At 60.0% G+C, this 54075-nt stretch carries 58 protein-coding genes and 1 tRNA gene (2 of these 59 only partly in view); 27 read left to right on the forward strand and 32 right to left on the reverse strand.

The window, feature by feature from the left end; genetic code table 11:
- Positions 1 to 403: the 3' portion of a GLUG motif-containing protein gene (locus tag ACKXGA_RS08625; RefSeq protein ID WP_156062224.1), read on the forward strand. The gene continues 893 nt to the left of window position 1, outside the view; only the last 403 of its 1296 coding nucleotides appear in the window; its start codon lies beyond the left edge, outside the window; it ends in the stop codon at positions 401 to 403.
- 199 nt (positions 404 to 602) lie between these two features.
- Here ACKXGA_RS08625 and ACKXGA_RS08630 read toward each other — a convergent pair.
- Positions 603 to 679, reverse strand: a tRNA-Ile gene (locus tag ACKXGA_RS08630).
- A 74-nt stretch (positions 680 to 753) separates the two neighbouring features.
- Positions 754 to 1173, reverse strand: coding sequence for a hypothetical protein (locus ACKXGA_RS08635; protein ID WP_005934560.1), 420 nt, complete (start codon positions 1171 to 1173; stop codon positions 754 to 756).
- Positions 1174 to 1282: 109 nt separating this feature from the next.
- Between ACKXGA_RS08635 and ACKXGA_RS08640 the strand changes: the two genes are divergently transcribed.
- From ACKXGA_RS08640 to ACKXGA_RS08665, 6 genes are all read left to right on the forward strand, one after another.
- On the forward strand, positions 1283 to 1780 hold the full coding sequence (locus ACKXGA_RS08640; protein WP_423729291.1) for a conjugal transfer protein TraD: 498 nt from the start codon (positions 1283 to 1285) through the stop codon (positions 1778 to 1780).
- Positions 1777 to 3054, forward strand: a complete 1278-nt coding sequence (locus ACKXGA_RS08645) for a glycoside hydrolase family 10 protein (protein ID WP_423729292.1) — start codon at positions 1777 to 1779, stop codon at positions 3052 to 3054. Before ACKXGA_RS08640 ends, ACKXGA_RS08645 begins: the two co-directional genes overlap by 4 nt.
- A gap of 101 nt (positions 3055 to 3155) precedes the next feature.
- Entirely contained in the window at positions 3156 to 3689 is a 534-nt protein-coding gene (locus ACKXGA_RS08650) for a hypothetical protein (protein WP_423729293.1), read from the forward strand.
- 1 nt (position 3690) lies between these two features.
- Positions 3691 to 4620, forward strand: coding sequence for a DMT family transporter (locus ACKXGA_RS08655; protein WP_423729294.1), 930 nt, complete (start codon positions 3691 to 3693; stop codon positions 4618 to 4620).
- A complete protein-coding gene (locus ACKXGA_RS08660; RefSeq protein WP_097773212.1) occupies positions 4596 to 5150 on the forward strand; it encodes a M48 family metallopeptidase in 555 nt (184 codons plus the stop codon). The genes ACKXGA_RS08655 and ACKXGA_RS08660 overlap by 25 nt, the downstream gene beginning before the upstream one ends.
- 36 nt (positions 5151 to 5186) lie before the next feature.
- Positions 5187 to 6674: a lipopolysaccharide biosynthesis protein gene (locus tag ACKXGA_RS08665; protein ID WP_423729295.1), complete on the forward strand. Its 1488-nt coding sequence runs from the start codon at positions 5187 to 5189 to the stop codon at positions 6672 to 6674.
- Positions 6675 to 6738: 64 nt separating this feature from the next.
- Here the strand turns inward: ACKXGA_RS08665 and ACKXGA_RS08670 are convergent, their stop codons facing one another.
- Both ACKXGA_RS08670 and ACKXGA_RS08675 read right to left on the reverse strand, forming a co-directional pair.
- Positions 6739 to 9168, reverse strand: coding sequence for a homocysteine S-methyltransferase family protein (locus tag ACKXGA_RS08670; protein WP_423729296.1), 2430 nt, complete (start codon positions 9166 to 9168; stop codon positions 6739 to 6741).
- On the reverse strand, positions 9155 to 9844 hold the full coding sequence (locus tag ACKXGA_RS08675) for a vitamin B12 dependent-methionine synthase activation domain-containing protein (RefSeq protein WP_098924220.1): 690 nt from the start codon (positions 9842 to 9844) through the stop codon (positions 9155 to 9157). The genes ACKXGA_RS08670 and ACKXGA_RS08675 overlap by 14 nt, the downstream gene beginning before the upstream one ends.
- 152 nt (positions 9845 to 9996) lie before the next feature.
- Here ACKXGA_RS08675 and ACKXGA_RS08680 point away from each other — a divergent pair, with 152 nt between their 5' ends.
- The 3 genes from ACKXGA_RS08680 (at position 9997) to ACKXGA_RS08690 (ending at position 12321) form a co-directional block, all read left to right on the forward strand.
- Complete coding sequence (locus ACKXGA_RS08680; RefSeq protein WP_249259535.1) at positions 9997 to 10302, forward strand: type II toxin-antitoxin system RelB/DinJ family antitoxin; 306 nt, start codon at positions 9997 to 9999, stop codon at positions 10300 to 10302.
- Positions 10299 to 10619 (forward strand): type II toxin-antitoxin system RelE/ParE family toxin, encoded by a 321-nt coding sequence (locus ACKXGA_RS08685; RefSeq protein ID WP_215696971.1) that lies wholly within the window; start codon positions 10299 to 10301, stop codon positions 10617 to 10619. Before ACKXGA_RS08680 ends, ACKXGA_RS08685 begins: the two co-directional genes overlap by 4 nt.
- Before the next feature lie 412 nt (positions 10620 to 11031).
- Entirely contained in the window at positions 11032 to 12321 is a 1290-nt protein-coding gene (locus ACKXGA_RS08690; RefSeq protein ID WP_423729297.1) for an O-acetylhomoserine aminocarboxypropyltransferase/cysteine synthase family protein, read from the forward strand.
- Between the two features lie 119 nt (positions 12322 to 12440).
- Here the strand turns inward: ACKXGA_RS08690 and ACKXGA_RS08695 are convergent, their stop codons facing one another.
- On the reverse strand, positions 12441 to 13367 hold the full coding sequence (locus ACKXGA_RS08695; RefSeq protein ID WP_097771332.1) for an alpha/beta fold hydrolase: 927 nt from the start codon (positions 13365 to 13367) through the stop codon (positions 12441 to 12443).
- A gap of 21 nt (positions 13368 to 13388) precedes the next feature.
- Positions 13389 to 13646, reverse strand: coding sequence for an AbrB/MazE/SpoVT family DNA-binding domain-containing protein (locus ACKXGA_RS08700; protein WP_097771333.1), 258 nt, complete (start codon positions 13644 to 13646; stop codon positions 13389 to 13391).
- Positions 13647 to 13948: 302 nt separating this feature from the next.
- Here ACKXGA_RS08700 and gltX point away from each other — a divergent pair, with 302 nt between their 5' ends.
- From gltX to ACKXGA_RS08730, 6 genes are all read left to right on the forward strand, one after another.
- A complete protein-coding gene (gene gltX / locus ACKXGA_RS08705; RefSeq protein ID WP_097771334.1) occupies positions 13949 to 15418 on the forward strand; it encodes a glutamate--tRNA ligase in 1470 nt (489 codons plus the stop codon).
- A gap of 43 nt (positions 15419 to 15461) precedes the next feature.
- Positions 15462 to 15734, forward strand: a complete 273-nt coding sequence (locus ACKXGA_RS08710) for a hypothetical protein (RefSeq protein ID WP_097771335.1) — start codon at positions 15462 to 15464, stop codon at positions 15732 to 15734.
- Entirely contained in the window at positions 15718 to 15996 is a 279-nt protein-coding gene (locus tag ACKXGA_RS08715) for a DUF4160 domain-containing protein (RefSeq protein WP_097771336.1), read from the forward strand. Before ACKXGA_RS08710 ends, ACKXGA_RS08715 begins: the two co-directional genes overlap by 17 nt.
- Before the next feature lie 119 nt (positions 15997 to 16115).
- The gene (locus tag ACKXGA_RS08720) at positions 16116 to 18398 is read left to right on the forward strand and encodes a SpoIIE family protein phosphatase (RefSeq protein WP_423729298.1); all 2283 of its coding nucleotides are present in this window, start codon (positions 16116 to 16118) and stop codon (positions 18396 to 18398) included.
- 55 nt (positions 18399 to 18453) lie between these two features.
- Entirely contained in the window at positions 18454 to 19395 is a 942-nt protein-coding gene (locus ACKXGA_RS08725) for a pectinesterase family protein (RefSeq protein WP_423729299.1), read from the forward strand.
- Between the two features lie 24 nt (positions 19396 to 19419).
- Positions 19420 to 19575 carry a hypothetical protein gene (locus tag ACKXGA_RS08730; protein WP_166444380.1) on the forward strand — a complete coding sequence of 52 codons (156 nt, stop codon included), beginning with the start codon at positions 19420 to 19422 and terminating at the stop codon, positions 19573 to 19575.
- Positions 19576 to 19624: 49 nt separating this feature from the next.
- Here ACKXGA_RS08730 and ACKXGA_RS08735 read toward each other — a convergent pair whose 3' ends face one another.
- Both ACKXGA_RS08735 and ACKXGA_RS08740 read right to left on the reverse strand, forming a co-directional pair.
- Positions 19625 to 21136: a sensor histidine kinase gene (locus tag ACKXGA_RS08735; RefSeq protein WP_005934608.1), complete on the reverse strand. Its 1512-nt coding sequence runs from the start codon at positions 21134 to 21136 to the stop codon at positions 19625 to 19627.
- A gap of 18 nt (positions 21137 to 21154) precedes the next feature.
- Positions 21155 to 21841, reverse strand: coding sequence for a response regulator transcription factor (locus ACKXGA_RS08740; protein WP_035394613.1), 687 nt, complete (start codon positions 21839 to 21841; stop codon positions 21155 to 21157).
- A 239-nt stretch (positions 21842 to 22080) separates the two neighbouring features.
- On the opposite strand from ACKXGA_RS08740, the gene ACKXGA_RS08745 reads away from it, so the two are divergent.
- The 4 genes from ACKXGA_RS08745 (at position 22081) to ACKXGA_RS08760 (ending at position 26777) form a co-directional block, all read left to right on the forward strand.
- Positions 22081 to 23394 (forward strand): SMP-30/gluconolactonase/LRE family protein, encoded by a 1314-nt coding sequence (locus tag ACKXGA_RS08745; RefSeq protein WP_423729300.1) that lies wholly within the window; start codon positions 22081 to 22083, stop codon positions 23392 to 23394.
- Positions 23395 to 23535: 141 nt separating this feature from the next.
- Positions 23536 to 24096: a TIGR01440 family protein gene (locus ACKXGA_RS08750; RefSeq protein WP_423729301.1), complete on the forward strand. Its 561-nt coding sequence runs from the start codon at positions 23536 to 23538 to the stop codon at positions 24094 to 24096.
- Between the two features lie 6 nt (positions 24097 to 24102).
- Positions 24103 to 24822 (forward strand): YggS family pyridoxal phosphate-dependent enzyme, encoded by a 720-nt coding sequence (locus tag ACKXGA_RS08755; RefSeq protein ID WP_098924207.1) that lies wholly within the window; start codon positions 24103 to 24105, stop codon positions 24820 to 24822.
- Between the two features lie 164 nt (positions 24823 to 24986).
- Entirely contained in the window at positions 24987 to 26777 is a 1791-nt protein-coding gene (locus ACKXGA_RS08760; RefSeq protein WP_117533745.1) for an ABC transporter ATP-binding protein, read from the forward strand.
- 104 nt (positions 26778 to 26881) lie between these two features.
- Here the strand turns inward: ACKXGA_RS08760 and ACKXGA_RS08765 are convergent, their stop codons facing one another.
- The 15 genes from ACKXGA_RS08765 to ACKXGA_RS08835 form a co-directional block, all read right to left on the reverse strand.
- Complete coding sequence (locus tag ACKXGA_RS08765) at positions 26882 to 27325, reverse strand: DUF6773 family protein (protein ID WP_423729302.1); 444 nt, start codon at positions 27323 to 27325, stop codon at positions 26882 to 26884.
- Between the two features lie 3 nt (positions 27326 to 27328).
- Positions 27329 to 27526 (reverse strand): helix-turn-helix transcriptional regulator, encoded by a 198-nt coding sequence (locus ACKXGA_RS08770; RefSeq protein WP_005934630.1) that lies wholly within the window; start codon positions 27524 to 27526, stop codon positions 27329 to 27331.
- A 291-nt stretch (positions 27527 to 27817) separates the two neighbouring features.
- Positions 27818 to 28255 carry a GNAT family N-acetyltransferase gene (locus ACKXGA_RS08775; protein ID WP_117505800.1) on the reverse strand — a complete coding sequence of 146 codons (438 nt, stop codon included), beginning with the start codon at positions 28253 to 28255 and terminating at the stop codon, positions 27818 to 27820.
- 81 nt (positions 28256 to 28336) lie between these two features.
- A complete protein-coding gene (locus ACKXGA_RS08780; RefSeq protein ID WP_097773200.1) occupies positions 28337 to 28522 on the reverse strand; it encodes a hypothetical protein in 186 nt (61 codons plus the stop codon).
- Positions 28515 to 29042 carry a hypothetical protein gene (locus tag ACKXGA_RS08785; RefSeq protein WP_117477050.1) on the reverse strand — a complete coding sequence of 176 codons (528 nt, stop codon included), beginning with the start codon at positions 29040 to 29042 and terminating at the stop codon, positions 28515 to 28517. The genes ACKXGA_RS08780 and ACKXGA_RS08785 overlap by 8 nt, the downstream gene beginning before the upstream one ends.
- A 1-nt stretch (position 29043) precedes the next feature.
- Positions 29044 to 29994 carry an ROK family glucokinase gene (locus ACKXGA_RS08790; RefSeq protein ID WP_156058694.1) on the reverse strand — a complete coding sequence of 317 codons (951 nt, stop codon included), beginning with the start codon at positions 29992 to 29994 and terminating at the stop codon, positions 29044 to 29046.
- Positions 29995 to 30179: 185 nt separating this feature from the next.
- Positions 30180 to 30983, reverse strand: coding sequence for a twin-arginine translocase subunit TatC (tatC, locus tag ACKXGA_RS08795; protein ID WP_156058696.1), 804 nt, complete (start codon positions 30981 to 30983; stop codon positions 30180 to 30182).
- A gap of 3 nt (positions 30984 to 30986) precedes the next feature.
- The gene (gene tatA, locus ACKXGA_RS08800) at positions 30987 to 31193 is read right to left on the reverse strand and encodes a twin-arginine translocase TatA/TatE family subunit (protein ID WP_005934643.1); all 207 of its coding nucleotides are present in this window, start codon (positions 31191 to 31193) and stop codon (positions 30987 to 30989) included.
- A 94-nt stretch (positions 31194 to 31287) separates the two neighbouring features.
- On the reverse strand, positions 31288 to 31818 hold the full coding sequence (locus tag ACKXGA_RS08805; protein ID WP_097771348.1) for a twin-arginine translocase TatA/TatE family subunit: 531 nt from the start codon (positions 31816 to 31818) through the stop codon (positions 31288 to 31290).
- Positions 31819 to 32041: 223 nt separating this feature from the next.
- Entirely contained in the window at positions 32042 to 32926 is an 885-nt protein-coding gene (locus tag ACKXGA_RS08810; RefSeq protein ID WP_423729303.1) for a fumarylacetoacetate hydrolase family protein, read from the reverse strand.
- 15 nt (positions 32927 to 32941) lie between these two features.
- Entirely contained in the window at positions 32942 to 33493 is a 552-nt protein-coding gene (locus tag ACKXGA_RS08815; RefSeq protein ID WP_005934650.1) for a DJ-1 family glyoxalase III, read from the reverse strand.
- Positions 33494 to 33565: 72 nt separating this feature from the next.
- Positions 33566 to 33865, reverse strand: coding sequence for a YerC/YecD family TrpR-related protein (locus ACKXGA_RS08820; RefSeq protein WP_423729304.1), 300 nt, complete (start codon positions 33863 to 33865; stop codon positions 33566 to 33568).
- A gap of 103 nt (positions 33866 to 33968) precedes the next feature.
- Positions 33969 to 34460: a GNAT family N-acetyltransferase gene (locus ACKXGA_RS08825; protein WP_215696949.1), complete on the reverse strand. Its 492-nt coding sequence runs from the start codon at positions 34458 to 34460 to the stop codon at positions 33969 to 33971.
- A gap of 8 nt (positions 34461 to 34468) precedes the next feature.
- Entirely contained in the window at positions 34469 to 34990 is a 522-nt protein-coding gene (locus ACKXGA_RS08830; protein ID WP_005934653.1) for a nitroreductase family protein, read from the reverse strand.
- Positions 34991 to 35127: 137 nt separating this feature from the next.
- Positions 35128 to 35310: a hypothetical protein gene (locus tag ACKXGA_RS08835; RefSeq protein ID WP_005934654.1), complete on the reverse strand. Its 183-nt coding sequence runs from the start codon at positions 35308 to 35310 to the stop codon at positions 35128 to 35130.
- 434 nt (positions 35311 to 35744) lie between these two features.
- Here ACKXGA_RS08835 and ACKXGA_RS08840 point away from each other — a divergent pair, with 434 nt between their 5' ends.
- The 3 genes from ACKXGA_RS08840 (at position 35745) to ACKXGA_RS08850 (ending at position 37945) form a co-directional block, all read left to right on the forward strand.
- The gene (locus ACKXGA_RS08840) at positions 35745 to 36692 is read left to right on the forward strand and encodes a hypothetical protein (protein ID WP_423729305.1); all 948 of its coding nucleotides are present in this window, start codon (positions 35745 to 35747) and stop codon (positions 36690 to 36692) included.
- A 100-nt stretch (positions 36693 to 36792) separates the two neighbouring features.
- Entirely contained in the window at positions 36793 to 37380 is a 588-nt protein-coding gene (locus ACKXGA_RS08845; RefSeq protein ID WP_035394617.1) for an RICIN domain-containing protein, read from the forward strand.
- 76 nt (positions 37381 to 37456) lie between these two features.
- The gene (locus ACKXGA_RS08850; protein WP_154277125.1) at positions 37457 to 37945 is read left to right on the forward strand and encodes an NUDIX hydrolase; all 489 of its coding nucleotides are present in this window, start codon (positions 37457 to 37459) and stop codon (positions 37943 to 37945) included.
- Between the two features lie 103 nt (positions 37946 to 38048).
- Here the strand turns inward: ACKXGA_RS08850 and ACKXGA_RS08855 are convergent, their stop codons facing one another.
- Positions 38049 to 39107, reverse strand: a complete 1059-nt coding sequence (locus ACKXGA_RS08855; RefSeq protein WP_423729306.1) for a PTS transporter subunit IIC — start codon at positions 39105 to 39107, stop codon at positions 38049 to 38051.
- 363 nt (positions 39108 to 39470) lie between these two features.
- Here ACKXGA_RS08855 and ACKXGA_RS08860 point away from each other — a divergent pair, with 363 nt between their 5' ends.
- On the forward strand, positions 39471 to 40967 hold the full coding sequence (locus ACKXGA_RS08860) for a GH25 family lysozyme (protein WP_423729307.1): 1497 nt from the start codon (positions 39471 to 39473) through the stop codon (positions 40965 to 40967).
- Positions 40968 to 40970: 3 nt separating this feature from the next.
- The gene (locus ACKXGA_RS08865) at positions 40971 to 41801 is read left to right on the forward strand and encodes an HAD family hydrolase (protein ID WP_423729308.1); all 831 of its coding nucleotides are present in this window, start codon (positions 40971 to 40973) and stop codon (positions 41799 to 41801) included.
- A 187-nt stretch (positions 41802 to 41988) separates the two neighbouring features.
- On the opposite strand, the gene dnaJ is transcribed toward ACKXGA_RS08865, so the two are convergent.
- From dnaJ to ACKXGA_RS08900, 7 genes are all read right to left on the reverse strand, one after another.
- Complete coding sequence (gene dnaJ / locus ACKXGA_RS08870) at positions 41989 to 43158, reverse strand: molecular chaperone DnaJ (RefSeq protein ID WP_035394621.1); 1170 nt, start codon at positions 43156 to 43158, stop codon at positions 41989 to 41991.
- A gap of 116 nt (positions 43159 to 43274) precedes the next feature.
- Positions 43275 to 45104, reverse strand: a complete 1830-nt coding sequence (gene dnaK, locus ACKXGA_RS08875; protein WP_005934665.1) for a molecular chaperone DnaK — start codon at positions 45102 to 45104, stop codon at positions 43275 to 43277.
- A gap of 102 nt (positions 45105 to 45206) precedes the next feature.
- Positions 45207 to 45836, reverse strand: coding sequence for a nucleotide exchange factor GrpE (gene grpE / locus ACKXGA_RS08880; protein ID WP_423729309.1), 630 nt, complete (start codon positions 45834 to 45836; stop codon positions 45207 to 45209).
- The gene (hrcA, locus tag ACKXGA_RS08885; RefSeq protein WP_097771359.1) at positions 45833 to 46906 is read right to left on the reverse strand and encodes a heat-inducible transcriptional repressor HrcA; all 1074 of its coding nucleotides are present in this window, start codon (positions 46904 to 46906) and stop codon (positions 45833 to 45835) included. Before hrcA ends, grpE begins: the two co-directional genes overlap by 4 nt.
- A 184-nt stretch (positions 46907 to 47090) precedes the next feature.
- Positions 47091 to 47633, reverse strand: a complete 543-nt coding sequence (locus tag ACKXGA_RS08890) for a stage V sporulation T C-terminal domain-containing protein (protein ID WP_005934668.1) — start codon at positions 47631 to 47633, stop codon at positions 47091 to 47093.
- A gap of 107 nt (positions 47634 to 47740) precedes the next feature.
- Positions 47741 to 48793, reverse strand: coding sequence for a Fic family protein (locus ACKXGA_RS08895; RefSeq protein WP_423729310.1), 1053 nt, complete (start codon positions 48791 to 48793; stop codon positions 47741 to 47743).
- 102 nt (positions 48794 to 48895) lie between these two features.
- Positions 48896 to 50377 carry a diguanylate cyclase domain-containing protein gene (locus ACKXGA_RS08900; RefSeq protein ID WP_423729311.1) on the reverse strand — a complete coding sequence of 494 codons (1482 nt, stop codon included), beginning with the start codon at positions 50375 to 50377 and terminating at the stop codon, positions 48896 to 48898.
- Positions 50378 to 50601: 224 nt separating this feature from the next.
- Here ACKXGA_RS08900 and ACKXGA_RS08905 point away from each other — a divergent pair, with 224 nt between their 5' ends.
- Entirely contained in the window at positions 50602 to 51885 is a 1284-nt protein-coding gene (locus ACKXGA_RS08905) for an NAD(P)/FAD-dependent oxidoreductase (RefSeq protein ID WP_117477062.1), read from the forward strand.
- A 54-nt stretch (positions 51886 to 51939) separates the two neighbouring features.
- Here the strand turns inward: ACKXGA_RS08905 and ACKXGA_RS08910 are convergent, their stop codons facing one another.
- The gene (locus tag ACKXGA_RS08910) at positions 51940 to 53325 is read right to left on the reverse strand and encodes an alanine/glycine:cation symporter family protein (protein WP_423729312.1); all 1386 of its coding nucleotides are present in this window, start codon (positions 53323 to 53325) and stop codon (positions 51940 to 51942) included.
- Positions 53326 to 53449: 124 nt separating this feature from the next.
- On the opposite strand from ACKXGA_RS08910, the gene ACKXGA_RS08915 reads away from it, so the two are divergent.
- A protein-coding gene (locus ACKXGA_RS08915) for a hypothetical protein (protein WP_423729313.1) crosses the window boundary here: on the forward strand, positions 53450 to 54075 show its 5' portion. Its footprint extends 286 nt past the window's final position; the window shows 626 of its 912 coding nt (coding positions 1–626); it begins with the start codon at positions 53450 to 53452; its stop codon lies off the right edge, out of view.

Here is a 54075-nt window from a genome sequence, read left to right on the forward strand (position 1 = left end):
CGAGAGCGAAAACGGTGGTCACGCCATTGGCGGTTTGTGCGGCTATGCAGGCACCCATTCCAACCCGGATGTCTGCCTTGAAACGGAAGGCTTCTCCACTAAAAACTATCCCTCTGTCATTGACAACTGCAATGTGACCGTGAACATCAAGGCAAACGGTGCCACCCATGTGGGCGGCCTTGTGGGTACCGGTCTGTACTACTACGGTGAGGAGACGGTTTTCAAAATCACCAACTGCTCGGTAAAGGGCAGCATTGACGGTGCCGTTACACCCGGTACCGTTGCAGGCCGCGCCGAGGGCAGCACCATTGAAAGCTGCACTGCCGATGTGACCATTGACGAGAACGCTGGTACGGAGCAGGTCGGCACAACGACCCAGATGTACGAAAGCGCAGACCAGTAAAATGATTTTCTCCATAAGGGCAATCAAGTTCGCACAATGATAACTTGATTTCAAAGAAAAAGGCAGGATACCACCGCCACGGTGATACCCTGCCTTTGCTCGTTTAATGCTCTGTGTAGTCCTTCCGCAGAACTTCCGATAAACAAAAAACGTACCCAAACCCTTTCTCATAGAGAATCGGGTTCGAGTACGAACTGTATGGTGGGCCAGCCAGGACTTGAACCCGGGACCAAGCGGTTATGAGCCGCCAGCTCTGACCAACTGAGCTACTAGCCCCCATTGCCCGGTTTGCCGGGCGCACAAGTAAGTATAACAAAAAACGCGCGAAATGAAAAGCGTTTCGGGCAAAATTATTTTGTGCGGTGGGCTTCCAGCTTCTGCTGCATGAACTTGTCCAGCATTTCCTGCGGAAAAAGCGGCTCCTTGTAGCCAAAGGCCTCCCGGATGAAGATCAGGGTGGCGATGGTCTGCCGCCCGGGGTCAAGCCGGAGGGTATACAGGGTGTCCAGCGGCTGCTGGGTAGGCTGGTGCAGGGTCAGATGGAGCAGGAAACCGCCATCGTTCTCACGGCGGCACTCGTAGGCGAACTCGTCGTCCGGGCTGTGCTGGTCCAGCCGGTCGAAGCAATCGTCCAGCGGCAGGTCGGTGCGGAATTCGGAAAGGCCGCTGGGGCCATACTGGCTGCGGCGGGCGTTTTCCCGCCGGGTGAGCAGAAAAACGATGCAGCCCAGGGCGGCCGCCAGCAGGATGAGTGAGAATACAACGTTCATGGGTCCCTCCGCAGATTTTGAATCATGTTTTCCTTATTGTAACACAACCTGCGGAAAATTGTGTTATAATATTTGAAACAATCCAAATTTTTGCTGGAGGACTCCCCCTATGAAGCTCAAATTCACCCATAAGACCTGGTATTTCTTCCTGCTGTGCGCGGCAGCGGCATCCATGCTCAACGGCTTTGCCGTGCTGGGCGGCATGGATTTTTCTTTTCTGGAGATGGTCGCGTTCTGCATCACCGGCATCACCATCCTGTTTCTGGCCGCTGAAAAGGGCTCTGACCCCAAGGACAAGCGCAGCTATTTCCTGATCTTTGTCCTGCTCATGCTCAGCTATGTGCTGAACGGCTGGGCAGCCTACTTATTCTCCGCACTGGTCTGGCCCGCCCTACTGGCATTGGAATACCAGAAAGGCAGGCCCATCCAGTGCCAGCTGCAGCTGGTGGGTGCCGCGGAGGCATTCCACCTGCTTTTTGTCCTGCTCACGGTCTACGGCGGCATGGCAGGCCTGAGCTTCTGGGCCAATCTGCTCTGGGTGCTGCTGGCCTGCGCCCGGGGCTGGGCAGCACTGAGCCTGTACAAGATGCAGGAGGAAGACGCATGACCCAGCGGCGGCGGAACCGGCACCGCAAGCGCCGGGTTGGCCGCCGCGCCTTCCTGATCGGACTGGGTGGCTCTGTATCTGCCGCCCTGACGTATTATCTGCTGCGTTCTATCCCGGCAGGAAACAACGCGGAGCCTGCGCCATCGCCACAGGCTGCCCCCAACCCCGCCCTGCCCAGCGGCGAGTGGCGGGCGGTGTGGGTGAGCTATCTCGAATTTGCAGAGATGGACTTTTCCTCAGAAAGCGCGTTCCGGGCCGATGCTGCCGCGCTGATGGACAACTGCCTGTCCCTTGGGCTGAACACCGTCATTGCGCAGGTGCGCCCCTTTGGGGATGCGCTTTACCGGAGCAGCCTCTTCCCGTGGAGCCACCTGTGCACCGGCGTGCAGGGGCAGGACCCGGGCTTTGACCCGCTGGACGTGCTGCTGACCGAGGCCCACGCCCGGGGGCTATCGCTGGAGGCCTGGGTCAACCCCTACCGGCTCAGGAGCTCGGCTTCCATGCCTCCCGTCCTTGCAGAGAACAGCCTGCTGAACACCCACCCGGAGTGGGTCTGCACCGTGAACGAGGGGGCCTACCTGAACCCCGCCATTCCGGAGGCTGCCGACTATGTGGTACAGGGCGTGGCAGAGCTGGTGCAGAACTACGCCGTGGACGGCATCCACTTTGACGACTACTTCTACCCCACCACCGATCCTTCCATTGACGCGGCGCAGTTTGCAGCCAGCGGGGAAGCTGACCTGACCGCATGGCGGCGGGCCAACGTGACCCGGCTGGTCAAAGCTGCCCACGATGCCGTCAAGGCCGCCGACCCGACCCTGCGGTTCGGGGTCAGTCCACAAGGCAACCCGGACAACGACCGGAACGAGCAGTATACCGATCTCTCCGTCTGGCTGACGGCCTCCGGTGCGGATGCCGTTGTGGATTACCTCTGCCCCCAGATCTACTGGGGCTACGGCTATACCCTCTCCTCCGGCAGCACCCGCTTTGCCTTTGAGAATATCACCGCCGAGTGGCTGGCCCTGCCCCGGGCCGAAAGCACGGCCCTCTATTTCGGGCTGGGAGCCTACCGGGTCGGCGTGGGAGACGGTGGAGCCAACGCCGACAGCGTCAGCCAGTGGTGCAGCGGCAGTGCGCTGGCCCGGCAGGTGACCGACCTGCGCAGCGCCGGGGCCGGGGGCTGGGCGCTCTACCGCTATGGCTCCCTGTTCCGCTCCGACGAAAGCGGCCTTGCCGCCGCCGAACGTGCCGCTCTGACGGCATTGAACGGCTAAGACACAGAAAATCCCTTGTAAGCAGGAAAAAAATGCGGTATACTATGGTATCATGCAAAAATATCGCATTTTTCACCTGCTGTTTTTGAGGATAGAAAAACATGAGTAAAACAAAACGAATCCTTGCCTTTGCGCTGGCAGCTGTGCTGGCCGTTGTCGTCCTGACCAGCTGCAAGAGCATTGCCCAAAAGGTGTTCGGATCTTCCAACGAGGTGCAGGAGGACGACACCACCCAGTGGGCCGTGCTCAGCTCTGACCCGCTGATGCTCGATGGCATTGCCGATACCACGGCCAAATACGCCACAGCCCGGGCCAACGGGGCGCTGAACATCGTGTTCAACGGCATCTGGAGCCGCAAGACCGAATACTTCACCGTGCCCAGCGGCCTGCTGAGCATTTACGGCTGCGGCACCACCGACGGCGGTGCCCAGAAGTTCAAGGTCTCCCTCTGGAAAAAGGTGGACGGCGGCGCGCAGTATGTGGACAACACCACCTTCTATTTCACCGCCGACGGCCAGAACTACCACTGCGACATCGGCAACCTTGACCCCAACGCAAGCTACCGCGTTACCATTTCCTACGATTCCAGCCGTTACTACCTCTACGGTTTGATGAAAGTGGAGGGCATCGGCTAAAATGAACACACAAACAAAACACTCTCTCATGCTGATGCTCTGCGCCTTTATCTGGGGCACGGCGTTCGTGGCCCAGAGCGCAGGCTCCGGCATGGGGGCTTATTCCTTTCTGGCCGGGCGCAGCTGGCTGGCGGTGCTGGTGCTGCTGCCCACCGTCCGCGCTTTCGATGCCCTCCACCGCAGGCACGGCGCAGCCTATGGCTGGCCCAAAGCCCCTGCCGACCGCAGACATCTGCTGACGGCGGGGCTTTGCTGCGGCACTTTGCTGTTTGCGGCCTCCGCTGCCCAGCAGATCGGCATCACGCTCAACCCTTCCACGGCCAAGGCTGGTTTCCTGACCGCCATGTATGTGGTGCTGGTGCCGGTGTTCGGGCTGTTTCTGGGGCGGCGGGGCAGTGCCCGGCTCTGGCTGAGCATGGTCATCGCCGTGGGCGGGCTCTATCTGCTCTGCATGAAAAACGGCTTTGGCGGCATTGAGGCCAGCGATTGGATCCTGCTTTCCTGCGCCGTGCTGTTCAGCTTTCAGATCATGACGGTGGACCACTTTGCCCCGCAGGTGGACGGTGTCCGCCTGAGCCTGCTGCAGTTCTTTGTGGTGGCCGTAGAGAGCACCGCTGCCGCCCTCCTGTTCGAGAATCCCACCCTGGCCGAGTTCGGGGTCAACTGGCTCCCGCTGGCCTACTGCGGCGTGATGTCCAGCGGCGTGGCCTACACCCTGCAGATTCTGGGCCAGCGGGACGTAAACCCCGCCATTGCAAGCCTCATCATGTGTCTGGAGAGCGTGTTCAGCGCGCTGGGCGGCTGGCTGCTGCTCCACCAGAGCCTTTCCATGCGGGAGGTCTTTGGCTGCACCCTCATCTTTGCAGCGGTGGTCCTGGCCCAGCTGCCCGTGGAGGACTGGCTGAAATGCCGCAGCGCAAGCCGGAAGTGACCCGGCGCACCGCCGCAGGCATTCCCTATGAGCTGACCCGCAAAAAGGTCAAACGGCTCAACCTGCACATCCGGCGGGACGGCACCGTGGCCGTGAGCATCCCGTGGTCCTACACGGTGGGCTTTGCCGATGCCTTTGTGACAGAGCAGGCCCAGTGGATCCGGGAGGCGGTCTCCCGCCAGCTGCGGCGGAACGCCCGGAATGACCAGCCCCTGCCCTCCCAGGCGGAGGCGCTGGCCTGTTTTACCGCCATGAGCGACAAGGTCTACCCGGCCTTTGCCGGGGTGCTGGGCGGGCAGAAGCCCACCATCAGGGTGCGGGACATGACCAGCAGGTGGGGCGTGTGCTACATGAAACGGCGGCAGATCACCTTTGCGCTGCAGCTCTACAATATGCCGCCCGCCGCACAGATCTATGTGGTGGTGCACGAGTACTGCCACTTCCTGCAGCCCAACCACAGCCCGGCTTTCTGGGCCGAGGTGGAAAAGCTGCTGCCGGACTGGAAAGAACGGCGGGCTTTATTGAAATAAACCTTGTGATAAAAATCAACAGGAGGGGTTCGACCCTTGGAAAGTGAAAAAAAGACCTCCGGCGGCGACAAATATTCAAAGCTGGCCGGAAACACCATTATCTTTGCCATTTCGAGCTTTTCGTCTAAGCTGCTGACCCTTTTGGTGCAGCCGTTCCTGACCTACGCCATGGCCGAGATCGCCGATCTGGGCCTGGCGAAGATCCTGAGCCAGTATGCAAACCTGCTCATCCCCTTTGTCTCGATGGGCATGTCCAACGCCATCATTCGCTTTGGCCTGGACAAGGGCAACAGCGAAAAGCAGGTGTTCACCAACGGCCTGCTGACCATTCTGGGGGGCTTCGGCATCCTGATCCTCTGCTGGCCTGTGGCGCAGTTCCTGCCCGATATGGCGCAGTACGGCTTTCTCATCTACATCTACGTCCTGATGAGCTGCCTGCGCACCCTCTGCACCCAGTTCGTGCGCAGCCGCCAGTGGAACAAGCTGGTGGCCGTGGACGGCATCCTGTGCACCTTTGCCACCCTGATGTTCTATGTGCTCTACCTTGTGGGCTTCCACTGGGGTGCCAACGGCTACCTGCTGGCCATCATCAGCGGTGACCTGGTCAGCGTGCTCTTCCTCTGCATCACCGGCAGGCTGTGGAACTATGTGGAGCTCAAGGGCCTGAACCGGGATCTCTGGCAGCAGATGCTCCGCTTTTCCCTGCCCATGATCCCGGCCCAGATCAGCTTCTGGGTCATCAACGCATCGGACCTGTTCTTCGTGCGCGAGATGTGCGGCGGGCTGGACGGCCACAGCGGCGACGCTTGGAGCGGCCTGCTTTCCACCGGCTACTTCCTGCCCACCATCCTGACTACGCTGGGCCTGATCTTTTACGATGCCTGGCAGCTCTCTGCCGTGACCGAGGAGGAGGGCCGCGCCCGGTTCTTTACCAAGATCTTCCGCACCTATTCCTCGGTGCTGTTCTGCTGTGCAGCGGGCATTATCTGGCTCTGCCGCCCGGTCATGCATGTGATGAAGGCCAACTACTACTACGCCTGGCACTTTGTGCCCTTCCTGACGCTGGCTTCCACCTGCAGCTGCTTCAACCAGTTCCTCAACAGCGCATACGTTGTCAACAAAAAGTCCACCCACAGCCTGTGGACCATGCTGGCCGGTGCCGTGAGCAACTGCATTATGAACTACTTCTTCATCAAGTGGTGGGGGCCCATCGGCGCAACGGTGGCTTCCTTCTTCGGTCTGGGCATCGTGTTCGTGCTGCGTGCGCTGGATGCCCACAACATGATCGGTATGTCCATCCACCCGGGCCGGGTGGCGGTGAACTTCGGTGTGCTGGCGGGCGAAGCCCTGCTCCTGCTGGCCGAGCCCCCGCTCTACGGCCTGTGGACAGGCCTCCTGACCGCCGCCATCATCCTGTTCAACTTTGCAGGTGTCTGGGCCATGGCCCGGATGCTCCTGCCCAAGCTCCTGGGCCGCCGGGGCAGGGCTCTGGTGAGTACAGTAGACAACTGGATCAAAAAGTAAGCAAAAAACGACCCTCTCCGGGAATTGCAATGCGGAGAGGGTCGTTTTCTCTTAATGTCCCAACTTATACGCCAAAGAACTCCTTGGCAATATCGGCACTCTGCTTGGCATCCTTGGCGTACCAGTCGGCACCGATCTTTTTTGCATATTCGGGGGTCAGCACAGCGCCGCCCACCATGATCTTACAGTCCAGTTTGGCATCGTGCAGGGCCCGGATGGTCTCCTCCATGCTCTTGAGGGTGGTGGTCATCAGGGCGGAAAGCCCCACCAGATGCACATCCTTCTCCCGGACGGTATTCACGACCGTTTCCACCGGCACGTCACGGCCCAGGTCGATGACCTCAAAGCCATAGTTTTCCAGGATGACCCGGACGATGTTCTTGCCGATGTCGTGGACATCGCCCTTGACGGTGGCAATGACGATGCGGCCCTTGCTGGCGCTGCCCTCGCCCTTTTGGGCAATGGCGGTCTTGATCTCCTCAAAGGCCCCCTGTGCGGCGGTGGCCGCCTGCAGCAGCTGCGGCAGGAAGAGGGTTCCCTTTTCATACTTTGCGCCCACGATATCCAGCGCCGGAATGAGGGCTTCGTCCACCAGCTCCAGCGGCTCCTTTTCCTCCAGCAGCGCCCGGGTGCGGACAGCTGCCTCGCCCTTCAAGCCCTTTTCCACCGCCTTCATCAAGGGGGCATAGGGGCCGGCGGCCTCCGGTGTTTCGCCTGCTGCCGGGGCGGTCTGGGCATTCTGCACAGCCTGCACCAGTGCGGCGGAGGCCGGCACCCGGTTGGCATACCGCTCAATGTACTTCGTGCTCTGCGGGTCCCGGTTGGTCAGAACGTTGTAAGCGTAGACCGCTGCCATCATCTCCTCGCTGGAGGGGTTCATAATGGCAAGGTCAAGCCCGGCATACATGGCCATGGTGAGGAAGGTGGTGTTCAGGTAGGAGCGGCAGGGCAGGCCAAAGCTGATGTTGGACACGCCCAGAATGGTGCGCACCCCCAGCTCCTCCTTGCAGGCGTGAAGGGCCTGCACCGTGGCAAGCACATCCTCCTGCTGGGCGCTGGCCGTCAGGGTCAGGCAGTCGATATAGATGTCCTCCTGCGGGATGCCTGCCGCCAGTGCTGCGTCCCGGATGCGGCGGGCAATGGCCACGCGGTCCTCGGCTTTGGGCAGGATGCCCCGCTCGTCAATGGCAAGGCCGACCACCGCCGCGCCGTACTTTTTGCACAGGGGCAGGATGGTGTTCAGCTTTTCCACCTCGCCGTTCACCGAGTTGACGATGGGCTTGCCGTTGTAGACCCGCAGGCCCCGTTCCAGCGCCTCTGCATGGGAGGAATCCAGCTGCAATGGCAGGCTGACCACGCTCTGCAGGGCCTTGACCACCTGTTCCATCAGGGCAGGCTCATCCACGCCGGGCGCACCCACGTTCACATCCAGGATCTGGGCCCCGGCCTCGGTCTGGCTCACGGCCTGTTCCAGCACATAGTTCATATCCCCTTCCCGCAGGGCCTGCTGGAACCGCTTTTTGCCGGTGGGATTGATGCGCTCACCCACCACCGTGATGCCGTCCACATCCACGCAGTCCATGGGGCTGCACACCACCGACTTCATGGGGTGGTCGGGGCGGCCCGGCCTGCAATCGGCAAACACGCCGTTCAGCAGCTGGATAAACTCCGGGGTGGTGCCGCAGCAGCCGCCTGCAGCAAACAGGCCCAGCTCCCGGTAGGGCTTCATCTGCATGGCGTAGAGCTGCGGGGTGATATCGTAGCCCGAGCCATCGGCGCGGGGCAGGCCTGCGTTGGGCTTGACGAACACCGGGAAGCTGCCGGGCAGGGCCTCGGTCAGCCGCTTTGCCATGGGGAAGATCTCCTTGGGGCCAAGAGAGCAGTTGATGCCCACGGCATCGGCCCCCAAACCCCGGGCGGTGGCGGCAAAGCTCTCGACCGTGCAGCCGGTAAAGGTGCGGCCGCCTGCTTCAAAGCTCATGCTGGCCAGCACGGGCAGGCTGCTGTTCTCCTTGACGGCCAGCAGGGCGGCCTTCAGCTCATACAGATCGGTAAAGGTCTCAAGGAACACGAGGTCAGCCCCGGCGGCCACGCCCGCCCGGACGATGCGGCCATACTCTGCCACGGCATCCTCAAACGCAAGGGTGCCGTTGGGTTCCAGCAGCTCCCCCAGGGGGCCAACATCCAGTGCAGCCAGTGCACCGTAAGGGGCACAGGCCCGCTTGCAGTTGGCAATGCCCGCCGCAATGATCTCCTCCAGCGTGTACTCGCTGCCCGCCAGCTTGTGGGCGGAAGCGCCAAAGGTATTGGCATTGATGATGCGGCTGCCTGCGGCAGCGTACCGGGCATGGATGCTCTCGATGAGCGCCGGGTCGGTGATGTTCAGCTCCTCGGGGCGGGCACCCAGTTTCAGGCCCGCAGCCTGCAGCATGGTGCCCATGCCGCCATCCAGCAGGATGGTATTGGGCCGGTCAAACAGTTCATTCGCTTGCACAGGTGATTCCCCTCTTTCTATATTCGCACCGGGTGCGGAGCACGCAGTGCCCGCACCCCGCCAGATGACCCCGGACCGGGTGATCGCTGACCCCCAGAATGGCCGTGATGCTCTTGCGGGGGGTCATCAGGTTGTTTTCCGTGACACAGAGCCCGGCGCGGCGGGCGGTGTCCAGCGCGGCCGCCAACAGCGGCTGCACGGCAAGGGGCCAGTCCCCGTAGCCCGGGGAATAGCGCCCCGTCAGATACTTGCCCTGCCGGGCAGCCCACTGGCGCAGCTCAGCCTCAGCGGCCTCCGCAGCCTGTTCGGCCAGCGCGGAGCCCAGCGCATCCGATGCCACACCGGCGGCGATATCGCCCACACCGGCCCGGCGGATCTGGGCATCCACACCGGGGCCAAGCGTTACGGCCAGCAGCAGGGCGGCGGTGCAGCCTTCCAGATGCTTTGCCACATCTTCCCCCGCCAGGATCCCCGCCGCTGTCAGGCTGTCGGGGTCGGCCTCCAGCCAGACCGCCCGGGGCGTGGCCGCCGCCAGCAGCGGCACGGCGCATTTTTCCAGCAGCGCCTGGGTGGCCGCGTCCGCGCCGCCCCGGGCCCCGAAGTACCGCGCCGCCTGTGCAAGGTCGATGCCCTCCGGCTTTTCCAGCCGCAGCGGCATACTTGGCCCAATGCTCATCTGCCCGCCCTCCTTTACAAGAATAAAGAATAGACTTAGTATACAGCATCCCCGTTTTCCCGTCAACGCAAAACACCGCATTTATTTTGGCTTGCAACCGATTGCATTTGCAAGCAATCTGCGTTATACTGTAAAAAAGGAGTGTGATCGTTATGGCTAACACCGCCGCCGTCTATGCCCGCATTGATACCAACCTGAAAGAAAGCGCCGAGGATATCCTTGCTCAACTGGGCATTACCCCATCCAGCGCCATCCAGATGCTTTACCGCCAGATCGTCCTGACCCGGGGGCTCCCGCTCGACCTGCATCTTCCCCCTGCCACCCCCACTGCTGTGGGTGGCATGAGCCGTACTGAGTTGGATACCGAGCTGCAAAAGGGAGTCGCCTCTCTGCAAAATAGCAAAAGTTTTTCTGCCGATGAAGTCGATGCCGCATTGTATCAGGAGTTTGGAATATGAGCAGCGCTTATACGGTCCGCTACGCACCGCAGGCGTTGGACGACCTGCGGGATCTCTACTCCTATGTCGCATTTTCGCTCAAAGAGCCAGCTACCGCCCAAAAACTGGTCAACCGCATCCGCAAGGCTGCTCGCTCACTGGATGCCCTGCCCGGGCGGTACCCTGTTGTGGACTGGGAACCGTGGCAGAGCATGGGGATGCACAGGTTTACCGTGGAGAATTTTCTGCTGTTCTACCTGATCGATCAAAGCACCCGTACCGTAACTCTCGTTCGTATTGTTTATGGTGGGCGGGATCTTCAAAACCTCGCAAAATAGACCCCTGCGGAAAATTTCCAACCTTTTTGCAATAAACCTATTGACAATCTGGGTAAATGGGGATATAATCCAGACAACAAATCCACAAACCTAGTGGGAAATTGAAATCAAGTTCCCCGGGGTCGTAGAGGATTGGGAAAATCGTTGAAAGGAGGGCACCAAAATGACGCTGATCTGGAAAAATCTGCTCCACGCGAACTTCCGTTGTGGGCGAATGTACACCACCCGGGCAGAATATGGGACCGAGCGCTGTGCATTGCCCTCTGCAGACCGAATGTGTGTGCGAATGTGATGGCAAAGCTGCCAAAGCGCTAAACCCGAATTTTGCCCGGTGCACTGAAATGGTGTCAGTGACCGGGATTTTTTATGCGTCAGAATTATACTTTAAGTACAGATAGAGAGGTTAATTACTATGTCTAACTATAAATTTGAGACCCTGCAGCTTCACGTTGGCCAGGAGCAGGCCGATCCCGCAACCGATTCCCGCGCCGTGCCCATCTACCAGACCACTTCCTATGTGTTCCGCAACAGCCAGCACGCCGCTGACCGTTTCGGTCTGGCCGATGCAGGCAACATCTACGGCCGCCTGACCAACTCCACGCAGGACGTGTTCGAGAAGCGCATCGCTGCTCTGGAGGGCGGCGTGGCTGCTCTGGCCACTGCTTCCGGCGCTGCCGCCATCACCTACACCATCGAGGCGCTGGCACAGGCCGGTGACCACATCGTGGCACAAAAGACCATCTACGGTGGCAGCTACAACCTGCTGGAGCACACCCTGACCCAGTTCGGCGTGACCACCACCTTTGTCAACGCTCACGATCTGGCCGAAGTGGAGAACGCCATCCAGCCCAACACCAAGGCCGTCTATCTGGAGACGCTGGGCAACCCCAACAGCGATATCCCCGACATTGATGCCATCGCCGCCATTGCCCACAAGCACGGCCTGCCGCTGGTCATCGACAACACCTTCGGCACCCCGTACCTGATCCGCCCCATCGAGCACGGCGCAGACATCGTGGTCCACTCCGCCACCAAGTTCATCGGCGGCCACGGCACCACCCTGGGCGGCATCATCGTGGACAGCGGCAAATTTGACTGGAAAGCCAGCGGCAAGTTCGGCAATATCGCCGATCCCAACCCCAGCTATCACGGTGTTTCCTTCGCCGATGCCGCAGGCCCTGCTGCCTTCGTTACCTACATCCGCGCCATCCTGCTGCGCGATACCGGTGCCACCATCTCCCCGTTCAATGCATTCCTGCTGCTGCAGGGCACCGAGACCCTGAGCCTGCGCATCGAGCGCCATGTGGAGAACACCAGGAAGGTGGTCGAATTCCTGGCAAACCATCCTCAGGTGGAAAAGGTCAACCACCCCTCTCTGCCCGATCACCCGGATCACGCCCTGTACGAGAAGTATTTTCCCAACGGCGGCGCATCCATCTTTACCTTCAACATCAAGGGCGGCCGCGAAGAAGCCTTCAAGTTCATTGACAACCTGAAGATCTTCTCCCTGCTGGCAAACGTTGCAGACGTAAAGAGCCTGGTCATCCACCCGGCCTCCACCACCCACAGCCAGCTGAACGAGCAGGAGCTGGCCGAGCAGCAGATCTATCAGAACACCATCCGCCTGTCCATCGGCACCGAGCACATTGATGACATCATCGCCGATCTGGAAGCAGGCTTCGCAGCCGTCCGCAGTGAGTAATCCCCCTGTCCCCCATGCTCTGACAAAAACTCTCCTCCCTTCTCCTTTTTGATCGTGTGTGCAAAGAACCGCCGCCCGAAATTTCCGGGCGGCGGTTCTGTTTTTGTGTGTTCGTGTTTTTACAGCCGGCGTTCCAGCCAGTCACCAATGTCAGCAAAGACCTCTTCGCGGTTCAGCTCCACCAGCAGCTCATGCCGGGCGCTGGGGTACAGCTTGACCTCGATGTTCTTCACACCGGCATCCAGCAGGCTCTTGACCGCCCGCTTCACGCCTGCGCCCTGTTCGCCCACCGGGTCGGCATCGCCTGCCAGGAACAGCAGGGGCAGATCCTTGGGCACCCGGGCCAGAAGAGCCGGGTCGTACAGCCGCAGGATGCCGCTGAACATGCTGTAATAGGCGTTCAGGGTAAAGATAAAGGTACAGCGCTCGTCGGCGCGGTAGCGGTCCACCTCCACCGGGTCACGGTTGAGCCAGTCGTGGGCCGTGCGGCCCTCCAGCCCCTTGTTGTACCCCAGAAACGAAAGTCTGGCCACCAGTTTGCTGCGGTAGTGCCAGCCATGGAACACGGCCAGCACCCGGCAGATGGTCCTGGCCAGCTGCACCAGCGCTTTGGGCTGGTAGCCGGTGCCCATGATGATGGCACCGTCCAGCTCATCGCCCCACTCACAGAGGTACTGCCGCGCGTAGAACGAGCCCATGCTGTGGCCCAGCAGGAAATAGGGCACGCCGGGATACAGCTGCTTTGTCAGGGTCGTCACGGCGTGCAAGTCCTCCAGCAGGGCGCGGTTGCCGTCGGGTTCGCCGAAGTAGCCGTAATCCTCTTTGGTGCGGATGGACCCGCCGTGGCCCAGGTGGTCGTTGCCGGTGACAAGGATGCCCCGGGCGGCCAGGTTCTCGGCCAGCGGCTTATAGCGGTCGATGAACTCCACCATCCCGTGGGAGAGCTGCAGCACCGCCCGCACCTCTCCCTCCGGCACACAGCGGAACGCGTGGAGCGTCCGCCCCGGCTGGCAGGACGGCAGGGTAAAGTCGATCATCTGGCTCATGGGCTGCCCTCCTTCTCCGCTTTATTTTTTCATGCTGCCGATCTTCTTGCGGCAGGAGGTGCAGATGCAGTAGCCTGCATACTGGATGGCGTTGTCGTCCACCTCGCCGCAGAAATCGCAGCTGCCGGTGGGGCGGTATTTTTTGAGGATGATCTCATCGCCCTCCACAAAGATCTCCAGCTTGGCATCGTTGTCCAGCTTCATGCTGGTGCGCAGCTCCTTGGGCAGGACGATACGGCCCAGGCCGTCAACGCCGCGGACGATTCCGGTACTCTTCATAGTTTTTTCTTCTCCTTTGTCATTTACACCTCAGACAGCCATTTCCCAATTTTCTCCCGGCCCTGATCTCTCCTTCAGAGCCTTCAAAGGAAAATTGTGCCATCTCTCCCACTCAGTATACAAAATTTCCAATCATTCGTCAATGATTGCGCGCGGTTTCGACAAAAAGATTTTTCTTTTGCTTCCAAACGCCCATTCTGCCAAATCTGCGGCCGATTCGTTGACAAAACAGCGCACAGCGATTAAACTAAAAGGTAGCGATCCGCAATTTTTTGCCTGTAAATATAAAGGAGCGTTTTTTTATGCCGAGCAATAAAGTCCGCACCCGTTTTGCCCCCTCGCCCACCGGCTACATGCACGTTGGCAACCTGCGCACCGCGCTGTACACCTACCTGATGGCCAAGCACGAGGACGGCACCTTCATCCTGCGCATTGAGGACACCGACCAGGGCCGTTACGTTGAGGGCGCTGTGGATGTCATCTACAACACCCTGCGGGAGACCGGCCTGCTGTGGGACGAGGGCCCGGACATCGGCGGCCCTGTGGGCCCCTACGTTCAGAGTGAGCGGATGGGCATGTTCAAGCAGTATGCCGAGCAGCTGGTGGCAGAGGGCAAGGCTTACTACTGCTTCTGCACCGAGGAGCGGCTGGAGGCACTGCACGCCGAGCAGCGCGCCAACGGTGAGATGACCCACTACGACGGCTGCTGCCGCGACCTGCCCGAGGAGGAGGTCAAGCAGCGTCTGGCCGCAGGTGTGCCCTATGTCATCCGCCAGAAGATCCCCAAGGAGGGCGTGACCGGCTTTGACGATGTGGTCTACGGCCACATCGAGGTCGAGAACAGCGAGATGGACGACCAGATCCTCATCAAGACCGACGGAATGCCCACCTACAACTTTGCCAACGTTGTGGACGACCACCTGATGGGCATCACCCATGTCATCCGCGGCAGCGAGTATCTGTCCTCCACCCCCAAGTACAACCTGCTGTATCAGGCCTTTGGCTGGGAGATCCCCACCTATATCCACTGCCCGCCCGTGATGAAGGACGCACAGAACAAGCTGTCCAAGCGCAACGGTGATGCCAGCTATCAGGATCTGGTGGCCAAGGGCTACCTGAGCGAGGCCGTGATGAACTACATCTGCCTGCTGGGCTGGAGCCCCAAGGGCGAATACGCCGAGCAGGAGATCTTCAGCCTGGAAGAGCTCATCAAGATCTGGAGCCCGGACGGCATCTCCAAGTCCCCCGCCATCTTCGACCCCCTCAAGCTACGGGCCATCAACGCGGAGTATATCCGCCGCCTGAGCCCTGAGGAGTTCCAGAAGAAGGCCGAGCCCTGGATCGATCAGGCCGTGCACACCCCCATCGACAAGAAGCTGCTCTGCGCCAACCTGCAGCCCCGCTGTGAGGTGCTGGGCGAGATCCCCGAGCAGCTGGACTTCTTTGACGCAATGCCCGACTACGATGTGAGCCTGTACACCAACAAGAAGCAGAAGACCACCCCGGAGACCGCCCGGGAGGCACTGGAAGCCCTGCTGCCTCTGCTGAGCGACGAGAGCCTGGACTTCTCTGACCGCGACACTGTATTCAACGCCTGCAAGGCCAAGGCCGAAGAGCTGGGCAAGAAGAACGGCTGGTTGCTCTACCCGCTGGGCATTGCCCTTTCCGGCAAGCAGCGCACCCCCGGCGGCGGCACCGACCTTGCCTGCATGATGGGCCGCGAGACGACCCTTGCCCGTGTCAAGGCTGCCATTGAAAAGCTGAACGGGTGATCTCCCTTCCCCTTTTCGCAATCATATCCACAGAGGTGTTTTTATGATGTACCCGTTTATGACACTGGACGACAACACCGAGATCGTGCATTCCGAGATGCAGCCAGACCACCGTGTAAAGGTCTACATCGAAAAGCCCGACGAGAAGGATTGTTTCCACTCTGCGGTCTGCTATCTGCCGGATTATACCTGGGAGGATGTCAGCGGCTTCACCCCTGCTGAGATCGACCGCTACCAGAAGTTCCTGGAATCCACTGCACATCTGATCCTGCAGTTTTCCCAGGAAGGAGGGGTGGAAAATGCCGCAGGTTTTTAAGATCGGCTCCTACTGGGTCTACTTCTGGGCCAACGAAAATGATCCGCTGGAACCCATTCATGTTCATGTTTCACAGGGTGCTCCCAGCAGCAACGCGACCAAGATCTGGATCACGCGGGCCGGGAAATGCTATCTGTGCCACAACAATTCCAACATTCCGCCCCGTGTTCTGCGAAACATCATGGCCATCATCGAAGCACGAAGCGATGAAGTGATTGCCAAATGGATGAATTTCTTTGGTGAAGTGCGCTATTTCTGCTGATTTGAGCCGCTTCCCCGCATGACCCCATAAAACGCCGCGCGCCCGCGCTACAGTATATGCAAAGGGCGCGGGAAACAGAACATTGCAAAAGATCCCCGCCGGAAAGCGGGGATTTTTTCATGCCGGAAACCACAAAACTGCACCCGAAGCAGCCTGTTGCCGCCGCGTTGGCCTCCCGGGCGGCGGTACGCCCGGCCCTGCGGCAGGGCGGGGCCTTTGCGCTGGGGCTTGCCGGGGGCTGGGCCGTTCTCTACGGGGCCCTGCTCCCCTTTGGGCTGGGGCTGACATTGGGCCTGCCTGCGGACTGCTTTGCCGCCTGCGCAGCCGGAGCTGCGCTGAGCATCCTGTTCCACGGGTTCGGGGCGTTTTCGCTGGACAGCCTCTGCCTGCTCTGCGCTGTGGGGGCGGCCGTGGCCGCCCGATGGCTCTGGCCCGGCAGGCTCCGCCCGGCATTTCTGGCCGGGTGCGGGACGCTGGTGCTGGGGGGTGCCTGCTTTGCGCTGGGGCCCGGCGGGGCAGGCTTCACGCTGGTGTTCTTCTGCGGGGCAGATGCCCTGCTGGCGAGCAGCTTCGGCTATGCGCTGCAGCGCTTCCCACCTGAAAAACCCGGTTTTGGCACCCTGCTGGCCGCTTCTGCCGTGGCGGCGGCGCTAGGCGGGCTGCGCTTCGGCCCCCTCTGCCTTGGGGTAGCGGCCTGCGCCATGGTGGATGCCGCCCTCTGCTGCCGCGGGCAGGAAAAGCCCGCGCTGGCCTTTGCTGCCTTCACCGGGGCCGCGCTCTGCGCCGCAGACCCTTCCCTTGCCCCGGCAGCGGTGGGGCTCTGCTGCGGCACAGCGGCAGCGGTCCTGCTGGCCCCCGGGCGGCGGGCTGAGACCCTTGCCGCCTGTGCGGGCGGGTGTGTGCTGGGGGTACTCTGTGTTCCCGCCCCCGGCACGGCCCTGCCCCTGCTCCTCAGCGCCGGGCTGGGCCTTGCGGCCCCCGCCTTTTTCCCAAAACACTGGCTGACACCGGTGCCGGAAGCCCCCGCGCCGCCCGAGGAGCCGCCCCGGCTTTCTGCCGCCGCCACCCGGCTGGAAGCAGTGGCCGAGAGCCTTTCCTCGCTGGCCGAGACGGTGAACGCTGTGTACGATGCGTTTCCCCGCCGGTGCGACACCTTCCGCTGGGTCATCGACAACACCCACGACAACCTGTGCTTCAACTGCGGGCGGCGGGAAACCTGCTGGAAGCAGGAATACACTGCCACGCTGGACGGGATGAACGCCCTGCGGCCCATTCTGGAACAGCAGGGACACCTGCAGGCCAGCGACCTGCCCGGCCAGCTGTCCAGATGCATCCACCCGGCGGCGCTCTGCGCGGCGGCAAACCGCTCCTTTGCGCTCTACCGGAGCCGGAAGGAGGCCCATGTCCACGCCGAAGCCATGCGCACCGCCCTGACCGAACAATACAGCGCCATGGCCGATGCCCTGAGCGTGCTCAGTGAGCAGCTGGGCCGCCCCGGAAACCCGGAGCCCTACAAATCCGGGCGGGTGGCCGCGTTTTTTGCCAGCCTGGGCACGCCGCCGCTGGAATGTGCTGTCACGCTGGACGACCTGGGCCGGGCACGGGCGGCGGTCACCCTGCCCCGCACCCGCTTCTCCTCCCCCGAACTGGCCGCACTGGCGCAGGAGACCGGGCGCATCTGCCGCCGGGACTTCGACCCGCCGCAGGTGCTCTCCTGCAAAGGGATGACCACCCTGCTCTTCTGCGAAAAGCCCGCCCTCCGGGCCGTGTTCGGAACTGCGGGCACAGCGGCAAAGGGCACTGTCTCCGGGGATGCGGTCCAGCAGTTCTGCAGCCCGGCCGCTGCCCAGATGATCCTGTGTGACGGTATGGGCACGGGCCGCCCGGCCGCCGTGGATGGCAGCCTTGCCGCCGAGCTCACAGCCCGCCTGCTGAAAGCCGGTTTCACCGCTGAGTTGGCGGCGCGGCTGGTCAATGTGGCGCTGGCCCTGAAAAGCGATGAGGAGAGCGGGGCCACCCTCGACCTGATCAGCGTGGACCTTTACACCGGCACGGCACGGATCTTCAAGGCCGGGGCCGCCCCGGGCTTTCTGGTGCACGGGGGCCGCGCCCGTCCGGTGGGCGATATCAGCCTGCCCATCGGCATTCTGGGCGGCGTGAACGGCCAGAGCCGGGTGGTGCATCTCGCCGCCGGAGACTATGCCGTACTGGTCTCGGACGGTCTGCTGGTGGACGGCCCCGGCTGGGTGGCCAAGCAGCTGGAACTCTCCGCCGCCGCAGGCGACCCGCCCGAGAAGGTGGCCCGGATTCTTGTGGAGACCGCCCGCGCCCGCGCTGAACAGACCGGCCGACCCGATGATATCACCGCCGCCGTGCTCCGGTTAGAGCCCTGCGGACATTGAAAATTTCACAAAAGGGGCATATAATAGCCTTATCTTTTACTAGGGAGGACTGCCCATGTTAAAACTCACCGTTTCCCAGGATGGCAGCAGCGATTTTGCCAGCATCTCGGAGGCCGTGCTGGCGGTGCCCTACGAGCTGGAAGCAGAGATCAGCATCGGCCCCGGCATCTACCGGGAAAAGCTGGTCTGTGAAAAACGGGCGCTCACCCTGCGGGGCGCGGGAGCTGATGCCACCACCCTGATCTTTGGGGACGGCGGCAAGCTGCCCCACCCGGATGGGCGGCCCACCCACACCTTCCGCAGCTACACCGCTTTTTTCAGCGGCGGCAGCGTAACGGTAGAGGATCTGACCATTGCCAACGATGCCGGTCCGGGCAGTGCCGTGGGGCAGGGCATTGCCGCCTATGTGGATGCCGAAAAGGCCGTGTTCCGCCGGGTAAGGCTGCTGGGCAACCAGGACACGCTCTTCTGTGCGCCCCTGCCCGAGGCTGAACGGGAGAAGGACGGTTTTCTGGGCCCCCGCAAGTTTGCGCCCCGCCGCCCCTCGGCGCAGTATTACCAGAGCTGCGAGATCTCGGGGGACATCGATTTCATCTTTGGCGGGGCCGATGCCCTGTTTGAGCAGTGCATCCTGCGCACAGTAGACAACCACCTTCCCCACAGCTACATCACCGCCCCTTCGGGCAGTGCCAACGGGCTGGGCTTCGTGTTCTGGGACTGCGATTTCGTCTCCGACTGCCCCGCCGGAACGGTCTATCTGGGCAGGCCCTGGCGGCCCACCGGAAAGACTGCCGTGCTGGACTGCCGCCTTGGAGCCCACATTGCACCGGAGGGCTTTTCCGGCTGGAATGACCGCACGGACACCTGCCTTGCCCGCTTTGCTGAGGCCGGAAGCAGCGGCCCGGGGGCACGCCAGCGCCCGGACTGGGTCGCAGCGCCCTCTGCCGCCGATGCCGCTGCCCTGCTGACCCAGGCGCGGAAGCTCTGCCGCCCCTGAGATCAAAAACAAAGGAATGTGAATATGAAGAAACTCCCCAACGCCGTAAAATGGCTCATTATCGTGGTGGTGCTGGCCCTGATGGGCTGGATGCTGGTCAAGGTGAACGACCGCGCCTCCCGCGTGAAGATGCCGGAACCGGACAACAGTCTGGGCATTTACCGGAAAGCAGATGCTTAAAAAGAGCGACCCTCTCCGTCATTGTTTCGGAATGACGAAGAGGGTCGTTTTACTTTGTATCCGTTGCAATGAACCAGAAAGTCGTGCCTTTGCCCAGCGTGCTCTGCACGCCGAAGCGGAAGCCGTGCTGCTGGAAGATGGCCTTGGTGATGGAAAGCCCCAGGCCGGTGCCCTGCTTGCCCGCATCGGAACGGGAGCGGTAATACCGGTCAAAGATATAGGGCAGATCCTCGGCACAGATGCCGGGGCCGTGGTCCTCGATCTCCACCCGGACTCCCTCGGGTACCTTAGAGGCCCGCAGGAGGAAGATGCCGTCCCCGCCGATGTGGTGCATGGCGTTGCCCAGCAGGTTGTGGAGGGCGCGCTGCATCATGTTGGGGTCGGCATAGACAGGCAGCTCTTCCTCCGGCAGTTCCAGCTTGAGCTGCCAGCCATTTTGGGCACAGACCGCGTCATAGCGCTCACTGACCTCATCGCAGAGCTGGCCCATATCAAAGTGGACCTTCTCGCACTTTTCCGCGCCGCTGGTCACCTTGCTCAGCTCCATGACGCTGGAGACCAGCGCCGTCAGCCGGTCGGCCTCATCCACGATGATGTTCATCTGCTCGTCCCGGTGGGCCTTGTCGTCGCCGGTGATGTCCCGCACCGTCTCCGCATAGCCCTTGATGAGGGTCAGCGGGGTGCGCAGGTCGTGGGAGACATTTGCCAGCAGGTCGCGCTGCATCTGAGCCGCGTGCTGGACTTCCTTGGCCATGTGGTTGAACTCCTGCGCCAGGTCGCCCAGCTCGTCCCGGCGGTTGGTCTCCACCTGAACGGCGTAGTCGCCCTGTGCCACCTGCCGGGCCGCCCCCGAAAGCTGGCGCAGGGGCTTGGTGAACCACTCGCTGAACAGCCACGCCGCGCTCATGGAAAAGGCAAAGATCAGCGCCGCCGCCAGCGGCAGCACCGTGCTCATCACCTCGCCGGCCTCCGAGACATGCATCAGGCTGGTGGTCACCAGCACGGTGTAGCTGCCGTCGGAGGTCGTTCTGCCCACCATCAGCTCCACCGTGCCCGAGGGCGTGGGCGGGTTGATCTTCCGCACGCAGCTGCCGGTCTCGCGGCAGAGCTGGCGCATGGCGCGGGCGGTGCTGTAAGAGGGCAGCTCGCTGTTTTCATCGGTGGGCCGGGTGCGGTGCAGGTTGCAATAAGAGAGGTTCTCCACCTTGAAGATCTGCCGCAGCGTGACATCGGAGATATCCACGCAGAAGCTGCTCATGCCGCCGTTTTCGTAGATCTCGCTGCTGAGCTGGTTGAAAAACTGGCTGTTGACATAGAGCTGACTGCCGAACCCCCAATAAGAGAGGGTCTGGCCGTCGGCAATGGCATCGTCCAGTTTCTGCACGATGGCATCCGCCTGTTCGGTCAGCTGCTTCTGGATATGGGTGGTGTACAGGGGCTCCAGCAGCTGGGTGCACAAAAACCAGAACAGCACCAGCAGCAGCAGACAGATGAAGCAGAGGAACCACATCAGTTGCCCGCGGATGCCCACGGTACGCCGCTTTTTTTCGGGTTGCCGCATCAACCGCAAACCTCCTGTTTAACGCGCTGCATCCGGGTCGAACTTATAGCCGATGCCCCACACGGTGGCAATATAGCCCCGGCATTTGCCCAGATGGCCCCGCAGCATCTTGACATGGGTATCCACGGTGCGGTCCTCGCCGAAATAGTCGTAGTTCCACACCTTCTGCAGGATCTTCTCCCGGCTCAGGGCAATGCCCTTGTTGGAGGCCAGGAACACCAGCAGGTCAAACTCCTTGGGGGTCAGGCTCACATCCTCGCCCGCCACCCGCACGGTGTGGCTGGCCGTGTCGATGGTCAGTTCGCCGAAGGTCATGGTGCCGTCCGATGCCTCGGAGCGGGGCATGGTGCGGTTGAGCACCGCCTTGACACGGGCCACCAGCTCCCGCGGGGAGAAGGGCTTGACCACATAGTCATCCGCGCCGCCTTCCAGACCGGCCAGCTTATCATACTCCTCGCCGCGCGCGGTCAGGATGATCACCGGCGTGTTGATGTGGCGGGCGCGCATCTCGCGCAGGCAGGTCATGCCGTCCATAAAGGGCATCATCACATCCAGAATCACCAGATCAAAACCGCCGCCGCTCAGCAGCGAAAGGGCGGCAGAGCCGTCGCCCGCTTCCTCGCAGACATAGCCTGCATATTGTAAATGCTCCCGGATCAGTTCCCGGATGCGTGGTTCATCATCAACGATCAGTATCTTTGCCATCTGAGGTTTCCTCCTCGTTATCAAAATAGCTCCAGTTTCTAGGGGTATCATAATATAATTATTGGAAAATTTTGTGAAGTTTAAGTGAATGGTTTGGAAAACCGCCGCCCCATTTCTTTTAGTATACCACAAAAGCCCCGCAAGAAACAGCAGGAGCCTGCCGCCCGCTTGCTTCTCTGCTATAAAGTGTGCTATACTGATTTGATAAAAACAACCATCAGAACAAAGGAAATCTGCCTATGCGCATCGGATTCGTTGAACTGCTTCTCATCCTGCTCATTGCGTCACTGACCATCGGGCCCAGTGCAGCCCTGTGGGTAGACCGCTGGCTTCGCCGCGCCAACCGGGCCAGCGCCGCCGCTGCCCGCCGCCGGGCCGTGCAGGAGGCCCAGCGTGCCGCCGAGCGGGAGGAAGTGCTCCAGAGGTTCCAGAAATTGAGCATCGTGTTTACGCTGGCCGCGGTTGCTGCGCTGGTCTGGGCGCTGGTGCTCCGGCCCATTGAGGCCCCGCCCAAAACCTACACCGCCCCGGATCACCGGCAGGCCTCCGGCGCGGCACAGGCAGCGCTTTCCACCGACCGCAGGGAGATCTGGGATCTGGGCGGGTATCAGGGCGTGGACTGCATCCGCACCCGGGATGGCCTTGTCTATGCAGCGGCATGGAACGGCTCCTCCCTGAAGAAACGCACCAGCGATCTGGTGCGCACCGACGGCGGCAACGCTGCGGTCATCCTGAACGTAGAGGGCGAGCTGACCGGCTTTGCGTTTGATGCTGCGGGAGACCTGTGGCTCACAGTTCTCACCCCTGCCGGGGGCACCCTTTGCCGCGCCCGGCACGACAGCTGGGGCGCTTCGGTGGAGCAGGTGGTCACGCAGATCGACGGGGCCCCGCTGGGGGCCCTTTCTGCCGTGGAGGTCGGTGCGGACGGCAAGGTCTACTTTGCCGTGGTCGGGCAGGAGAGCGCGGAACAGGGGCTGGAAAGCGCCCTGCGCACCGAGCTGCTGGCCCACACCGGAACAGGTGCGGTATACGTTTATGATCCCGCTGCCCGCACCGTAGAGCAGGTGGTGGGCGGCATTGCCGGAGCGTCCGGCCTTGCGCTGGACGAGCGCACCCAGACCCTCTACATCGCCGACCTCGGCAGCCGCTGCATCTGGAGCGCTGCGGCCTCTGCCCGCAGCCTGACTGCAGGGGGCAAGGGTTGTCAGAGCAGCTTCAGCGGGCTGCCGGGCTATCCCGGCGCGTTGGCGCTGGATGAGGACAGCACCCTCTACATCAGCTACCGCTGGGCCAGCTCCAGCTGGCTGGAACGCCATGCAGGCAGCACCTTCCTGCGCGGTGTGGCTCTGCGGCTGAGCGAATCGATGCAGGAGAACCTGTTCTCCCTGCCCGCCGACGGCATCCGCGCCGAGGCCGTTTCCACCGCCAGCGGAAGCTGGCTGTGGAGCTTTTCCGGCAAGCCTCAGGGCAGCAGCTCTGCCCTCTGCCCGGTGGAGAACCGGGTGTATTTTGGCATCGCGGGAGAAAAAGCGCTTTATTCTGCACGGGTCTGAACCGCTCCGTCACGCTTCGCATGCCAGCTTCCCTGCCATGGGAGCCCTGGGCATCCCGGAAAAATTGTTGCAAACGCTTGGGCCCAATCGAATACAGAACATCGGGTCATCGCGGCAACCGATCGATACGAGGTAATTGATATGACAGACGCATTCAAACAGCAGATCCAGGCGGAAGCCCGGCAGGCAGTGGAAGAGCTGCTGGAACAGGCAAAGCTGAAAAAAGGCGACGTGTTCGTGGTGGGCTGCTCGTCCAGCGAGATCGTGGGCGGGCACATCGGCAAGGACAGCAGTCTGGAGGCAGCGCAGGCCGTGTATGCAGGCATTGCGCCGGTGCTGGCTCAGCGCGGCATCTGGCTGGCGGCACAGTGCTGCGAGCACCTGAACCGGGCCATTATCATTGAGCGGGAAGCCGCCGAACAATACGGTTGGGAGGAAGTGTGTGTCGTGCCCCGGCCCCATGCGGGCGGCAGCTGGGCCACCACCTGCTGGAAGCAGTTCAAAGACCCCATTGCTGTGGAGGAGATCCGCGCCCACGCCGGTATCGACATCGGCGGCACCCTGATCGGGATGCACCTGCGCCGGGTGGCCGTGCCGGTGCGGCTGAGCCTGAACCAGATCGGTGAAGCAAACATTCTCTGCGCCCGCACCCGTCCGAAGCTCATCGGCGGAGAGCGCGCAAAATATACCGAGGAGGACTGATGCCTTATGGCAGAAAAAACACCGGAAGAGATGCGGGAGGCCGTGCTGGCCATCCGTGAAAAGATGGCCGCCGCTGCCCGGGAGGCGGGCCGTGACCCTGCCGAGGTCCAGCTGTGCGCCGCCTGCAAGACCCGCACCGCTGAAACTGTGGCCGCAAGTGCCGCCCTGCCCATTGACGTGTTTGGCGAAAACCATGTGCAGGAGCTCTGCGCAAACTTTGACGCAGGCGCTTACTGCGGCAAGCCCAGCCATTTCATCGGGCACCTGCAGACCAACAAGATCAAAAAAGTCCTGGGCCGGGCCAGCCTGATCCAGAGCGTGGGCAGTGAACACCTTCTGACCGCCATCGAGAAGGAAGCCGCCAAGGCGGGCATCGTGCAGAACGTCCTGCTGGAGGTAAACATCGGCGGGGAGGAGAGCAAGAGCGGCGTTTCGCCGGAAGCGCTCTGGCCCCTGCTGGATGCCGCTGCCGCACAGGAGCACATCCGGGTCAAGGGCCTGATGGCCATTCCCCCGGTCAATGATGACGATGCACAGAACCGCCGGTATCTCGCCGCCGTCCATGACCTGTTCGTAAAGGCCGGGGAGCGCGGCTATTCCAACGTGGAGATGCAGACCCTCTCCATGGGCATGAGCGGCGATTATGAGAACGCCATCCGCGAAGGCGCAACGCTGGTGCGTATCGGCACTGCGATCTACGGCGAACGGGATTACAGGAAAAGATAAAATTGCTCGCCCTCTCAGTCTCGCTTCGCTCGCCAGCTCTCCCAAAGGGAGAGCCCTTGGCATAAAGATGAAGCTTGCAAATCCTGCCAAAGCCTCCCACTTTGGGGGAGGTGGCATTGCGTCAGCAATGACGGAGAGGGTGAGCCCGTTAAAAAGGAGGAACCATGGCAAAGCAAAACATCAAAGACCCCGGTGCACACCACAACAGCAGCGGCGCGCTCATCCGCCGCTTTTTACCCTATCTGGCAAAGCACAAGGCAGTGCTCTTTCTCGACCTGTTCTGCGCTGCGCTGACCACCCTGTGTGACATCTTCCTGCCCAAGATCATGAGCACCATCACCAACTCGGCCATGGGCGTGGGCATCACCCTGACCACCGGCATCGTGCTCAAGCTGGCGGGCATCTACTTTGTGCTCCGCATCATCGACGGTGCGGCCCAGTATTTCATGTCCGGCATCGGCCACATCATGGGCGTGCACATTGAGACCGACATGCGCCGGGATGCCTTCGACCACCTGCTGCTGCTCGACCACACCTATTACAATAACACCAAGGTCGGCACCATCATGGGCCGCATCACCAACGATCTGTTCGATGTGACCGAGTTTGCCCACCACTGCCCCGAGGAATTTTTCATCGCCTTTATCAAGATCCTGGCCTCCTTCATCATCCTGTGCCAGGCCAGCATCCCGCTGACGTTGGCGGTGTTCGCCTGCGTGCCCCTGATGGGCGTAGTGTCCGTTTACCTGAACGGTCGTCTGCGTGCCCGGTTCCGGCAGCAGCGCATCCAGATCGGTGAGCTGAACGCCACCATCGAGGACAGCCTGCTGGGTCAGGGCGTGGTAAAAGCCTTTGCCGCCGAGGAGCAGGAGCGTGCCAAGTTCGAGCAGGGCAACAAAGACTTTGAGCACATCAAGACGCTGGGCTACTACGCCATGGCTGCCTTCAACACCTCCACCCGCCTGTTCGACGGCCTGATGTATCTGGTGGTCATTCTGGCGGGCGGCCTGTCGCTGGTCAACGGCAAGATCACCGCCGGTGACCTGGTGGCCTACATGCTCTATGTCACCACCCTCATCGCCACCATCCGCCGCATCGTCGAGTTTGCCGAGCAGTTCCAGCGCGGCATGACCGGCATCGAGCGCTTTGCCGAGATCATGGACACCCCCGTGCCCATCCACGATGCTCCAGATGCAAAACCCCTGCAGCCCGGCCCCGGTGCCATCCGCTTTGACGATGTCAGCTTTGAGTACCCGGACGACCACAACAAGGTGCTCCACCATGTCAGTCTGGACATCAAGGCAGGCGAGCGGCTGGCTCTGGTCGGCCCCTCCGGCGGCGGTAAGACCACCCTGTGCAACCTCATCCCCCGCTTCTACGATGTGACCAGCGGCCACATCTACATCGACGGACAGGACATCCAGCAGGTCACCCTCAAGAGCCTGCGCGAGGACATCGGCATCGTCCAGCAGGACGTGTACCTGTTCAGCGGCTCTGTGGCGGATAACATCGCCTACGGTAAGCCCGATGCCACCCGGGAGGAGATCATCGAAGCCGCCCGTCTGGCCGGTGCAGAGCGCTTTATCATGGCCCTGAAGGACGGCTTCGACACCTATGTCGGCGAGCGCGGTGTCAAGCTCTCGGGCGGCCAGAAGCAGCGCATCGCCATTGCCCGTGTCTTCCTGAAGAACCCGCCCATCCTGATCCTGGACGAGGCCACCAGCGCACTGGACAACGAGAGCGAGATCCTTGTGGGGCAGAGCCTGGAAAAGCTGGCCCATGGCCGCACCACCCTGACCATTGCCCACCGGCTGACCACCATCAAGAACTACGACCGTATTCTGGTGCTTGGCTCCGAGGGCATTGTGGAATCCGGCACCCACGACCAGCTGCTGGAGCAGAAGGGTGTTTACTACCGCCTGTGGAACCAGCTGCCCGGCGAGGACACGCTGTAACCCAAAAATTCAGAGATGATAAAAGCGGAACCGCTGTACTTTTCAACGGTTCCGCTTTTTGTTGTGGAAAAATAAAGGGCTGTCCCCTCTTCGTATGTATAATATTATTCCTCATCCTTCGGGTTGTCCAGATGCTTGCGCTGTCTGCGTGTCAGTGCGGCGCACAGCTGCAGCAATGCAAAACACAGGATACCGGTAAAAACACCGGCAATGACAGCACCGACCCAGTATCCATAGGAAAAACCGCTGATCAGCGTAACCGCCACCACAGCAACCAGAGAACACACGGCATTGGCCGGGGCCGTATCCAAAAGGTGACGATCCCACAAACCATTGCGCAGACACGCAACACACATATAGATGCAGCCGATCATAAATACAACCCACTCTCCGGCAGCCTTGTCCGCAGCCCCGAACATCGTCTGCACGATCCACGCCGCCAGAAGGCTGCCCCACATCAACCAGAAGCCACGCCCCTCAATTTTGCGCAGAGTTTGCTCCTGCATCTCGTCCAACTGGTTTTTCTTGCTGTACAGTGAAAATCTCATAACTCATTCCTCCCAGAACAGTTCATCCAGTGTTTTTCCCAAAATTTTGCAGATGCTGCGGCAGAGATTGATAGTGGGGTTGTACTCGCCCTTTTCGATCGCGTTGATGGTCTGGCGCGAGACCCCAGCCGCTTCTGCCAATGCCCCCTGCGTCATATCTTTTTCCGCGCGGGCAGCTTTCAGTTTCAGATTCTTCGGCATCCTGTCACCTCGTCTATTTCCTGTGAGGGTGAACTCGTTCCCTCGGATACAGAATAGCACTCACCAAACATTATGTCAAGTATAATTTACTTTTTGTCTTGTATTTTATATTTCAAAAATAGAAAAAGCCCCGTGTCCGGCATATCGCACCGGCACGGGGCTTTGCAATGATTTCAGAAAAACGTTCCCGGCCCGCCGGGATGTAAGGATGCAACCGGACGCGCTCCAAAATCCCGGAGATAGTGCTGTTCCAGTTCGTCCGTTTTTGCCTCAAAAATAACCACGGCAGATTTACAATCGTTTTTTCATCAGCTTCAGGTTCGTTGCTTCTGCCATCCCGAAGCCGCCGTAAAAGTGCATGTGATGCGCATCATCCGGACAGACCAGTTCAATCATCTGTGCGCCGCGTTCCCGCACACGCTGTTCCACTTCTTGGAGAAGTAATCTGCCATACCCCTTGTTCTGATACTCCCCGAAAATCAGGATCTCGTCGAGATAATAGAATGTAAAATCATCGTAGCTTTCCAAAAAACCGATGACAAGCCCTGTTGGAATATCGTTGTCATCTTCTTGCATCAGGCAGAGGGAATCCTCCATCGTTACCATTTGATGGATTCGCTTATATGCCTTTTCATAAGTCCAGCACCCGCCAGAATGTTGGTTGTAGTGGTTCATGTAGAGCATTGCTACTTTTTCAATATTTTCCTCTGTAATAGGGGTATAGTTCATTGATTCAGCTCCTTCTTCTTATAAAATAAAAATCCCCATGCCCACACGATTGAGATGCAGGCATGGGGCTCAACCATTTTATCAGGTCGCAGCTTTCTGCAAGTAAAACTCACTTTCTGCCACACGGGTCACAAAGTCGTATTCCAGACGGGTCGCTCTGGATGGATTGATATTGTACCTCTTACAAACTGTGCGGAAATAGGAAAAATATTCCCGATCTTCCTCATTCAGCGGTGTGACCCAGCTTCTTTCCATCGGTTCATTCATCTGCATTCACCTCGTATTCTGCAATCAATCTTTGTGCAGCATCTTCCCAGAGTACTAACCGGAATGGGTCATATCTCCCTACCGGACGTGCTCCAAATTCGTGAAGATAGTATTCCAGAAGAGTATCCGTTTTTGCTTTGAACAGTACCACGCCATCATAGCCATGATTGATAGATTCCTGTACTGCATATGCAAATAATGCCTTTGCAATTCCCTGATACTTCTTTTCCTTTCCATTCTGATGCAGAAGATTTGCATTGCTTTCCGGCTGACTTTCCAGATAGACAAGTTCTACTGCCAGAAACCGATCATCGCAGAAGTAAGACATCAAACCCAGCAATTCCTGTTCTTCTGTTTTCAGTGCAACACGATTCGGGAAATATGCAGTGTCCATCGTTTTCCAATTCGTCTGCCATCCCATGCTGGCAGTCTGCTGAAAATCCAGCTTTCCCGCCGCCACAACATGTACTGGCACTTTTGCACCATCCTGCAACCGGGTAACTTGCAGATTCAGCTTCATCTTATTCTCCCACGATGAGCCGCACAGCACCATAGATGCCGGCATCATTGCCGAGGGTAGCAGCAACGATGGGGGTCTCGCGGCAGGAGCTGAAGGCATAGGTCTTGAAATGCTCCCGCAGGGGGTTGAAGAGGACATCTCCGGCACGGGCGACACCGCCGCCCACCATAAACATCTCGGGGTCGGTGGTGGAGGCAATGGAGGCCAGCGCCATGCCCAGGGTGTCGGTCATCTCGTCTACCTCACGGGCGGCCAGTGCATCGCCTGCACGGGCGGCATCAAAGACATCCTTGGCGGCAAAGTCGGTGCCGCGCAGGGTGCAGGGGGTGTCCGGGTTCTCGTCCAGCAGCTTCTTCATACAGCGGACCACGCCGGTGGCGCTGGAATACTGCTCCAGGCAGCCGTGCTTGCCGCAGCCGCAGACCGCCGTCTCGTGGGGGTTGACGGTGATGTGGCCGATCTCACCGCCTGCACCGTGGGCACCCTCGATGATCCTGCCGTTGACGATGACACCGCCGCCGACACCGGTGCCCAGCGTGACCATCACCGCGCTGCGGCAGCCCTTGGCACAGCCCATCCAGATCTCGCCCAGCGCGGCCACATCGGCATCGTTGCCCACCAGCACCTTGATGCCGTCCAGCAGGCCGGACAGCTGGATGGAGACGTTCCGCTCACCCCAGCCGCCGAGGTTGGCGCAGACAATGGGCACAATGCGGCTGTCCAGCACAGGGCCGGGCACACCGACACCCACGCCCTCCACCTGCTCGGCAGTGATGCCGTTTTCCTGCATCTTGTCCTTCACGGCCTTGGCCAGGTTCCCGAGGATGTGTTCCCCTGCATTGGAGGTGTCGGTGGGCACCTCCCACTTTTCCAGCAGAGCGCCCGCCGTGGTGAACAGGCCCACCTTGGCCGTGGTGCCGCCCAGGTCGATGCCGAATGCGTACTCTTTCATATTCATTTACCCCTTCTTTGCGGCGGTCAGGCCGCCGGTTTTCTCATCGTTATCATTATAACATATCCATTTGCAAAAGACAGCGGCTGAAACAGGATTTATGCAAAAAGCCGAAAATTCGTTTCGATTTTTGGCAAAGCAAAAGGCCCTCCCGCAGTGGGAGGGCCGGAAAGCCTTGAGAGAACTTACTCCTCGTCAGAGGATTCCTCTTCGTCATCCTCGTCATCATCATCCGTCTTGGGCTTATAGAAAATGCCGCTGAGGAAGATGCTGATAAAGTACAGCAGGCACATGGGCACAGCCACAAAGCACTGCGACACGATATCGGGCGGGGTGATGATGGCTGCGACCAGGAAGATCAGGACAATGGCAACGCCGCGGCCCTTCTTCATGATCTCGGGGTTTGCAATGCCCATCTTGGCCAGAATGATGGTGACCAGAGGCATTTCAAACACACAGCCAAAGATGATGAACATGGTCAGGCAGAGGTTGATGTAGCTCTCGATGCTGATGGATGCCGTGATGTAATCGGTACCCTCCAGCGTGACGAGGAAGTTCAGCATGAACGGCAGGGTGACCTTGTAGGCGAACAGCACACCTACGCAGAACAGAGCCAGACCGAACAGCAGCACCAGCCGGAAGAAGAATCTCTCGCTCCGTTTCAGGCCGGGTTTTGCAAAGGCGTAGACCTGATACAGCGCCACCGGAATGGTCACGATCACCGCAGCGATCAGGGACACCCGGAAATACTGCATCAGCTTTTCCTGCGGGGCCAGGAACACGAAGGTGTAGTTCGCATTCATTGCCATGGCCGTCAGCAGGTCGATCAGCTTATCCGAAATTGCCAGGAAGCCGATCACGCCCACTACAAACACCGCCGCGCAGATGATCAGCCGGTTCCGCAGCTCTTTCAGATGTCCGGTCAGCGTCATGCTGCCGTCGTCCGACATGACTTCGGCTTTCTTTTTGCGCTTCACGTTGGTAGCCACAAATTACTCCTCGTCCTTCTTCTCAGCCTTTTCCTCGGTCTTGGTCTCGGCAGGCTTGGCGTCGCCGTTCTCATCCACGTCTTCCATACCTTCCTTAAAGTTCTTCATGGTCTTGCCGAACATCTTGCCCAGCTTCGGCAGGTTCTTGGGTCCAAAGATGACCAGAACGATGATCAGAACAATGATAAGCTCCTGAGGTCCGATTCTCATAATAATAATCTCCTTTTTACTCTTGCCGCGCCGCTCTGGCGGGCTGGATTCCAGTTTTTATCCTACAACCGCGGGCGCGGGTGTATCCATGTACTTAGACCTTTGCCTCTTCGGCAGGGGCAGCCTCCTCAGCGGGAGCAGCCTCGGCAGGGGCTTCGTTTGCAGCGGGGGCCTCCTCGGGCTTTTCCTCTGCAGCAGGCTCTTCTGCCTTTTCCTCTGCCTTCACAGGCTCAGCGGCAGGCTCCTCCGCCTTAGCGGGCTCCTCGGGCAGCTCCTCCACGGTATCCTCCAGCTCGGCCACTTCCTCGACCTCTTCGGCCTTCTTGGCTTCTTCCTTGCTGGTCTTACCGATGTTGGTAAAGCTCTTGGTGACATCCTTCATGCTGTCGTCGATGTCCTTCTTGATGTCGGTCAGGGGAGCAACGGCTTCCTTGATGGGGGCCTGGATCTCGTTCAGGGGCTCCACCACATTCTTCTGGATCTCCTCGGAAGCGGCACCGGTGTACTTCTTCAGCTCCCGCAGCATCTTGCCGAGCTTGCGGGCATACTCGGGCAGCTTATCGGGGCCGATGACCACGAAGGCCACGATGGCCACCAGGATCAGCTCTGTAAAACCAATTTTCATAGCGTTCCAATTCCTTTCCTCTCACACAACAGGCATCCTTTGCGGCCTGCCGTGCTGTTACTGCACAGGGGATGCGGCGCGGTGTGCGCCTTTGTTGCCCTATGTATACCGGAAGTGTGTGAACTTCAAATGAACTTATTTTGAACAGTATATGAACAAGAGCAATTTTGTCATCAATTATATAACCATTCGGATATTTACACTTAGATATTGCATTTCGGAATCACTTGACCAGATTGGTCAGCGTACCAATGCCATCGATTTCGCACCGCACCACATCCCCGGGCTTGAGGAACTGCGGCGGGTCCATGCCCATGCCCACGCCCGCCGGGGTACCGGTGGCAATGATGGTGCCCGCTTTCAGGGTCATGCCCTGCGAAAGCTCGGCAATGACATGGTCGATGTCAAAGATCTGCAGGGCGGTATTGGAATCCTGCCGCTTCTCGCCGTTGACAAAGCTGCGGATGCCCAGCCTGGGCGGGTAGTCGGCAAAGGCATCTGCCGTGACGATGCAGGGCCCGATGGGGGTAAAGCCGTCCAGACTCTTGCCAAAGTACCACTGTTTGTGCGCCGTCTGCACATCCCGGGCCGAGACATCGTTCAGGATGGTGTAGCCGAAGATATAGTCCCGGGTCTGACCGGCGGGCACATCCCTGGCATCCCTGCCCAGCACCACAGCCAGCTCACACTCGTAATCCAGCTTTTTCACCAGATCGGTGTGGGCCTCGATGGGGCCGCCGTCCGGCACGGCGCGGGTCACGCGCTTGGAAAAGTAGATGGCATCCTCGTGCTTTGTGGCAAAGGCAGCGGCAGAATATTTCTCCGCCTCATCGGAGTGGGCCATATAATTGATGCCCAGGCAGATGACATCCTGTGCCGGGGCCGGGATGGGGCTTTCCAGCGTGACGGCCTCCACAGGCAGAGCGGGAATGCCCGCAATGGCCAGCGACAGCCCATACCGCACCTGCGGGGTCAGAAACGGGATGGCCTCGCTCAGGGTCTCATAACTCAGGCCCAGCCAGCTCAGCGGCCAGACCTGCCGTCCATCCTCCGATAAAATCGCCGGGTCTTCCACACCGTCCGGCAAACGGCAGGTAATAAAGCGCATACCGTATCCCCTTTCTCAGTGCCGATACGCAATGGCGTTCCGGATACGCTCCGCCTCTGCCTGACCGGCCAGCTGGCGCACCAGTTCCAGTGCAAAGGGGATGGCACCGCCCAGCCCATAGCTGGTGGTGATGTTGCCATCCACCACGACCTCTTCATCGTGGACGATGGCACCGGCCAGCTGATCCTGGAAGCCAGCGTGGGCGGTGGCGTTCCTGCCCTCCAGCAGGCCAAGAGAGGCCAGGATGCTGGGGGCGGCACAGATGGCGGCCACCTTCCGGCCGGCCTTGGCAAAGGCGGCACAGGTCTCGGTGACCGTCTTGTTGGCGGCAAGGTTGGGTGTGCCCGGGATCCCGCCGGGCAGAACGACCATGTCCACATCGGAATAATCCACTTCCTCGGCCAGCGCATCGGCGGTCAGGTGGATCTTATGGCTGCTCACCAGCTCCCTGCGGCCCATGGCAGAGGCCACGATGACCTCCACCTTGGCGCGGCGCAGCAGGTCTACCACCAGCAGGGCTTCACACTCCTCGGTGCCATCGGCAAAAAATACAACTGCCTTACTCATCTTTACAGACTCCCTTCTAAAAAAGCGCACCGCAGGGCGGGTGCTCCCCTGCCCCGCGGCGCGCGGTCCGTGTTATTCTTCGGCGGGCTGTTCCGCCTTTTCTTCCAGCAGGCGGCGCAGCACACTGTCATCCTTGCTGATGACCCGGCTCACCCGGCTGATGATGGCGCTGGACGCACCAATGTTGCCCATGATGCTGGTATAGCTCTGCTTGTTGACCAGCTTTTCCGCGATGTTATACCGCTGCTCCATTGCACTGAGCTCGGCGTAGCTGCACACATCCTGCAAAAAGCGGTAGCACTCCTCAGGCGTTCTCAATTCCAGCAATGCAGAATACAGGCCGGACTCTCCGGTGGGATGATCTTTTGCCATGGCTTGTTCCTCCCCTATCGTTCAGGTTGGGTCTGGCCCGCGCGGGGCACTTCAATACACTACTTTATTGTAGTGCAAACGCGGCAAAAAATCAACGGGAAATTTACAGCATTTTTTCCAGTGTGGTCAGCTGCATGGGAATGCCCGCAGCTTCTGCCTCGGCGGGGCCCAGCACGCGGTAGCCCTTGGTCTTGAAGAACTGCAGCACTGGCAGGCACTTGGTGTGCACCTCGCAGTACAGGCGGCCCCGGCCCTCACCCCGGGCCAGACGCTCGCAGGTGGCCAGGATATCCCGGCCCAGTGCCTTGCCCCGGTACTCGGGCCTGAGGTAGAGGTGGAGCAGGTGCAGGGCCGTGTTCTCCATCTTCCAGGCAAAGTAGCCGATGGTCTTGCCGCCCAGCACCACGAGGAAATAGTTCACATCGTTGTCGATATCTGCCTCAATGGCATCGGCGCTCTGCAGCGTTTCCACCAGTGTGTCCAGCTGCTTTGCGGGGTAATAGCGCTTGTAGACCTCGTGCCAGATCTCACTGGCAAGGTCAGCGTTGGCGTGAATGTATTTGGCCTTTGCGACCAGCTTGTAATCGGGTTTCATAGTGCTCCTTATGCGTATACGATATAATCCGGCTTGCGGGGGGCGGCGGGCCGGGGTTCCTCTGCCGGGTAGCCCAGAATGCAGTGGCCCACACCGATATAGTCCCCTTCAATGCCCCACTTTTTCAGCAGGGCCTTGCCCTCTTCGGTCTCGAACTCTTCCTTTGCGCGGTTGATCCAGCAGCTGCCCAGCCCGATGGCGGCAGCAGCATTCATCAGGTTGCCCATCACAAGACTGCCATCCTGCACGCCACAGCGGGCATTGGCATCCGCCAGCACCACCAGAATGGTGGGGGCACCGTACATGGGGTCGCCCGTGTTACCCATCACGGCAGCATTCATCCGGGTGAGCTGGGCGCGGGTCTCCGCATCCTGCACCACCACGATCTTTGCGCTCTGGCGGTTCATGGCGCTGGGGGCAAAGGTGCCTGCGCGCAGAACGGCTTCCAGCTCCTCTTTCGTGATCTGCTCCGGCTTGTAGGCGCGGCAGCTGCGGCGGGTCTCAAGGGTATGTAAGGTCTCATTGGTCATAGCAATTTCCCTCCCGAAAAGTTCTGGTGTTATTGTACCATACAACGCCGTAAAGTGCAAAACAAAAAGGCGGCTGCGCCTTCCTTTTTGAAAGCGCAGCCGCCTGATTGCTCTTCGTTGGTTTGGAACGAGATGTTTTACAGCGCGGTCTTGATGTTGTGATGCGTGGAGCTGTAACGAACAACTGCTTCCATCAGGGCAACGGGCCACAGAATGACCTTACCCAGGATCTCGGCCGGCTTGACATCCACCGTATCCATGCTGTTGATGCCGAACAGAACCAGACAAGCAATGCCGCAACCCAGAATGTAATAGTACATAAGTCAAACCTCCTATATTTTTCTCACAGGCTTACGCCTGAAGCTCAAGTGTCGGCGGGGCGCTTTCCGCTTTCCGCATCCTTACTATACCGCAGTTTTGATATAAAGTCAATATCAAAAAACGTGAAACAAATTAAAGTTTCTTTTGAAAGCCGTTTTGTTCATGTAAATAAAGTAGCGAAGTCCGCTTTGCTTTATAAATGTGAAGTCAGTGTTCTGAATTGGCCGTGAGCCGGAAACAAATTGTTCCTGTTCTGCCCTGAAAGAGGCCGAAAACGGTCGTTTTGTACTTGTAAGAAAAACAGGAAATGGTGCACAAAGCTCCATCTGCAATTTTGTGCAGAGCGCCCTGCAATAACAGCTGTTTTTCATACGTTTACAGGTTAAGGAAAGACGTGTCGGAATTTTTTGTTTTTTGAAGTGAGGACACCGCCATGAAGAAAATTTTTCGCAAAAAATTTTTTGCTTTTTTCCTCTCGGCCCTGCTGGTGCTGGCCCTTTCCCTGCCCGTTTTTGCGGACATGGGCCCCAAGCCCTCGGTCACGCTCAAGCTCTATTACACACCGGGCCAACGCTATGCGGTCACCCTGCTGGGCAATACGGCCCTCAACGGCCCCTGGACCGCCCCGGCAGACTACCGGGAGCGGATGGGATCCCGCGAGGCCTGGGAGGCCTTCCGGAACTACCCCGCCCCCGAGGGCTACTACTTTCTGGGCTATTTTCAGGAATACCCCGGCGATGCCGATGCAGAGTTCGTCTGGGGCTACTACCCGCCCAACAAGTTCTATGTTTTGCTCTATAATATAGAGACTGGTACATTCTACCGCAGTCAGGAGCCGGTGGAGCGCTATGCCTTTTCCAGCGAGTGGCAGGTGCTTCTCGATTCCCAAGACGGCCTGCGGGTCTACCATAACCGCAACGATTCTGACATCCTTTCCTCCTTTGCCGCCCGGGTGCTCATTACCCTGATTTTAGAGCTGACGTGGGGCATCCTGCTTTTCGGGCTGCGCGGCCCCGCCCAGCGCGCTCTCATCGGCAAGGTCAACCTTGCCACGCAGATCATCCTGAACCTTGGGCTGTGCTACGGCACACTCTACCTCGGGCCGATGTGGGGCAATTTCCTTTATTTTGCACTGGAGGTGCTGGTGTTCTCCGTGGAAGCCTTTGTCTACAACCGGTATCTACCCTGGCCGGAGGGCAAAAAGCCTCACCCCATCCTCTATGCGCTGACCGCCAATCTCCTTTCCTTCGGCATCGGGCTGGAATTGAACACCCACTGCACCAACACGCAGATCCGGCTGATCGGGCTTGTCTGTCTGGTGTTGTGGTACGCCGGGCCGTGGCTCTGTCGAAAGCTGCAGAAAGTGCAAAATGCACAATAAAAAGAAAAATATTCGTCAAGAATCAATCTTGTTGCGCACCGGGAAATCCGCTATAATAGAAGCGTCAAACCAGATTTTACCGGAAAGGAGACACGGACGTATGGCAAAAGCATCTCAGGTCGTTTTACTGGAAAATGAGTTTTACCTCATCAAGGCACCCAATGGGAAGGTGTTGGAGATCAAGAACTTCAACACGGAGAACGGCGCGGCCATCCGTCTGTGGGACTACGCCGGGCATCCGTGGCAGCAGTGGCAGTTCGTGGACGCTGGCGAGGGACGCTGGCGGATCAGGAACCGCTTTACAGGCAAGTTCATCGATCTGGCCCTGGGCGGCGTGGTCGAGGGCACCTGGCTGCATCAGTGGGGCCGCACCAGCGGGCTGAGCCAGTGCTGGGAGCTGGAGTCCACCCGGAATGGCCGCACCCGCATCCGCAATGTGCTGGCCGACAAGTACATCGACCTTGTGGGCATGAACACCTCCAACGGTGCACAGGCCCAGATCTGGAATTACGTCTCGGGCGGCAATCAGGAATGGAACCTTGTGCGCGTTGACCCCGACACCGCGCAGACCAACGCCCGTGCCGAGGAAAAGCGGGACCCGGAGCCCACGCCCTCCCAGCGCAAGCACCAGAATGATCTGGTGCGGAAGCTGAACAACGCCGGAAAAGGCCGGGCCGCACGGAAATAAGAAACGATAAAAGCGTCCCACAGGGGGCTCCCTGTGGGACGCTTTTTGTAATGCTGACAGAAACGGAGAATTGCTGATGGATCCCAAATTTCCCATGCGCAACACCACCCTGTGCTATCTGGAACAGGATAATGCCTACCTGATGCTCCACCGCGTGACCAAGAAGAACGACCTGAACCACGACAAATGGATCGGTGTGGGCGGCAAGTTTGAGCCGTTTGAAAGCCCGGAGGACTGCCTGCTGCGGGAAGTGCAGGAGGAGACCGGCCTCACCCTGACCTCCTACCGCTGCCGGGGTGTGGTGACCTTTCTTCTGGGCGAGCTGACCGAATACATGTTCCTTTACACCGCCGATGCCTGGACGGGCACACTGGTAAAGGATGCCGCCCGGAACGAGGGCATTCTGGAATGGGTGCCCAAGGAGCAGGTGGAGCAGCTGCCCATCTGGGAGGGCGACAAGATCTTCTTCCGCCTGCTCGAGGAGGACAGACCCTTTTTCTCGCTCAAACTCCGATATGAAGATGATACGCTGGCTGAAGCCGTGTTGGACGGGAAACCTTTATAACTCCCTCAGTCACGGCTTTGCCGTGCCAGCTCCCTCGGAGAGGGAGCCTTTTAGCCTCCCTCATTGAGGGAGGTGGCATCGCGTAAGCGATGACGGAGGGAGTTTAGTTCAGCTTCAGCTCGCCCTCTTTGATCCAGCCCAGCTTGCGCTCGATCTCGCAGAAGAGAACGCTCAGGACTGCGGGCAGAACAAAGCAGATGAGGGCCATGGCAGCCCAGTCCATGGGGGTGATGGCGGCCTTGGTGCCGGCGGCGATATCGTTCACCCAGCCGGTGTACACGCCGATCTGGCCCACCAGACCGCAGGTGCCCATGCCGGAGGAGACCGCCGCGCCGTTCATCTCAAAGTGGAACAGGCAGGTCGCCAGCGGGCCGGTGATGGCCGAGGCCAGCGTGGGGGCGATCCAGATGCGGGGATTCTTGATGATATTGCCCATCTGGAGCATACTGGTGCCCAGGCCCTGGCTGACCAGGCCGCCCACACCGTTCTCCTTATAGCTCATCACGGCAAAGCCGACCATCTGGGCGCAGCAGCCTGCCACAGCAGCGCCGCCCGCCAGACCGGTCAGGCCCAGAGCCGCGCAGATGGCGGCAGAGGAGATGGGCAGGGTCAGCGCCACACCCACGATGACAGACACCAGAATGCCCATGACCAGCGGGGCCTGCTCAGTGGCCCACATGATCAGGGTGCCCACCTTGCTGGCGGCAGCACCGATGGGAGCCGCAATGAGCATGGAAAGGCCCACGCCCACAAAAATGGTCACCAGCGGGGTGACAAGGATATCGATCTTGGTCTCCTTGCTCACGGCCTTGCCCATCTCAGCAGCCACAATGGCAATGATCAGAACAGCCAGCGGGCCGCCTGCGCCGCCCAGCGCATTGGCCGAGTAGCCCACGGTGATCAGGCTGAACAGCACCAGCGGGGGGCAGTGCAGTGCCCAGCCGATGGCACAGGCCATGGCCGGGCCGCTCATGGCCGAGGCATAGCCGCCCAGATCGACCAGCACCTCCAGCCCGGTCTGCTGGCCCAGCGTTTTGATGATGGTGCCGATCAGCAGGCTGGCGAACAGGCCCTGTGCCATGGCACCCAGAGCCTCGATGAGATAACGCTGCGGCGTGATGACGATATCCTTCCGCTTCAAAAAGTCCTTTACACTTGACATAGACTCTTCCTAACCTTTCTCTCCCGGCCCATTGCGCGGGAGCTTTCCGTGTCAAGTATCATACCATACACCTGTCAAGACAGCAAGAGGAGGCCGCGTTTTTCGTCCAAAGCGACAAATTTCACAGCTTTGGATGCAATGATTCTGCTTTCCTGCTCGTTTTTACTGTGGAGCGTGTTTTTCTTTCCGCTTTTTCTGCCTGACGCGATGCCGGAGCACAGCGAACTGATTGACGGCGACCCGGGTTTGGGTGTATACTGGGAGAGTAAAAATAGCTTTATCCGCAATGATGCGAGACTATATTGGCGGGCCGGTGCAGTTCGTGTATCCTGCCCGGTCCAGCTTGGAGGCAGAGCAAGCGGCATGAAACCAACATCTTTCAAAAAATCAAGCAAGAACGGCACCGGCCGCAGCATCGGCCAGGCTGTTGCGTGCCTTGTGATGGCGGCAGCCATCACCATTGGCGGTGCGGGCACCACCTTCCTGCTGGCATCCCAGCCTGCGGGCCTGACGGTCGAACCCGCCGCCCTGCAGACTGAGGGCAGGGTCACCCTGCCCAAGTTCGATCATAAGAGTGACCGGAGCGAGGCAAAGGCCGAGAGCACCCAGCCAGAGGAGAGCGCTTCTTCTCAGGAGCAGACCGCAGCCAGCACTCCAGCTGCACCCGTGGCCAAGGCGGAGAACACCGCCGCCCCGGCAGAGAGCACCGCCCCCGCTGCGGAGCCCGCTGTGCAGCCGGAGGCTGTCCCCGCCGACCCCATGGCCGGGGATGCTTCGGAGATCGAAAACGAGAACTCCTTCCCCCACTTCCTGACAGAGACCGAGGCGCTGGCCGCTGAGGACCCGATGGCCGCTCCCGAAGAGACCGCCATCCTGCCCGAAACGGAGGAGACCGCCCCCGTAGCCGAGGAAGCGCCTGCCGCTTCCGAGAACGGCGAGGATGTGCTGGCCGAAGCCCAGATCAAGGATATCAACGGCACCGTTCTGCTGACCCCCGAGGAGATCCGGGATGCACTGGACAGCGGTACGCTGGACGAAGAGAGCATCGACCCCACCTGCCTGACCGGTGAAAACGGCCTGTTGCAGTGGCTGTGGGAATTCTTCTTCGGCAAGGATGAGGAAGAAACGCCCCAGTATTCCGGCTGGCGCACCGAAAACGGCAAGACCTATTACTACGACCAGAACACCCACCAGCCCGTCACCGGCATCCAGAGCATCGACAACAAGCTCTATTATTTTGATGCCTCCGGCGTGCAGCAGCCCGCCACCTTCGGCATTGATGTTTCCAAGTACCAAAGCAGCATCGATTGGGACAAGGTGAAAACGGCAGGTGTGGAGTTTGCCATCATCCGTATCGGCTACCGCGGCTACGGCTCCGGCGCGCTGGTGCAGGACCCCAAGTTTGAGGAGCACTTCACCAACGCCCGCAACGCCGGGCTGCGGGTTGGCATCTACTGCTTCAGCCAGGCCGTCAACGAGAACGAGGCCCGCGAGGAAGCACAGGCCTGCGTCTATGTGCTGAATGGCCGCCAGCTCGATTACCCCATCTACTTTGATACCGAGGCTTCCGGTGCAGGCAACGGCCGTGCCGATGGTCTGGGCGTGGAAGACCGCACCAAGTGTGCCGTGGCTTTCTGTGAAGAGGTCAAGGCACTGGGCTACAAGCCCGGCGTGTACGCCTCCACCACCTGGTTCCGCAAGCGGCTGGATATGAGCCAGCTGTCCAACTACTACATCTGGAACGCCCACTACAACGTGGCCTCCAGCCCCATTGCCTGCAACATGTGGCAGGGCACCTGCACCGCCCGCATCCCCGGTTACGGCGGCCAGATCGATGTGAACATCAGCTATATGGGTTAAGTTATGGACCGTATCCGCTTGATCGCATCCGACATGGATGCCACCCTTCTGGACGAACAAAGTCAGCTCCCGGCAGACTTTGAAGAGACGATCCATGCACTGGCAGAGCTGGGCATCCGGTTTGCTCCTGCCAGCGGCAGACCGCTCTATACGTTGGAAGCCATGTTCCCCACCTTACAGGATGAGCTTGTTTTCATCGGCGACAACGGCGGTGCCATCCGCTGGAAGGGGCAGAACCTCTTCACTTCGGAGATGTCTCCGGAAGGCTGGCGGGCGCTGAACCGCCTGACCCGGGAGCAGGGCGATATTGCGGTTCTCTGCGGTCTGGAAAGTGCCTATGTGGAGCGGCCGTTTGCCGTCCACGATGCCGTGCTGCGGCATTTTTACACCAAGATCGAATATGTGGACCGGCTGGAAGATGTCACCGCCCCTGCCGACAAATTCACCATCTACCTGCCACAGCACAATGCGCAGCAGGCTTACGATACGGTCTATGCCAGTCAGCGGAGCATCTACTCCGTAGCCGTTGCCGGTGAATGCTGGGTGGACATCATGAATCCCGGTGTCCACAAGGGTGCCGCCCTGCAAACGCTGGGGCAGCTGTGGGGCTTGCCGCCGGAATGCATGATGGCCTTTGGCGATACCTACAACGATGCCGAGATGCTGCGTACCGCAAAATACGGTTTTCTGATGGAAAACGGCAGCGAACCGCTGCGCCAGAAGGTTCCTTTTCTGGCCCCTTCCCACCGGGAAGCCGGTGTCATGCAGGTCTTACACCGTGTTCTGGCACAGAACGGTTGTGTCTGTCCGGAGGATTTTGTCCCGGCACATTAAATTCAAGCATAAAAAATGGAGCTGTTACACATCTCGTGTAACAACTCCATTTTTGTTTAGCGTGCTCACCCTCTCCGTCTTTGCTTCGCAAATCCACCTCTCCCGAAGGGAGAGGCAAGTGCTCTTGGCTCCCCCTTTGGGGGAGCTGGCGAGCGTCAGCGAGACTGAGAGGGCGAGGCCGCCAATCTTATGCAAACATATCCTTCAGCTTCTTGAAAAAGCCCTTGCGCTTTTCGTAGTTTTCCTCTTTCAGGGTGCCCTCAAACTTCTTCAGGGCATCCCGCTGGGCCTTGTTCAGCTTCTTGGGGATCTCCACCTCGCACTTGACGTACATATCGCCCCGGCCGCGGCCGTTCAGATACTGGATGCCCTTGCCGCGCAGGCGGAAGGTGGTGCCGCTCTGGGTGCCTTCGGGCACGGTGTACTCCACCTTGCCGTCAATGGAGGGCACGGTGATGCTGTCGCCCAGAACCGCCTGGCTGTAGGTAATGGGCACCGTGACCCAGACATCATAGCCGTCACGCTGGAACACCTCGCTGGGCCGGACCGTGACCATCACGATCACATCACCGGCAGGGCCGCCGTTGGCACCGGCATCGCCCATGCCGCGCAGTGCAAAGCTCTGATCGTCGTCGATGCCCATGGGGATAGACACCTCCAGCGTCTTCCTGGCGGCAGTTTTGCCGCTGCCGTGGCAGACCTTGCAGGGGTTCTTGACCAGCTTGCCCTTACCGCCGCAGCGGGAGCAGGGCTGCTGGGTCTGCATCACGCCAAAGGGCGTGCGCTGCTGCCGGATGACATAGCCGCGGCCGCCGCAGTCCGGGCAGGTCTCGGGGCTGCTGCCGGCGGCGCAGCCGCTGCCATGGCACTCCGTGCACTCCTGCTGGCGGGTGATGGTGATGTTCTTCTTGCAGCCATGCACGGCCTCATCAAAGCTCAGGGTGATCCGCACACGGATATCCTGGCCTTTGCGGGGGGCGTTGGGGTTTGCCTGACGGGCAGAGCCGCCAAAGCCGCCGAAACCGCCGCCAAAGATATCACCGAAGATGTCGCCCAGATCGACTCCATCGCCGCCAAAGCCGCTGAAGCCGCCCGCGCCGCCGCCGTTCTGGGCTGCATAGCTGGGATCAACACCGGCAAAGCCGTACTGATCGTACAGTTGGCGCTTCTTCGGGTCCGAAAGCACCTCGTTGGCTTCATTGACTTCCTTGAACTTTTCCTCGGCATCCTTATCGCCGGGGTTGTAGTCCGGGTGGTACTTCATGGCCAGCTTGCGGTAAGCCTTTTTGATCTCCGCATCGGTGGCCGTTTTGGATACTCCCAGCACTTCATAGTAATCGCGCTTTTCCTGTGCCATAACCATACCTCTATAAAACCAGCAAAGGCCGCCCCGGCAAAACCGGAGCGGCTTTTGCTTTTATCCGGCACGCCTGCCCGCCGGTTTGGCCGGGCATCTGCCGTTTGTGTCAGAACTTAGACTTCCTTGAAGTCAGCGTCCACAACGCCGTCATCGTTGGGCTTCTGCTGGTTGTTTGCGCCAGCATCGGGGCCGGGCTGTGCGCCTGCAGCCTGCTGGGCAGCAGCGGCAGCCTGATACATCTTCTCAAAAACATGGCTCAGCTCATCCTGCTTTGCCTTGATCTCATCGATGGAGCCGGACTGAACAGCGGTCTTGAGGTCGGCCAGCTTTGCCTCAGCTTCGCTCTTCACGTCAGCGGGCATCTTGTCGCCGTTCTCCTTCAGCATCTTCTCAGTCTGGAACACCATCTGATCAGCGCCGTTGCGGATATCGACCTCTTCACGCTTCTTCTTATCATCGGCAGCAAACTGCTCAGCTTCCTTCACAGCCTTGTCGATATCTTCCTTGGACATATTGGTGGAAGCGGTGATGGTGATGTTCTGCTCCTTGCCGGTGCCCAGATCCTTCGCGCTGACCTTCACGATGCCGTTTGCATCGATATCGAAGGTAACTTCGATCTGAGGCACACCACGGGGAGCCGGAGCAATGCCATCCAGGTGGAACACACCCAGGCTCTTGTTGTCGCGGGCAAACTCACGCTCACCCTGCAGAACGTTGATCTCAACAGAGGGCTGATTATCAGCGGCAGTGGAGAACACCTGGCTCTTGTGGGTGGGGATGGTGGTGTTGCGGTCGATGATCTTGGTGCACACGCCGCCCAGGGTCTCAATGCCCAGGCTCAGCGGGGTGACATCCAGCAGCAGCAGGCCCTTGACATCGCCCTGCAGAACGCCGCCCTGAATGGCAGCGCCCACAGCCACGCACTCATCGGGGTTGATGCCCTTGAAGGGCTCGCAGTTCAGTTCCTTCTTGACTGCATCGTAGACAGCGGGGATACGGGTGGAACCACCGACCATCAGGACCTTCTTCAGGTCAGAGGGACGCAGGCCTGCATCCTGCAGAGCCTTGCGGACAGGGGTCATGGTGCGGTCGACCAGATCAGCGGTCAGCTCATTGAACTTTGCGCGGGTCAGGGTCATATCCAGATGCTTGGGGCCGGTAGCGTCAGCAGTGATGAAGGGCAGGTTGATCTGGCTGCTCATTGCGCTGGACAGCTCGATCTTTGCCTTCTCAGCAGCTTCCTTCAAGCGCTGTGCGGCCATCTTATCCTTGCGCAGGTCGATGCCGTTCTCGTTCTGGAACGCATCTGCCATCCAGTCGATGATGCGCTGGTCGAAGTCATCGCCGCCCAGGTGGGTATCACCGTTGGTGGCCAGAACCTCGGTCACGCCGTCACCCATCTCGATGATGGAGACATCGAAGGTGCCGCCGCCCAAGTCGTAGACCATGATCTTCTGGTCCTCTTCCTTATCGATGCCGTATGCCAGAGATGCGGCAGTGGGCTCGTTGATGATACGCTTGACGTTCAGGCCGGCAATGGTGCCTGCGTCCTTGGTTGCCTGACGCTGGCTGTCGTTGAAGTATGCAGGAACGGTGATGACTGCATCGGTGACAGTCTCGCCCAGATAAGCCTCGGCATCAGCCTTCAGCTTCTGCAGGATCATAGCGCTGACCTGCTGGGGAGTGTACTCCTTGCCGTTCAGGGTCACCTTGTGGTCGGTGCCCATATAACGCTTGATGGAAGCCACCGTGTTCTCAGGGTTGGTGATGGCCTGGCGCTTTGCGACCTGACCCACCAGACGGTCGCCGGTCTTGGTGAAGCCGACAACGGACGGGGTGGTGCGTGCACCCTCAGAGTTAGCGATAACAACGGGCTCGCCGCCCTCCATAACAGCCACGCAGCTGTTGGTAGTACCAAGGTCGATACCAATGATCTTACTCATAATGAAAGCTCCTCTCAAATTCAGAACGTTTTTTGTTTATGTGATGCTCAAATGTTACCAAGCGGATGTTATATTTGAAAACCCTTGCGGGGTCTTGCAAAATCACTCTGCCACAACAACGGTGGCATGACGGACGATCTTATCGCCCAGCTTGTAGCCCTTCTGGTAAACCGTAATCACGGTGCCGCTCTCCTGCCCATCGGGGGCGGGGATCTGCTGCACGGCATTCATAAAGTTGGGGTCAAAGGGCTTGCCCAGCGCCTCGATCTCCTCCACATGGAGGGTGCTCAGCGCCTTGGCGGCTTTGTCCAGCGTCATGGTCACGCCCTTCTTGTAGTTCTCGTCGGTGGTGGGGGCGTTGGCCGCCATCTCCAGCGTATCCAGAATGGGGACGATCTGGTTCACGGCAAAGGACACGCCGTCGTTGAACTTCTGGTCAGCCTCACGGGTGGAGCGCTTGCGGTAGTTCTCATACTCGGCGGCCATCCGCAGCAGCTGATCCTTGGCCTGATTGGCATTCTTCTCAGCCGCGTCCAGCTTTGCCTTCACGGCCTCCAGCTCCCGGGCCTTCTTGTTGAAGAAGCCATCCTTTTTCTTGGGGTCTGCCGCTTCAGCATTCGTCTCGGGAGCCGCTGCCTGCTCAGGTGCAGTTTCCGGGGCGGCCTGCTCGGCGGTGTTGGGCTCCACGGCAGGTTCTTCTGCCTGCGGGGTCTTTTTTGTTTCTTCGCTCATTCCAGGTCCTCCTTATAGATCACAGTCCGCCGGGGTGCGGCTGCCTGCGGGGTATCTTTTCGTTTGCCGCTCATTCCTTCGCCAAGCTGATCGGCAAAGGTGTGGAGCAGCGGCATCAGCTTCTGGAAGGGCATCCGGGTGGGGCCGATGAGAGCCACGGAGCCCCAGAGGCCTCCGCCCACCAGATACCGGTCACTCACGATGCACAGGCCGGGGATCTGAGGTTCCAGATCCTCGCCCAGCAGGATGCTTTCGCTCTGCTCTGCCGGGGGTGCAATGAGGGCGGCGGCCTGCTCTTCGTCGTTCAGCAGGCTCAGAATGCTGCCCACCTTGCCGTCCAGCTGGGGCCAGTCCAGCAGGTACTGCTCACCACCCAGATACACATGGGGCTGGGTGGAATCCTGCAGGATGGCGGCAGCGGCGCTGATCACCGGCACCAGCTCCGGGCTGATCTGGCTGCACAGCTCTGCAAGGAGCCGGGGCGACAGATCAACAGGAGCCACAAAGGTCAGGTTCCGGTTGAGCAGGGCGGCAAGCGCCGCTGCATTTTCCCGGGAAAGACCGGTGCGGACCCGCGCCACACGGGTGCGGACATAACCGGCAGTGGTCACAGCCAGCACCGCTGCGGCGCTGCGGCCCACCTGCACCACCTCGTAGTGGGCGATGCAGAGATCCTCAGCACAGGGGGTGCTGACGGCGGCGGTGCAGCCGCTGATGGCGGCCAGCGCCTTGGCGGCACCCTGTGCCAGCTTTTCCGGCTCGTGGTCAAGGCTTGCGAACACCGCGTCCACACGGGCGCGGGTCACACGGTCCAGCGGCTGGTCATCGGTGAGAAGATGATCCAGATAATAACGGTAGCCCTTGGCACTGGGGACACGGCCTGCGCTGGTGTGGGGCTGCTCCAGCAGACCCAGCTTGGTCAGCGCGGCCATCTCGTTGCGCAGCGTGGCACTGGAAACTGCCATATCAAAGTAGTTTGCCAGCACACTGCTGCCCACGGGCTCGCCCTCGAGGCCATACAGCGCAACGATCGCCTGCAAGACACGCTGTTTGCGTGCATCCATCGTCATAGCGCCTGCCTCCTTCGTTCGCTTTTTGTTCTTTAGCACTCCTTCTTCCTGAGTGCTAAGACCATTATATCCAATTTTGCGGCGCTGTCAATAGCTTCTCAGAAAAGTTTTGAAAGATTCATAATTCTGTCATAAAGGCCGCACAAAAAAGAGCCGCCCTGCGGCGGCTCTCCTATATAATAGATCATTCCTCCATCTGCTTTGCCAGAAATGCCGCCGCCACGTTCACCGCCTTGAGCTGGGCGGCATCGGGCTGGGCAGTGCGGTCCTCCGTAAGCAGGCCCACACTGCCGGTGACATCCCCCGCCGCAATGATGGGCACAGCGCACAGCAGCGCCCGGGGCGAGCCCTCACAGGGCAGCAATGCCTTTTCGGGGCTGCCATCGCTCTGGTAGGGCTTGCGGCTGTCCATCAGCTTTTCCAGCGGCTGGCTCACGCTGCGGTCTGCCAGATCCCGCCTGCCTGCACCGGATGCCGCCAGAATGCGGTCCCGGTCTGAGACAAAGGCCGTCAGGGCAAAGCACTTGCTCAGCACATCCACATACTGGGCCGTCACCCCGCTCAGTTCCCCCATGGGCGAATACTTTTTGAAGATGACCTCGCCGTCCCCCGTTGTGAAGATCTCCAGCGGGTCTCCCCTGCGGATGCGCTGGGTGCGGCGGATCTCCTTGGGGATGACCACCCGCCCCAGCTCATCGATGCGGCGCACGATGCCGGTTGCTTTCATAAGGTTCCCTTCCTTTCCATGTTCCGGTTTTGCTTCCAGATTTCTGTGAAGTATGGTTATTCTGTGGAAACAGGAAGGGAATTATTCATTCAGCTCCTGCCGGAGCCTTACCTGCGCACATACTGCGTCTTTCTGCCCGCGCCGATCCTCTCCAGAACGCCCTCCTCTGTCAGTTTTTTCAGCGCGCTTTCAATCGAGCTTGTACCAAAGCCCGGGCAGGCCTCTGCTGCCTCCTGTTTTGTAAAGGCTCCCAGCCTTTCCATCGCATAACTGCGCACTCGTTCGTACGCCGTCACGCGCTTCTGTCCCCCGCCGACCAGATCGACTCGCTGCTCAAAATCCTGATAACAGGAGCAGATCACCGCCAGCATATATTTGATAAACGGTGTCGGGTCATTTTCCTCCTCATGCCAGTGCTGATCAGCCTGCGCCAGTGCTGCATAGTACTCATCCTTAGTCTCTGCAATTGCTTTTTCAATGCTGATGTACTGCCCCACAACATATCCATTCTGATACAGCATCAAAAGGGTCAGCAGCCGGCTCATTCTGCCGTTACCATCATTGAAAGGATGGATACAGAGAAAATCCAAGATAAAATAGGGGATCAAAAGCAGGGGATCAACGAGTTCTCTGTGCAGCACATCCTGATAAGTGCAGCAAAGTGCCTCCACAACACCCGGTGTCTCGTATGGTTCCAGCGGGCGGAACAGCACATGGCGTTCCCCGCTGGGAAGGGTCATATCGATCTCATTGGGTGTAGTCTTAAAATGTCCTCGATAGGTCAAATTCGTATATTTCAGCAGATCACGGTGCAGTTGCAGGATGTACCCCGGCTCTACCGGAATATAGGCATAGTTCTCGTGGATGAGATTTAAAACATTTCGATATCCCAATATCTCCATTTCGTCCCGGTTACGTGGAGTCGTTTTATCTTCAACCAGCTGTTTCAGGCGTGCATTGGTCGTGATGATCCCTTCGATCCGATTGGAGGACTCTGTACTTTGGATCTTTGCGATCTCCACCAGCCGCTCCAATTCAGCGGGCCTTTGTTTCAGATATAGTTCCTGCCGCCCCTTGCATTCATGGATCTTCGCAACATAAGACAAGACCTCATTATCCCAGGAGTATTCTGCAATCTTTTTATAATCAAATGTACGCATGATTCACCCATTCCTTCTCCCAGCCCGTTCTTCCTTCTCCCAATTATACGCTCATTTTGGGAGAAAGCACAAGAAACTGGGAGAAAGCTTTTATCGTTCTCGTCACTCGCAGCTCCTGCCGGAGCGCTGCTTATCCTCATACATCCGGTGGTCGGCCAGGATGCGGATGGCACGCACATCGTCACTGTCACTTGGGTAGACCGCACAGCCGCAGCTGGTGCCAACCTGCACCTCTGCATCCTTCAGGCGGTAAGGCTCCCGGATGGCTGCCTTGATCTTTTCCACCCGGCTCTTGCAGAACCCCTCCGTTACGGTTCCGTTGACGATGAGGGCGAACTCATCCCCGCCGATGCGGAACACCGCATCGCTCTCCCGCACGCAGCCCCGCAGGCGGCTGGCCACCTCCTTGAGCAGCTGGTCACCCACATCGTGGCCGTAACGGTCGTTCACAGGCTTGAAACGGTCAAGGTCGAGGTAGAACAGGACAAACGGTGTCCTGTTCAGCTCGTTTTCTTTCAACAATGCGTCAAAATAGCGTTCATTATACAGTCCGGTCAGGCCGTCGGTGTTGGCCAGGTCCTCCATCTGCTGGCGGGCCTCCCCTTCCTGCCGGAGGGCGCGCTCCTTTTCCTCCACGCGCAGGCGGGCATCGGTGCGGACACCGTGTACCAGCACGATGCCTGCGCAGAAGAACAGCCCAGCCAGCAGCAGGATGGTGGCGTTCTGGATCTTCCGCATTCCACTGTCCACCACGTCACGGCCGACGATGCCCACAATGGACAGATGCTGAAAGCCCACAGGCTGGTAGACCAGATAATAGCTCTTGCCCTCAAGCCAGTAGGAAAGGCTGCCGCTGCGGCCCTCTGCCACGTCCTGCCGGGCCCGGGTCAGTGTGCCCGCATCCACCTGCGCATACTTCTGCAGGTAGTCGAACAGGTTGTCCATCCAGTCCTCGATCTCGCTCTTGGGCTCCTCCGAGAGCATCACATCGCCATCGGGATGGATGATGTAGCAGTCGCTCTGGCCGCCGTAAGCACTGCCGCCAATCAATTCCTCTATGGTCTTATTCCGATAGCTCACGGCAAGGCTGGTGTAGGTGGTGCCGTCGATCTCCACCGGCGCAATGGGCGCAGCGTATACCACCCGGCGCTCCCCGCTCCGCATGATGTAGCTGGACACCGTAGGCTTGCCGGTGCGGTACATCTCCTCAAAGGCCGTCCAGAGGTGATCCACTTTTTCATGCTTGCCCCGGATGCTCCAATATTCGCAGTTTTCATTGAACAGATACACGCTGCTGTACCGCCAGATCTCCCGCTCGGCCTCATAGCTGCGCAGGCGTTCCTCCGCCAGGCCCTCCTCATTGGCAGCCTGCAGGCTCTTGCCCCACTCGTTCAGCATGTTCCAGTTGCTCCGGCTGAAGATGGTAAACGCCTTATCCACCTGCTCATAGGTCTCCAGCAGGTTGCGGGTGCCTTCGTCATAGAACTGCTGCCGGATGTACAGGACGTACCAGCACAGACCTGTCACCACGACCATCGCCAGCAGCAGCGCAGCTGCCGTCCATCTTTCTTTTTTCTTCCACATATTCAGCTTCTCCTCAGCAGAGTCCCAACTCTCTGCCCTTTTCCGACCGCATTTCCACAGCCTGCGAAACCACGCAATTCCGTCGAATCAACACTACCAAATTCTGCTTTTTCTGTCAAGGCTTTCGTCAAAGATTATTCGCTGCAAATTTGGGGCATTCTTCTATCCTTTTGCTGCTGTGTATGTTATAATAAAATGTATGGATTTCTGAGGGGGGTGCTCTTATGCAGCAGATCGTGATATTGGGCGGCGGTGCAGCGGGCCTTGCCGCCGCATTGGCCGCCGCCCAGTCTGCCCCGGCAGGGGCAGTGCGGGTGACGGTGCTGGACCGCAACCCCAGGTGCGGCAAAAAGCTGTTGGCCACCGGCAACGGCCGCTGCAATCTGGACAACACCGGAATTGCACCGGAGCAGTATTTCACCGCTGACCCCGCCGCCCTGCGGCCCCTGCTGACCGCGGTGGATGCCGCCGCGCCGCTGGAATGGTTCGCAGCGCTGGGCCTGTACACCCGCACCGATGAAGCCGGACGGGTGTACCCCTACTCCAACCAGGCCGCAGACGTGCTGGCCCTGCTGGAAGGCCACCTTGCCCGGCTGGGCGTGGAGGTGCGTACCGGCTGCACTGTGCAGACCCTGAGCCAGAACCGCAGCGGCTACACCATCCTGTGCGAGGATGCCGAGGGTCAGGACCAGACCCTGCGGGCCGATGCCGTCATCTGCGCCATGGGCGGCAATGCCGGGCCGCAGTTCGGCACCGACGGCTTCGGCACCCGATTCGCCGCCCAGTGCGGCGGAAAGCTGGAGCCGCTGTACCCCTGCCTGACCGCCCTGCAGACAGCAAAGCCCAACCGATCTCTGGCCGGCATCCGGGCCAAGGCCGCTGCCACCCTGCTGGACCTCGACAGCCACTGCACCGTGGCTGTGGAAAACGGCGAGGTGCAGTTCACGGACTACGGGCTTTCGGGCATCTGCATCATGCAGCTGTCCTGCCATCTGGCCCCGGGGCGGGGGCCAAAGCGCCCGGCCGTTGAGCTGGACCTCTTCCCCATGCTGGACGAGACTGCCCTGACCGCCCTGTTTGCGGCCCGGGTGCCCCTGCTGCCGGGCAAGGCACCTGCGGATTTCTGGACAGGTCTGCTCAATCCCAAGCTGGGCCGCGCCCTTTGGGCAGCGGCAAAGCTGCCTGAAAAACCGGTGGACACCCTGCCGGATGCCGCCTGGCAGGTGTTGGCCAACGCGGCCAAGCACTGGCTGTTCGAGGGTCTGACCCCCTGCGGCTGGAAGCAGGCCCAGACCACCGGCGGCGGCCTGAGCCTGACCGAAGTGACCCCCAGCTTCCAGTTCAAGGGCTGCCTCGGCCTTTACTTTGTGGGTGAAACGCTGGACTGCGCCGGCAGCTGCGGCGGCTTCAACCTGCACTGGGCCTTTGGCAGCGGCATCGCCGCCGGGCGTGACGCGGTGCGGAGCCTGAAGCGGCCTGCCCCGAAGCCGAATAAAAAGAAGCGATAAAGAATGACCCTCTCCATCCCGCATCTGACAGACAGACTGCAGGGACGGAGAGGGTCATTTTCGTTTCAGATACGCTTGTGTCTCCCGGACCACCACTCCCGAAAGCCCCACCACGCCCACAAGATTGGGCAGCATCATCAGACCGTTGAAGGTATCGGAGAGCGCCCAGGCCAGGTCCAGCTTCATCACAGCACCCACCAGCACCATGGCCGCAAACACCAGTTTATATCCTGCGGCGGCACGCTCCCCCAGCAAATACACCACTGCCCGGGTGCCGTAATGGCTCCACCCCAGCGTAGTGGAATAGGCAAACAGCAGGACCGACACCGCGATGAACTGCGGCCCGAACGCCCCAAACACCGTGGAAAAGGCCTGCCCCACCAGTGCGGAGCCCTCCACGTCGGTCAGGGCCGCACCGGTGTCCAGATCCACAAGGCCGCTGGTGAGTACCACAAGGGCCGTGAGGGTGCAGACCACCATGGTATCTGCAAACACCTCGAACATCCCCCACATTCCCTGCTGGACAGGCTCCTCCACGTTGGCCGCGCAGTGCACCAGCACCGACGCGCCCAGTCCTGCTTCGTTGGAAAAGGCTCCCCGCTTGAATCCCCAGCTGATGGCCCGGGCCATGCCGTAACCCAGCACCCCGCCCCCGGCGGCCTGCAAGCCAAACGCCCCCCGGAAGATGGCCGCGAATGCCGCCGGAACAGCCGCCCAATGGACACAGACCACGGTCAGCGCCCCGAACAGGTAGAACAGGGCCATGAGCGGGACGATGGCCTCCGTGACTGCGGCCACCCGCTTCAGCCCGCCCAGTATGACCCGCCCGGTGAGCAGGGCCAGCACGATGCCCGTTGCCACCGGCGGCACCCGGAACACCGCCTGCAGATTGCCCGCAATGGAGTTGATCTGGCTCATGTTCCCCATGCCGAAGCTGGCCAGCACGCAAAAGCAGGCAAACAGCACTGCCAGTGCCCGGCCAAAGCCGCCGCCCAGCCCCTCGGCCAGATAGTACATGGGCCCGCCGCACCATCTTCCGGCGGCATCCCGGCGGCGGTAGCAGATGCCCAGCACGTTCTCGGCATAACTGGTCATCATCCCCAGCAGGGCCATGACCCACATCCAGAACACAGCCCCCGGCCCGCCTGCCAGAATGGCTGCCGCCACGCCCACGATGTTGCCGGTGCCGATGGTCGCCGCCAGCGCCGTGCAAAGGCTCTGGAACTGGCTGATGGCTTCATCGTCCGTGTGGGCGGTCACATTCCGGTCCAGGAAGATGGCCCCGATGGTGTGGCGCATCCAGTACCCGAAATACCGCAGCTGGAAAAAACCGGTGCGCACTGTCAGCAGACAGCCGGTGCCAAACAGCAGCGCCAGCCCCACCGGCCCCCACACCACACCGCTGACCACCGCATTCACCCGCGCCAGGCTCTCCCACATACACAAACGCCCCCTGTGCTCTACTGTATGACATAGGGGGCGTTTTCATGCCCGGGCAGCGGTTTCTGTATAAAAAAGCACATCCCGGCCCACCCTGTTCCAAAACGGAACGGAGGAACACGGGATGCACAAGAACGGTTGGAGGCCCTTCTGGGCTGCTTTGGGCGCAGCACTTCTGGTGCTGCTGCCGCTGGTGGGCGGCACGGTCCTGCTCACCCGGCAGATGGTGCGCACCCGCATCCAGACGGCCCAGCCCCAGAGCGGGGTGCCCATCCAGCTGCCCCGGGCCGAGCACCGGATGACCCTGCTTCTCTGCACCGCCGGGGAGCAGCCGGGCTTTTTGCTGGTCTACCTGAACGCCGCCCAGAACAGTCTGAACCTGCTGGCCGTGCCGGGGGAGCTGACGGTTCCCTTCAACGGAGAGACTGCCAGCCTTGCCCACTGCTACGGAGCGGCGGGGCCCGCCCGGTGCCGTCAGGCGCTTCTGGAGGTGCTGGGCCTGCCGGAGGATATGCTTTATCTGGCACTGTCCCCCGCCGTGCTGGAAAAGACCGCTTCCCGTTACGGGCCGGTACGGGTGGGGTTTTCGGGGGCACTGACTGCCGATGAGCTGACCGAAACCGGGCTTTCCGCCGCCGTGCAGAGCATTTCGGCCAAGGAGGCCCACGCTCTGCTCTCCGGCTGGGATGCGGACGGCATCCTGCCGCCTGCCTGCCGGGCCGCCGCCCGGGCGGCAGTGTGGGAAGCCTT

The organism is Faecalibacterium hominis (ex Afrizal et al. 2022) (assembly GCF_049545105.1).
Lineage (GTDB): Bacteria > Bacillota > Clostridia > Oscillospirales > Ruminococcaceae > Faecalibacterium > Faecalibacterium duncaniae.

Excerpts from the sequence above, each read along its gene's own strand:
- ACKXGA_RS08635 (WP_005934560.1), bottom strand. The coding sequence starts at position 1,173 with ATGAACGTTGTATTCTCACTCATCCTGCTGGCGGCCGCCCTGGGCTGC.
- ACKXGA_RS08640 (WP_423729291.1), top strand. The coding sequence starts at position 1,283 with ATGAAGCTCAAATTCACCCATAAGACCTGGTATTTCTTCCTGCTGTGC.
- ACKXGA_RS08645 (WP_423729292.1), top strand. The coding sequence starts at position 1,777 with ATGACCCAGCGGCGGCGGAACCGGCACCGCAAGCGCCGGGTTGGCCGC.
- ACKXGA_RS08650 (WP_423729293.1), top strand. The coding sequence starts at position 3,156 with ATGAGTAAAACAAAACGAATCCTTGCCTTTGCGCTGGCAGCTGTGCTG.
- ACKXGA_RS08655 (WP_423729294.1), top strand. The coding sequence starts at position 3,691 with ATGAACACACAAACAAAACACTCTCTCATGCTGATGCTCTGCGCCTTT.
- ACKXGA_RS08660 (WP_097773212.1), top strand. The coding sequence starts at position 4,596 with ATGCCGCAGCGCAAGCCGGAAGTGACCCGGCGCACCGCCGCAGGCATT.
- ACKXGA_RS08675 (WP_098924220.1), bottom strand. The coding sequence starts at position 9,844 with ATGAGCATTGGGCCAAGTATGCCGCTGCGGCTGGAAAAGCCGGAGGGC.
- ACKXGA_RS08680 (WP_249259535.1), top strand. The coding sequence starts at position 9,997 with ATGGCTAACACCGCCGCCGTCTATGCCCGCATTGATACCAACCTGAAA.
- ACKXGA_RS08685 (WP_215696971.1), top strand. The coding sequence starts at position 10,299 with ATGAGCAGCGCTTATACGGTCCGCTACGCACCGCAGGCGTTGGACGAC.
- ACKXGA_RS08690 (WP_423729297.1), top strand. The coding sequence starts at position 11,032 with ATGTCTAACTATAAATTTGAGACCCTGCAGCTTCACGTTGGCCAGGAG.
- ACKXGA_RS08695 (WP_097771332.1), bottom strand. The coding sequence starts at position 13,367 with ATGAGCCAGATGATCGACTTTACCCTGCCGTCCTGCCAGCCGGGGCGG.
- ACKXGA_RS08700 (WP_097771333.1), bottom strand. The coding sequence starts at position 13,646 with ATGAAGAGTACCGGAATCGTCCGCGGCGTTGACGGCCTGGGCCGTATC.
- gltX (WP_097771334.1), top strand. The coding sequence starts at position 13,949 with ATGCCGAGCAATAAAGTCCGCACCCGTTTTGCCCCCTCGCCCACCGGC.
- ACKXGA_RS08710 (WP_097771335.1), top strand. The coding sequence starts at position 15,462 with ATGATGTACCCGTTTATGACACTGGACGACAACACCGAGATCGTGCAT.
- ACKXGA_RS08715 (WP_097771336.1), top strand. The coding sequence starts at position 15,718 with ATGCCGCAGGTTTTTAAGATCGGCTCCTACTGGGTCTACTTCTGGGCC.
- ACKXGA_RS08720 (WP_423729298.1), top strand. The coding sequence starts at position 16,116 with ATGCCGGAAACCACAAAACTGCACCCGAAGCAGCCTGTTGCCGCCGCG.
- ACKXGA_RS08725 (WP_423729299.1), top strand. The coding sequence starts at position 18,454 with ATGTTAAAACTCACCGTTTCCCAGGATGGCAGCAGCGATTTTGCCAGC.
- ACKXGA_RS08730 (WP_166444380.1), top strand. The coding sequence starts at position 19,420 with ATGAAGAAACTCCCCAACGCCGTAAAATGGCTCATTATCGTGGTGGTG.
- ACKXGA_RS08735 (WP_005934608.1), bottom strand. The coding sequence starts at position 21,136 with ATGCGGCAACCCGAAAAAAAGCGGCGTACCGTGGGCATCCGCGGGCAA.
- ACKXGA_RS08740 (WP_035394613.1), bottom strand. The coding sequence starts at position 21,841 with ATGGCAAAGATACTGATCGTTGATGATGAACCACGCATCCGGGAACTG.
- ACKXGA_RS08745 (WP_423729300.1), top strand. The coding sequence starts at position 22,081 with ATGCGCATCGGATTCGTTGAACTGCTTCTCATCCTGCTCATTGCGTCA.
- ACKXGA_RS08750 (WP_423729301.1), top strand. The coding sequence starts at position 23,536 with ATGACAGACGCATTCAAACAGCAGATCCAGGCGGAAGCCCGGCAGGCA.
- ACKXGA_RS08755 (WP_098924207.1), top strand. The coding sequence starts at position 24,103 with ATGGCAGAAAAAACACCGGAAGAGATGCGGGAGGCCGTGCTGGCCATC.
- ACKXGA_RS08760 (WP_117533745.1), top strand. The coding sequence starts at position 24,987 with ATGGCAAAGCAAAACATCAAAGACCCCGGTGCACACCACAACAGCAGC.
- ACKXGA_RS08765 (WP_423729302.1), bottom strand. The coding sequence starts at position 27,325 with ATGAGATTTTCACTGTACAGCAAGAAAAACCAGTTGGACGAGATGCAG.
- ACKXGA_RS08770 (WP_005934630.1), bottom strand. The coding sequence starts at position 27,526 with ATGCCGAAGAATCTGAAACTGAAAGCTGCCCGCGCGGAAAAAGATATG.
- ACKXGA_RS08775 (WP_117505800.1), bottom strand. The coding sequence starts at position 28,255 with ATGAACTATACCCCTATTACAGAGGAAAATATTGAAAAAGTAGCAATG.
- ACKXGA_RS08780 (WP_097773200.1), bottom strand. The coding sequence starts at position 28,522 with ATGAATGAACCGATGGAAAGAAGCTGGGTCACACCGCTGAATGAGGAA.
- ACKXGA_RS08785 (WP_117477050.1), bottom strand. The coding sequence starts at position 29,042 with ATGAAGCTGAATCTGCAAGTTACCCGGTTGCAGGATGGTGCAAAAGTG.
- ACKXGA_RS08790 (WP_156058694.1), bottom strand. The coding sequence starts at position 29,994 with ATGAAAGAGTACGCATTCGGCATCGACCTGGGCGGCACCACGGCCAAG.
- tatA (WP_005934643.1), bottom strand. The coding sequence starts at position 31,193 with ATGAGAATCGGACCTCAGGAGCTTATCATTGTTCTGATCATCGTTCTG.
- ACKXGA_RS08805 (WP_097771348.1), bottom strand. The coding sequence starts at position 31,818 with ATGAAAATTGGTTTTACAGAGCTGATCCTGGTGGCCATCGTGGCCTTC.
- ACKXGA_RS08810 (WP_423729303.1), bottom strand. The coding sequence starts at position 32,926 with ATGCGCTTTATTACCTGCCGTTTGCCGGACGGTGTGGAAGACCCGGCG.
- ACKXGA_RS08815 (WP_005934650.1), bottom strand. The coding sequence starts at position 33,493 with ATGAGTAAGGCAGTTGTATTTTTTGCCGATGGCACCGAGGAGTGTGAA.
- ACKXGA_RS08820 (WP_423729304.1), bottom strand. The coding sequence starts at position 33,865 with ATGGCAAAAGATCATCCCACCGGAGAGTCCGGCCTGTATTCTGCATTG.
- ACKXGA_RS08825 (WP_215696949.1), bottom strand. The coding sequence starts at position 34,460 with ATGAAACCCGATTACAAGCTGGTCGCAAAGGCCAAATACATTCACGCC.
- ACKXGA_RS08830 (WP_005934653.1), bottom strand. The coding sequence starts at position 34,990 with ATGACCAATGAGACCTTACATACCCTTGAGACCCGCCGCAGCTGCCGC.
- ACKXGA_RS08835 (WP_005934654.1), bottom strand. The coding sequence starts at position 35,310 with ATGTACTATTACATTCTGGGTTGCGGCATTGCTTGTCTGGTTCTGTTC.
- ACKXGA_RS08840 (WP_423729305.1), top strand. The coding sequence starts at position 35,745 with ATGAAGAAAATTTTTCGCAAAAAATTTTTTGCTTTTTTCCTCTCGGCC.
- ACKXGA_RS08845 (WP_035394617.1), top strand. The coding sequence starts at position 36,793 with ATGGCAAAAGCATCTCAGGTCGTTTTACTGGAAAATGAGTTTTACCTC.
- ACKXGA_RS08850 (WP_154277125.1), top strand. The coding sequence starts at position 37,457 with ATGGATCCCAAATTTCCCATGCGCAACACCACCCTGTGCTATCTGGAA.
- ACKXGA_RS08855 (WP_423729306.1), bottom strand. The coding sequence starts at position 39,107 with ATGTCAAGTGTAAAGGACTTTTTGAAGCGGAAGGATATCGTCATCACG.
- ACKXGA_RS08860 (WP_423729307.1), top strand. The coding sequence starts at position 39,471 with ATGAAACCAACATCTTTCAAAAAATCAAGCAAGAACGGCACCGGCCGC.
- ACKXGA_RS08865 (WP_423729308.1), top strand. The coding sequence starts at position 40,971 with ATGGACCGTATCCGCTTGATCGCATCCGACATGGATGCCACCCTTCTG.
- dnaJ (WP_035394621.1), bottom strand. The coding sequence starts at position 43,158 with ATGGCACAGGAAAAGCGCGATTACTATGAAGTGCTGGGAGTATCCAAA.
- dnaK (WP_005934665.1), bottom strand. The coding sequence starts at position 45,104 with ATGAGTAAGATCATTGGTATCGACCTTGGTACTACCAACAGCTGCGTG.
- grpE (WP_423729309.1), bottom strand. The coding sequence starts at position 45,836 with ATGAGCGAAGAAACAAAAAAGACCCCGCAGGCAGAAGAACCTGCCGTG.
- hrcA (WP_097771359.1), bottom strand. The coding sequence starts at position 46,906 with ATGACGATGGATGCACGCAAACAGCGTGTCTTGCAGGCGATCGTTGCG.
- ACKXGA_RS08890 (WP_005934668.1), bottom strand. The coding sequence starts at position 47,633 with ATGAAAGCAACCGGCATCGTGCGCCGCATCGATGAGCTGGGGCGGGTG.
- ACKXGA_RS08895 (WP_423729310.1), bottom strand. The coding sequence starts at position 48,793 with ATGCGTACATTTGATTATAAAAAGATTGCAGAATACTCCTGGGATAAT.
- ACKXGA_RS08900 (WP_423729311.1), bottom strand. The coding sequence starts at position 50,377 with ATGTGGAAGAAAAAAGAAAGATGGACGGCAGCTGCGCTGCTGCTGGCG.
- ACKXGA_RS08905 (WP_117477062.1), top strand. The coding sequence starts at position 50,602 with ATGCAGCAGATCGTGATATTGGGCGGCGGTGCAGCGGGCCTTGCCGCC.
- ACKXGA_RS08910 (WP_423729312.1), bottom strand. The coding sequence starts at position 53,325 with ATGTGGGAGAGCCTGGCGCGGGTGAATGCGGTGGTCAGCGGTGTGGTG.